The 57,671-nt window shown below is 39.1% G+C and carries 49 protein-coding genes and 2 pseudogenes (1 of these 51 running past the window's edge); 36 read left to right on the forward strand and 15 right to left on the reverse strand.

All coding sequences use genetic code 11. From position 1 onward, the window contains the following. Nucleotides 1–112 precede the first annotated feature (112 nt). On the forward strand, nt 113–436 hold the full coding sequence (locus tag FC90_RS04170) for a PglZ domain-containing protein (RefSeq protein ID WP_057908044.1): 324 nt from the start codon (nt 113–115) through the stop codon (nt 434–436). A 44-nt stretch (nt 437–480) separates the two neighbouring features. Here the strand turns inward: FC90_RS04170 and FC90_RS09190 are convergent. Both FC90_RS09190 and FC90_RS04180 read right to left on the reverse strand, forming a co-directional pair. After that, nucleotides 481–666, reverse strand: a pseudogene (locus tag FC90_RS09190) (IS3-like element IS1520 family transposase); the annotation flags it as partial. Nucleotides 667–800: 134 nt separating this feature from the next. Beyond that, nucleotides 801–1,727, reverse strand: coding sequence for a DMT family transporter (locus tag FC90_RS04180; RefSeq protein ID WP_057908045.1), 927 nt, complete (start codon nt 1,725–1,727; stop codon nt 801–803). A gap of 178 nt (nt 1,728–1,905) precedes the next feature. On the opposite strand from FC90_RS04180, the gene FC90_RS04185 reads away from it, so the two are divergent. Both FC90_RS04185 and FC90_RS04190 read left to right on the forward strand, forming a co-directional pair. Next, on the forward strand, nt 1,906–3,582 hold the full coding sequence (locus FC90_RS04185) for an aryl-sulfate sulfotransferase (RefSeq protein WP_083482008.1): 1,677 nt from the start codon (nt 1,906–1,908) through the stop codon (nt 3,580–3,582). A gap of 91 nt (nt 3,583–3,673) precedes the next feature. After that, entirely contained in the window at nt 3,674–4,510 is an 837-nt protein-coding gene (locus FC90_RS04190; RefSeq protein WP_057908046.1) for a YitT family protein, read from the forward strand. A gap of 47 nt (nt 4,511–4,557) precedes the next feature. Here the strand turns inward: FC90_RS04190 and FC90_RS04195 are convergent, their stop codons facing one another. Continuing rightward, a complete protein-coding gene (locus FC90_RS04195; RefSeq protein ID WP_057908047.1) occupies nt 4,558–5,781 on the reverse strand; it encodes an MFS transporter in 1,224 nt (407 codons plus the stop codon). A 298-nt stretch (nt 5,782–6,079) separates the two neighbouring features. Next, complete coding sequence (gene lepB / locus FC90_RS04200) at nt 6,080–6,691, reverse strand: signal peptidase I (protein WP_057908048.1); 612 nt, start codon at nt 6,689–6,691, stop codon at nt 6,080–6,082. Nucleotides 6,692–6,894: 203 nt separating this feature from the next. On the opposite strand from lepB, the gene FC90_RS04205 reads away from it, so the two are divergent. Continuing rightward, a complete protein-coding gene (locus FC90_RS04205; RefSeq protein ID WP_057908049.1) occupies nt 6,895–7,572 on the forward strand; it encodes a 2,3-bisphosphoglycerate-dependent phosphoglycerate mutase in 678 nt (225 codons plus the stop codon). Between the two features lie 62 nt (nt 7,573–7,634). Here FC90_RS04205 and FC90_RS04210 read toward each other — a convergent pair whose 3' ends face one another. From FC90_RS04210 to FC90_RS04220, 3 genes are all read right to left on the reverse strand, one after another. Beyond that, on the reverse strand, nt 7,635–8,213 hold the full coding sequence (locus tag FC90_RS04210; protein WP_057908050.1) for a VanZ family protein: 579 nt from the start codon (nt 8,211–8,213) through the stop codon (nt 7,635–7,637). A gap of 21 nt (nt 8,214–8,234) precedes the next feature. After that, a complete protein-coding gene (locus FC90_RS04215; protein ID WP_057908051.1) occupies nt 8,235–8,717 on the reverse strand; it encodes a MarR family winged helix-turn-helix transcriptional regulator in 483 nt (160 codons plus the stop codon). Nucleotides 8,718–8,894: 177 nt separating this feature from the next. Then, on the reverse strand, nt 8,895–9,389 hold the full coding sequence (locus tag FC90_RS04220; RefSeq protein ID WP_057908052.1) for a thiol peroxidase: 495 nt from the start codon (nt 9,387–9,389) through the stop codon (nt 8,895–8,897). Nucleotides 9,390–9,481: 92 nt separating this feature from the next. Here FC90_RS04220 and FC90_RS04225 point away from each other — a divergent pair, with 92 nt between their 5' ends. From FC90_RS04225 to FC90_RS04235, 3 genes are all read left to right on the forward strand, one after another. Continuing rightward, nucleotides 9,482–9,661, forward strand: coding sequence for a type II toxin-antitoxin system prevent-host-death family antitoxin (locus tag FC90_RS04225; RefSeq protein WP_057908053.1), 180 nt, complete (start codon nt 9,482–9,484; stop codon nt 9,659–9,661). Between the two features lie 138 nt (nt 9,662–9,799). Continuing rightward, complete coding sequence (locus tag FC90_RS04230; RefSeq protein WP_057908054.1) at nt 9,800–10,969, forward strand: C40 family peptidase; 1,170 nt, start codon at nt 9,800–9,802, stop codon at nt 10,967–10,969. A 95-nt stretch (nt 10,970–11,064) separates the two neighbouring features. Next, on the forward strand, nt 11,065–11,625 hold the full coding sequence (locus tag FC90_RS04235; RefSeq protein ID WP_057908055.1) for a guanylate kinase: 561 nt from the start codon (nt 11,065–11,067) through the stop codon (nt 11,623–11,625). A gap of 67 nt (nt 11,626–11,692) precedes the next feature. Here FC90_RS04235 and FC90_RS04240 read toward each other — a convergent pair whose 3' ends face one another. Next, nucleotides 11,693–11,884 (reverse strand): hypothetical protein, encoded by a 192-nt coding sequence (locus tag FC90_RS04240; protein ID WP_226789469.1) that lies wholly within the window; start codon nt 11,882–11,884, stop codon nt 11,693–11,695. A 307-nt stretch (nt 11,885–12,191) separates the two neighbouring features. Here FC90_RS04240 and FC90_RS04245 point away from each other — a divergent pair, with 307 nt between their 5' ends. The 7 genes from FC90_RS04245 (at nt 12,192) to FC90_RS04275 (ending at nt 20,209) form a co-directional block, all read left to right on the forward strand. Next, nucleotides 12,192–12,614, forward strand: coding sequence for a Fur family transcriptional regulator (locus tag FC90_RS04245; RefSeq protein WP_057908057.1), 423 nt, complete (start codon nt 12,192–12,194; stop codon nt 12,612–12,614). 15 nt (nt 12,615–12,629) lie between these two features. Then, on the forward strand, nt 12,630–13,064 hold the full coding sequence (locus FC90_RS04250; RefSeq protein WP_057908058.1) for a hypothetical protein: 435 nt from the start codon (nt 12,630–12,632) through the stop codon (nt 13,062–13,064). Nucleotides 13,065–13,100: 36 nt separating this feature from the next. Continuing rightward, nucleotides 13,101–13,922: a DUF6681 family protein gene (locus FC90_RS04255; protein ID WP_057908059.1), complete on the forward strand. Its 822-nt coding sequence runs from the start codon at nt 13,101–13,103 to the stop codon at nt 13,920–13,922. A gap of 17 nt (nt 13,923–13,939) precedes the next feature. Further along, entirely contained in the window at nt 13,940–15,391 is a 1,452-nt protein-coding gene (locus FC90_RS09465; protein WP_151886773.1) for a helix-turn-helix domain-containing protein, read from the forward strand. After that, nucleotides 15,388–16,077 carry a hypothetical protein gene (locus FC90_RS04265; RefSeq protein WP_057908060.1) on the forward strand — a complete coding sequence of 230 codons (690 nt, stop codon included), beginning with the start codon at nt 15,388–15,390 and terminating at the stop codon, nt 16,075–16,077. The genes FC90_RS09465 and FC90_RS04265 overlap by 4 nt, the downstream gene beginning before the upstream one ends. A 38-nt stretch (nt 16,078–16,115) precedes the next feature. Next, entirely contained in the window at nt 16,116–19,604 is a 3,489-nt protein-coding gene (locus tag FC90_RS04270; protein WP_057908061.1) for an MSCRAMM family protein, read from the forward strand. Nucleotides 19,605–19,768: 164 nt separating this feature from the next. Continuing rightward, a complete protein-coding gene (locus FC90_RS04275) occupies nt 19,769–20,209 on the forward strand; it encodes a hypothetical protein (protein ID WP_057908062.1) in 441 nt (146 codons plus the stop codon). A 46-nt stretch (nt 20,210–20,255) separates the two neighbouring features. Here FC90_RS04275 and hflX read toward each other — a convergent pair whose 3' ends face one another. Next, nucleotides 20,256–21,536: a GTPase HflX gene (gene hflX / locus FC90_RS04280; RefSeq protein WP_057908063.1), complete on the reverse strand. Its 1,281-nt coding sequence runs from the start codon at nt 21,534–21,536 to the stop codon at nt 20,256–20,258. A gap of 367 nt (nt 21,537–21,903) precedes the next feature. On the opposite strand from hflX, the gene FC90_RS04285 reads away from it, so the two are divergent. Then, nucleotides 21,904–22,794 (forward strand): ROK family protein, encoded by an 891-nt coding sequence (locus tag FC90_RS04285; protein WP_057908064.1) that lies wholly within the window; start codon nt 21,904–21,906, stop codon nt 22,792–22,794. Between the two features lie 86 nt (nt 22,795–22,880). Here FC90_RS04285 and FC90_RS04290 read toward each other — a convergent pair whose 3' ends face one another. After that, nucleotides 22,881–24,317, reverse strand: coding sequence for an APC family permease (locus FC90_RS04290; protein ID WP_057908065.1), 1,437 nt, complete (start codon nt 24,315–24,317; stop codon nt 22,881–22,883). A 222-nt stretch (nt 24,318–24,539) separates the two neighbouring features. On the opposite strand from FC90_RS04290, the gene FC90_RS04295 reads away from it, so the two are divergent. Both FC90_RS04295 and FC90_RS04300 read left to right on the forward strand, forming a co-directional pair. After that, entirely contained in the window at nt 24,540–25,298 is a 759-nt protein-coding gene (locus FC90_RS04295) for an ABC transporter ATP-binding protein (RefSeq protein ID WP_057908066.1), read from the forward strand. 14 nt (nt 25,299–25,312) lie between these two features. After that, nucleotides 25,313–27,121 (forward strand): FtsX-like permease family protein, encoded by a 1,809-nt coding sequence (locus FC90_RS04300; protein ID WP_057908067.1) that lies wholly within the window; start codon nt 25,313–25,315, stop codon nt 27,119–27,121. A gap of 112 nt (nt 27,122–27,233) precedes the next feature. Here FC90_RS04300 and FC90_RS04305 read toward each other — a convergent pair whose 3' ends face one another. After that, entirely contained in the window at nt 27,234–27,890 is a 657-nt protein-coding gene (locus tag FC90_RS04305) for a histidine phosphatase family protein (RefSeq protein WP_057908068.1), read from the reverse strand. 191 nt (nt 27,891–28,081) lie between these two features. Here FC90_RS04305 and FC90_RS04310 point away from each other — a divergent pair, with 191 nt between their 5' ends. Continuing rightward, a complete protein-coding gene (locus FC90_RS04310) occupies nt 28,082–28,549 on the forward strand; it encodes a transcriptional regulator, SarA/Rot family (RefSeq protein ID WP_057908069.1) in 468 nt (155 codons plus the stop codon). 43 nt (nt 28,550–28,592) lie between these two features. On the opposite strand, the gene FC90_RS04315 is transcribed toward FC90_RS04310, so the two are convergent. After that, nucleotides 28,593–29,495: a proline-specific peptidase family protein gene (locus tag FC90_RS04315; protein ID WP_057908070.1), complete on the reverse strand. Its 903-nt coding sequence runs from the start codon at nt 29,493–29,495 to the stop codon at nt 28,593–28,595. 73 nt (nt 29,496–29,568) lie between these two features. Further along, the gene (locus FC90_RS04320) at nt 29,569–31,407 is read right to left on the reverse strand and encodes a cation:proton antiporter family protein (RefSeq protein WP_057908071.1); all 1,839 of its coding nucleotides are present in this window, start codon (nt 31,405–31,407) and stop codon (nt 29,569–29,571) included. Between the two features lie 154 nt (nt 31,408–31,561). Between FC90_RS04320 and crcB the strand changes: the two genes are divergently transcribed. From crcB to FC90_RS04360, 8 genes and pseudogenes are all read left to right on the forward strand, one after another. After that, nucleotides 31,562–31,969 carry a fluoride efflux transporter CrcB gene (gene crcB / locus FC90_RS04325; RefSeq protein ID WP_057908072.1) on the forward strand — a complete coding sequence of 136 codons (408 nt, stop codon included), beginning with the start codon at nt 31,562–31,564 and terminating at the stop codon, nt 31,967–31,969. Beyond that, entirely contained in the window at nt 31,966–32,331 is a 366-nt protein-coding gene (locus FC90_RS04330) for a fluoride efflux transporter FluC (RefSeq protein ID WP_226789468.1), read from the forward strand. Before crcB ends, FC90_RS04330 begins: the two co-directional genes overlap by 4 nt. 94 nt (nt 32,332–32,425) lie before the next feature. Then, a complete protein-coding gene (gene helD / locus FC90_RS04335; protein ID WP_057908074.1) occupies nt 32,426–34,717 on the forward strand; it encodes an RNA polymerase recycling motor HelD in 2,292 nt (763 codons plus the stop codon). A 173-nt stretch (nt 34,718–34,890) separates the two neighbouring features. Continuing rightward, entirely contained in the window at nt 34,891–35,820 is a 930-nt protein-coding gene (gene coaA, locus FC90_RS04340; RefSeq protein WP_057908075.1) for a type I pantothenate kinase, read from the forward strand. Nucleotides 35,821–35,973: 153 nt separating this feature from the next. Further along, complete coding sequence (gene guaA, locus FC90_RS04345) at nt 35,974–37,512, forward strand: glutamine-hydrolyzing GMP synthase (protein ID WP_192937887.1); 1,539 nt, start codon at nt 35,974–35,976, stop codon at nt 37,510–37,512. Nucleotides 37,513–37,830: 318 nt separating this feature from the next. Continuing rightward, a complete protein-coding gene (locus FC90_RS04350) occupies nt 37,831–39,084 on the forward strand; it encodes a glycoside hydrolase domain-containing protein (RefSeq protein ID WP_226789497.1) in 1,254 nt (417 codons plus the stop codon). A gap of 709 nt (nt 39,085–39,793) precedes the next feature. Further along, nucleotides 39,794–39,949 (forward strand): annotated as a pseudogene (locus tag FC90_RS09470) (glycoside hydrolase domain-containing protein); the annotation flags it as partial. A 3-nt stretch (nt 39,950–39,952) separates the two neighbouring features. After that, a complete protein-coding gene (locus tag FC90_RS04360; RefSeq protein ID WP_151886772.1) occupies nt 39,953–40,543 on the forward strand; it encodes a hypothetical protein in 591 nt (196 codons plus the stop codon). Between the two features lie 798 nt (nt 40,544–41,341). On the opposite strand, the gene FC90_RS04370 is transcribed toward FC90_RS04360, so the two are convergent. Then, nucleotides 41,342–43,480 (reverse strand): MucBP domain-containing protein, encoded by a 2,139-nt coding sequence (locus tag FC90_RS04370; RefSeq protein ID WP_057908081.1) that lies wholly within the window; start codon nt 43,478–43,480, stop codon nt 41,342–41,344. A gap of 539 nt (nt 43,481–44,019) precedes the next feature. Here FC90_RS04370 and FC90_RS04375 point away from each other — a divergent pair. The 7 genes from FC90_RS04375 (at nt 44,020) to FC90_RS04405 (ending at nt 52,643) form a co-directional block, all read left to right on the forward strand. Continuing rightward, nucleotides 44,020–44,862: a helix-turn-helix domain-containing protein gene (locus tag FC90_RS04375; protein ID WP_057908082.1), complete on the forward strand. Its 843-nt coding sequence runs from the start codon at nt 44,020–44,022 to the stop codon at nt 44,860–44,862. 394 nt (nt 44,863–45,256) lie between these two features. Further along, nucleotides 45,257–45,499 carry a hypothetical protein gene (locus FC90_RS04380; RefSeq protein ID WP_057908083.1) on the forward strand — a complete coding sequence of 81 codons (243 nt, stop codon included), beginning with the start codon at nt 45,257–45,259 and terminating at the stop codon, nt 45,497–45,499. Between the two features lie 154 nt (nt 45,500–45,653). Next, nucleotides 45,654–46,535, forward strand: a complete 882-nt coding sequence (locus FC90_RS04385; protein WP_151886771.1) for a hypothetical protein — start codon at nt 45,654–45,656, stop codon at nt 46,533–46,535. A gap of 380 nt (nt 46,536–46,915) precedes the next feature. Then, entirely contained in the window at nt 46,916–49,018 is a 2,103-nt protein-coding gene (locus FC90_RS04390; protein ID WP_057908085.1) for a hypothetical protein, read from the forward strand. A 22-nt stretch (nt 49,019–49,040) separates the two neighbouring features. Beyond that, nucleotides 49,041–49,301: a hypothetical protein gene (locus FC90_RS04395; RefSeq protein WP_151886770.1), complete on the forward strand. Its 261-nt coding sequence runs from the start codon at nt 49,041–49,043 to the stop codon at nt 49,299–49,301. Between the two features lie 42 nt (nt 49,302–49,343). Continuing rightward, nucleotides 49,344–49,754: a (deoxy)nucleoside triphosphate pyrophosphohydrolase gene (locus FC90_RS04400; protein WP_057908087.1), complete on the forward strand. Its 411-nt coding sequence runs from the start codon at nt 49,344–49,346 to the stop codon at nt 49,752–49,754. A 9-nt stretch (nt 49,755–49,763) separates the two neighbouring features. Beyond that, the gene (locus FC90_RS04405; RefSeq protein WP_057908088.1) at nt 49,764–52,643 is read left to right on the forward strand and encodes a DEAD/DEAH box helicase; all 2,880 of its coding nucleotides are present in this window, start codon (nt 49,764–49,766) and stop codon (nt 52,641–52,643) included. 83 nt (nt 52,644–52,726) lie between these two features. Here FC90_RS04405 and FC90_RS04410 read toward each other — a convergent pair whose 3' ends face one another. Further along, nucleotides 52,727–53,776 carry a type I restriction endonuclease gene (locus FC90_RS04410; protein WP_057908089.1) on the reverse strand — a complete coding sequence of 350 codons (1,050 nt, stop codon included), beginning with the start codon at nt 53,774–53,776 and terminating at the stop codon, nt 52,727–52,729. Nucleotides 53,777–54,391: 615 nt separating this feature from the next. Here FC90_RS04410 and FC90_RS04415 point away from each other — a divergent pair. The 3 genes in view from FC90_RS04415 to FC90_RS04425 are tightly spaced (at most 8 nt apart) and all read left to right on the forward strand, a layout consistent with a single transcriptional unit that may run on beyond the window. Next, a complete protein-coding gene (locus FC90_RS04415; RefSeq protein WP_057908090.1) occupies nt 54,392–55,231 on the forward strand; it encodes a PRD domain-containing protein in 840 nt (279 codons plus the stop codon). 2 nt (nt 55,232–55,233) lie between these two features. Beyond that, entirely contained in the window at nt 55,234–57,102 is a 1,869-nt protein-coding gene (locus FC90_RS04420; RefSeq protein WP_057908091.1) for a beta-glucoside-specific PTS transporter subunit IIABC, read from the forward strand. 8 nt (nt 57,103–57,110) lie between these two features. Then, nucleotides 57,111–57,671, forward strand: partial view of a glycoside hydrolase family 1 protein gene (locus FC90_RS04425; RefSeq protein WP_057908092.1) — the start only. 870 nt of this gene lie beyond the right edge of the window; the window shows 561 of its 1,431 coding nt (coding positions 1–561); its start codon is at nt 57,111–57,113; the stop codon falls past the right edge of the window.

The following is a 57,671-nucleotide window of genomic DNA, read 5'->3' on the forward strand; positions in this document are numbered from 1 at the left end:
GCGCCGATAGTAGTTGGTGGGAAACTACCTGCGAGGATAGGACGTTGCCGCGCAAATTTTAAAAGGGTTGAGCCGAAAGGTTCAACCCTTTTTTGATAGATCTAGAGCATCCATGGGGAGCCTTACGCAGTATTTAGTTAGAAATCGACGCTTTTGGCTTGATCAACAGTCCACGACTGATGAGCCACTATTAACTTTTAAACCACACAGTTTGCCAGATTATTACGTGCACACTCCTAAAGGATTAGAGCGATTAGCAATCCAAGGTGGTGGAAGTCGCTATGTTCACGGGGGTGCTAGCTTGCAAGAGTTGATGATTCCATTAATAGTGATTAAGAATGATCGCCATGCGCAGCCCATTAAACAGGTTGATTTAGCTTTATCAAATTTCATTGAGTCTTATCCAAATTCAGGCAATTTCGTTTGTACGTTTTGAGCTTTGAGTACTGATAAGATGCGTAAATGCGGTGCTCAACCACGTAAATTAGTGTTGATGACCTCTAAGACGAGGCCATGCTCTTTAATCAAAGCACGTTCATTTGATGATAGCACTTTAGGGTTGTTAGGATCAGCTTGTTTAATCCACTTAGTGACCGTTGAAACACTGACATTATATTCTTTAGCCAGTGAGTTGGCCAAACGGCTAGTCTAACCTAAGTTAACAATCGACTCTTTAAATTCATTTGACTATTAATTGTCATAATAAAAAGCCCCTTTATGATGTATTATATCGAACAGTTTGTCCGTAATTCCATCATAGTGACCAAAGGCCAATACACTAGTGTATTGGCCTAATAAGGTTATGCTAACGGGTTTTCAGATGTTTTTTGATAGCGCTGCAAGATGTAGATTGCAAAGATCACTAAAATTGCCCCGCTCATTTCAACCCAACTGAAGTGGGCGTGGAAAAAGATAATACTTAAAACAAATGTAATGACTGGTTGTACGGCATCGACAATGCTAATTACAGTTGATGGAGCGAAGTTTAAGCTGTGTAATAGGCAAAGGTATGCAAAGACGGTACCAATTAAAATAACAGCTAAAATTGCGATAATCCCAGAAGCGTTTAAATGTGGGGGTGCTTGCCAGAATGGTCGGTGGATATTGAAGAGTAATCCACTGATGAACATGCCCCAACCTAAAACAATAATTGGTGATTTTTCATTCACAATCGGCCTTGGTAAGACAACGTAGAAGGCTGCTGTGACACCTGATAAAATCCCCCAGATTAATGAGTTGAATGGAATTGTAAGTGTGTGGATATTACCTTTCGTAATTGAGAGAAAGACCCCGACTAGCGCAATTCCAAATGAAATAAGATCAATTCGATTGGGCCACTTGCGTAAGAAAGCAAGTGTTCCAATAACGATAAATAGTGGGCTTAGATATTGTAAAATAGTCGCTGCTGCAGCATTTCCAGTTTGAATACTCATGAAAAAAGTGTATTGATTCCCCATAATACCAAATAGAGCGTATGCGATTAGCCAAGCGGTTAAACGTTTGGACTTAAAAATGGAGAAAATATCTTGTTTGAACTTAATTGCCCCGATGAGTAATAAGATTAAGCCAGCGCCAAGGGTTCTAACGGATAGAAACCAAGTTGCAGGAATATTTTGTCCTTGCGAGATAAATTCTAAAATGGTACCTGAAACGCCCCAGAGTGCAGACGCCATTGTTGCCCAAAACATCCCTTTAGCGATGTTTTGGGGCTTAACTTGATTTGTCATTGCTGTAGCCATCCTTGTTATTTTTTTGTATACCCATAACTAACTATTATAGGCTAATTGAGCGTGTTATGCCATTTTCATAGTACTATTTTTCCAAAAATATATTAATAATTAATCATAAAAAATTCATAAATACGCGGTACGATACTATTAATAATTAGTTTAAGAGGTATTGTGGATGAAACGTTGTCTGAAACAAGGAATTGTAGTGAGTATCGGCTTAGTGATCGGCAGTTTACTAATTTTCAAATTAATAGAGTATCGAGTCTTAGTTAGTAAAGATCGGTTGAGTACGGCTCAGATTATTAAAAATATTGGCAGTCAGACAATTGGAACGCGCCAAAATAGTCAACAGGCGCTGACGGATCAGTATCAAAAACTCTTAAAGACTGACCAGTATTCAAAGACCAATCCGTACGTTAAGGTTAATCCATATGGGACGTCACCGTTAAGTGCGTTGGTCCTGTTTACGACTGACGATATGACCAAAGTAACGGTAGAGGTGGTTGGGAAAACGAATAAGACAAGTATTAAAGGTTCGACTGAGCAGACTTATACTAAGCGACATGCGATCTCTGTTTTAGGACTGTATGCTAATTATCGAAATCAGGTTCGCTTAACCATAACTGATAAAGCTGGCCACAAAACGGCTCAAATGCTCACGATTAAGACCGCTGCGTTACCCAAGGCCATTGCGGCGATGTCACTGAAGGTTAAAACTGCTGATAAAACAAAAATGGCAATCGGTGATAGCAGTTTAACGTTCTTAGTTCGTTCAACTCAATATCCAGTGGGTGTTGATGCGGACGGTGAGATTCGTTGGTATTCAACCAACTATGTGCAGCATATTTTTAAAGTTCTGCGGAATGGGCGCTTACTATATCTAACCAAACCGAATAATGCGGATCTAGTTTATAACGATTTAGTGGAAACCGATTTTATGGGGCGTGTTTACCGTGAATATCAATTCTCACCAGAAACGCGCAATAATGAGTCAGCAAACAATAGAATTGAAACGACCATCATTCACCACGATGCAATCGAGCTACCTAATCACAATTTATTATTAACGGTATCAGATGGTAGCGCAAAATACATTGAAGATACGATGGTCGAGTTATCACGTAAGACCGGGAAAGTGGTCAAAGTTATCGATTTAAAGCGCCTTTTACCTGCTAAACTTTATCAGAACTATGATGCTACGAAACGTTCTGACGGTAAGCTTGATTGGTTTCACCAAAATGCAATCGATTATGATTCAAGTGATAATAGCATTGTTATTTCAAGTCGTAATCAGGACTTAGTCATGAAACTTGATTATCAAACTGCTAAGATTAAGTGGATATTCAGTAGTAAACCGGTCAATCAATGGCCGATAAAGATGCGCAAACTATTACTCAAGCCGGCTGATAGCCAGACTACGTTTACTGGTGGGCAACATGCTGCTACAATCTGGACAACTGGTAAAGCTAATCGGAAAAAACTAGTGTTATTTAATAACAACATCGCAGTTTCAAATGGCGATCAGAAGACGTCGGGCAAGTATTCTGAAGGGGTTAGCTATCTAATTGATGAACAGGAGCGGACAATTAAAAAGACTTGGTCTTATGGGAAATCGTTAGGTAAAACATATTTTAGTAACGTTATTGGTAGTACGCGACAACTAGTAAACGGGAACTATTTAATTGACTTTGGTTATAACAACAGTGGCCGGACGAGTCATATTGTGGAAGTTAATCCGCAAACAAATCAAGAAGTCTATAACTTAACCTTCACCAAATTTACGCAAACTGGCTACGCCTATCGAGCAGAAAGATTCGCGCTCTATAATCAGAATTACCAATTTAAATTATGATTAATTCTTGAATAAAAGGCATCAAAGTCGCTTATCGATTTACATTCGTATATACTTATGGTAACGATATAAAATAGAAATGAGGGACGCGATGCGCTTCGCCAATTTGAAACAGACGATTATCCAGATGGGGTTAATACTGATCGCCTTAGAAATCATTGCAATTGGAATTCAACTTTTTTTTGCCCCCCATGAAGTGGCAGCTGGTGGAGCAACCGGTGTGGGGATTTTATTAGAGGAGTTAATGGGCTGGCAAATATCAACGGTGGTGTTAGTGATTAACATTGGGATGTTGATCCTGGCTTATTTGCTACTCGATAAAAAAACGACGTTAAGAATTCTATTTGGCAGTTTTATGTTACCAGTTTGTTTAGCCTTAACGCCGCAGATGATGGTTGTAACGGACAAGCTTTTAGCGATTACTATCGGGAGTGTTATCTACGCCGCCGGAGTTGCCTTGTTATATCGAATTGATGCGTCTAGTGGGGGCTCAACAGTACCACCATTGATTTTCAAGAAGTATTTCAATATAAAGCCGGCATTAAGTTTGTTGGTAGTTGATTTATTGGTTTGTTTTGCCAATGTCTTTGTTGCTGGTTTTGAAACTTTTATGCTGGCAACTTGTTCATCGATCTTAACACTGATTACGATGAATTATATTGAGACTGGATTAAACCGGAAAAAGGTACTTTATGTGATGAGTAACAAACAGTTATCCGCAATTAAGGCACATTTAATCGCAGAGGCTGATGTGGGAGTGACCATTTTTGATGTAACCGGGGGCTATTCAAACGACAATAAACAGATGTTAATGTTGGTTGTCGAGAATCAGGCTTATCAACATATTATTAATCGGATTCATGCGGTTGATCCACTGGCATTTACGATCGTTGCTAATGTGGCTGAGGTACGCGGAGGTAGTTTGTAGGTGCAAAAAAGGCGAGACAGCATACGCGGTCTCGCCTTTTTGGGCTGTTATGGCTGACTGAAGTAACGGCTAGCTTTTAGATTGGTGATGGTCAGCATCATGCAAAAACTGATTAAATATAAAATTGAAATAAAAAGCATAACGATCACTGTCGAATAATGATCGAGTAACCAGCCAATAATCATGCTTGAAAATCCCCCAATACAACGGCCAACATTCATAATGACATTATTAGCGGTTGCACGAACTTCAGATGGGTAGAGACGACTAACAACAGCACCGTAACCGGCAAACATTCCGTTGGAGAAATAGCCGGCGACTGCGCCAGCCAATAATAAAGCGCCCATGCTATTTGGAAGGGTGAGCACGTAAACACCCGCAGCTGAGGCGATTAAGAAAGTGCCAAAGGCAAATCGAGGGCCACGGCGGTCTAAAATCCAGCCGAAGGTCAACATACCAGCTGACATACCGGCGATGGTGGCTAACATCCAAGTCGAAGATCCCGCAACGCTGAGATGCATTTGGCGTTGCATAATGGTCGGTAACCAATTCATCAAACCAAAGTAACCGGCGATTTGAACAATTGCCATAACCATTAGGGCAGTCGTCTGATAAGCGAGCTGCGGCGTTTGGAAAAGTGCATGGATCTGGCCTTTTGAGTGATTTGTTTTGCTTATAAATAGTTTACTTTCGACTAAGTGATGACGGATAAAAAAAGTAATCGTGACTGGTAATAAGCCGAATAAAAATAATGCGTGCCAACCCAATTGTGGTAGCACCCAAGCGGCCAGCAAAGCGGCCAAAACTGCACCGCATTGTCCGGCAATTCCTACATAAGATGCCACGCGGCCGAGTTGCTTTTTAGGGAAAGACTCGGCTAAGACAGTCATGCCAATGCCGTATTCCCCACCGGCACCAATCCCAGCTAAGAACCGGCAAAGGTAAATCATTGGTAGCGTATGGGCTAAAGACATGGCGGCCGTCGCAAAGGCAAAGATAAAAATAGTATAGGTGAAGGTTTTAATGCGCCCAATACGATCGGCCAAAACACCAAAAAAAACGCCACCTAACAACATACCGATATTGGTAATTGTTGCGATTAATCCTGCCTGTGTCCCGGTGAGATGTAAATCAGCGATAATGGATGATAGTGTGAAAGACAAGAACATAACGTCCATGTTTTCAAGCCCAAATCCAGCGGTTGTCGAAGCGACAACCTTAGCCTGATAGGATGTTAATCGATGTTGGTCGTGTGCCGTGATAGGTTTCATATTCAGTTTTCCTCCAAAAAGGACGCTCGCAGTCGTCCCTTATTTTGTTCGAAACTAATCTTAGCATAGGGCAAATTTAGGTGCAAGCGGTAAGCGCTAGGCAAAAAATAATATCGGAAAAATTTCCTGGGAAATATGCTTACGAATGAGGGTGTTAACTTTGTTTTGCATAAAATGACTGTTCCTAATTTTTACGACCAACTTGACGTTTAATAGGCACTTCGTCTTTATTATTATTGATGATAAAATAATTTTTAAAAGGGCCCTCACATCATTTGTGGAGGCCCTTTTTTGATATTTAGTATACTTCAAATTTTGTGATTGGCCAGTAGCGGAGTTTAACGACGCCCTGAATCCCATTGAAAGCTTTTGAATCATCACTAACAAAGCCTACTGCGGCATACCGACTATCTTTTGAAACAGTACGATTATCCCCCATGACGAAGTAGTGATGTGCGGGAACTGTTGCCCGGCCTAATACATCTTTCAAATCAAAATTAGATTTATTAGTTTTAGGATTAAGTGTAAAGTAATTTGAGCCCTCTAGAAAGGTTGTTGGATCCTTTTTATACTGGTTTAAATAAGGTTCGCTGATTTTTTGATTATTAACGTAGAGTTGATCCTTGTTGAAGCGCACTGTTTCACCTGGTAGGCCGATAATCCGTTTGATGTAGAATTCACCAGGTGAATCGGGAGCTTTAACAATGACAACGTCGCCGCGTTTTAGTTTTGTATGTCGCAACGCAATAACCCGATCATACTGAGTGAAGTTCGGTTGCATTGATGGTCCAAATATTTGTTCATTAGCAATCACAAATGTTAATAGTAATTGAGCAATTCCGACCATTACGGCTGCTAATAGAACGATTTGTATGGTTGATTTCCAAAACTCTTTTGCTTTAGCTGACATATTGCACATCCTTACAATTCAATAGTTTTATTGTACTACAATTAATTGGTAGATGACAACTAGATTGTGTAGTTCCTTAACTATTTAAATTTAACTGCATTTGATGTGTATAAGGTGATTCACATGCTAAGTAGCATTTATCATAGGAAAAGGTTCGTGGTATACTAAAGGAGATTATTTTATAAGAAAAGTGAGTTTAACCGATGGCGAATTTATTAATTGTACGACACGGAGAAAGTTTGGCCAATCAATTGAATACTTATACCGGGTGGTCCGATGTACCACTGACTACACTCGGACGCCAGCAAGCACGCCGCGTGGGTCAACAAATTCAAGCAACCGGCATTCAATTTAGTCATGTGCACACTTCGTTATTGAAACGTGCAATTTTGACTAGCTATATTATTTTAGATGTAACTGATCAATTAGCGATACCGATGACTAAAAGTTGGCGGCTGAATGAACGGCATTATGGGGCACTGCGTGGATTGGATAAAGAAAAAACACGGGCTGTGTTTGGTGTGCCACAAGTGGCACGTTGGCGCCGAAGTTATACCGCCGTTCCGCCATTGTTGACGACTTTTTCACAGGCCCGGCGGTATCGGTACATCGCGCCGAATAGCCGGCCACGCGGCGAGAGCCTTGCCCAAGCTGAACAACGTTTATTACCTTATTGGCAAGATCAAGTGGTGCCCGGCTTGTTGGCAGGACAAGATCAATTGATTGTGGCACATGGATCCACCTTACGGGCGCTGATCAAGATCATTGAGCAAATTTCAGACCAAGATATTGATGGTGTAGAAGTTGAAAATGGTGAAGCATTGTATTATCGTTTTGATAGTAAAATGAAAGTTAGCGAAAAACGCCGGTTAACGGATTAAATAATTGAACTTAAAAAATGATGGAAAAAAAGCAGCTGGCCAATTGGCTAGCTGCTTTTAATTTATCGGTTGAAATGGTGTTGTGCAAGCGACCAAAGGCCAAATCCAACCAAGCAACCGAGCCAATTGAGCAAAAGGTCACTAATCGCAAAGGTTCCTAAATAGAACGCAAATTGGAGCGTTTCAATCCCTAAAATAGTTAAAAATGCAATGATATTGGTTTCAAGAAAGGAAGCCCTTAGATGATATAAACCACCTAACGGGATGAAATAAAGTACATTCAGTAGAGCTTCAAGTAAAATCTTGCGATCCGGTTGAATGAAATCAAACGGATTTAAACTGATTGCATGGTAAACATCGGCCTTAGTAAACAAGACAATGAATAGCAAAAGTAAATAAACACTGTAGACGAGATAGCCGTAGATCGGTGAAATTTGCCGGCGATTCCACTGGACCCATCCTAACCAGAAGGTTAAAGTTAAAAAGAGAATTAAGAAAACAGTTGTTGCTGGAAAACGAGCCATAACCCGGGTTAAGCGCGGATAATTATAAAGCGTTGGTAAGACAATGTGTCGTACAAAATAGTGACTGATGAGGTAGGCGATAATCCCAGTGAGAACATATTCAATTGTTTTGCGCATAGGGGTGACCTTTCGAAAGAATTATAGTTTAGTTTGGGATCGGCGTTTGTTAAACTCAGACATAAAATCAAAGTTTTGTGTATCAGAGAGTGTTGTTTCTAATTTATTTAAGAGTTCATTGAGGGCTTGTTGTTCTTGGTGGGTTAAGCTGCCAAATAAGGTTTCGGTGAATTCGTCGTGGCCGTCGAGCGCTTCTGTTAAAATGGTCCGGCCAGTAGCGGTGATGAAAACATGTGTGATGCGCCGATCATGATCATCTGATTGGCGCTCAATGTAGTGCTTTGCTGCCAATTTATGTAAACACTCAGACAGGGATGAAGGTCGGATATCGAGACGCTCAGCTAATACTCTTTGGATTTGGCCATTTTCTGAATTGAGTTGCTTTAGAATCCGAATTTGGCTGACTGAGCGATGATCTGTAGAAAACTGCATACCATAGTAATGGCGATAACGATGAATCACTTGATTGAAGGTTTTGAAAAGCTCGTTGGACAGCTCTGACATGAAAACTCCTTAGAAAGCTGAATTTTATGATGCAAATATGGGTATCATACGCCAATTCAAAAAGTGGAGCAAGTTTGCTCGGAATTTTCTAACTTTTTTGTGAATAAAAGCATAAAATAAAAATGGTTAGAACTGATTTAGTTCTAACCACCGTTGTTAAAGGAATCGATTGGCGTATTATTGAGCTGTTTTTAAAAATTTTAAAGCAGCTGTGTAATCCGGTTCATTGGTTTGTTCAATAATTAATTCGGTGTAGGCGATGGTACCATCGGCCGTTAGAATAAAAATTGAGCGTTGCAAGGTGTTGTTGCTAGGGATATAGAGTTGCATGGCTTTGCCAAAACTGAGTGCTTCATCTGAAAGTAGTTGCATATGCTTGACCCCTTCGGCCGCGCACCAGTTATTTTGTTGTTCGATAGTGTTTGTTGAGATTGTATAAAAAGTTACATCTGAGAACTGATCAACGGCTTGGTTAAAATGCTTTGTTTGGATGCTACAAACACGAGTATCAATATCTGGGACCACGCTGATTAAAGTTGGTTTACCCAACAATTGGGCTGTAGTCACGGATTTACCAGTGGCGTCTTTAAGTGTAAATTGGGGTAATTGCGTACCAATTACCGGTGGGGTCCCGATTGTATCGAGGGGTTGAGCATGTCTTGTGATTTGCAATTGTATAAACCTCATTTCATAATAAAGGATAGCTTTATTTTAAGCTGATTGTGTGCAGAACACAATTAATCACGCTCAAGGAGAATTTAAAGATGCTACGAGAAAAAATTCAAGCACTATATGCCAAAAAAATGTTGCAGCAAATCATCAAAGAGGTTAATGTCAAACCGCTTATCTACGAAATTGTTGATGCAAACGGAGCGCCTACTGCCGTCTTGCTAAGTTATGAGCAATGGCAAAAAATCCAAACACAAATAACTATCAACAAATAGCGCAGACTCCCCATTTAGACGCAATACGGTAACCAATCTGTAACAATTCTGTAATAGTTACATGTTACACTAAGATTTGGTTAGAAAACCGTACATAAAAGAAACGTCATTTTAAACATGAAAAAGGGGAATCATTCAGTGAAAAAAGTCAGTCGATTAATATTCAGTGCATTAGCATTTTTAACAGTCGGGTCAACATTGGCGGTTAATATTAGAACTGCGAGTGCGGATACTAATCCCAAAGCAGCGATGACGAACCTCAGCGCAGAAAATAGTGCCCTATTGGCTAAATTAAATGCTGCCCAAGATCACGTTGCTTCGATTGCGAATCAAGTGTCAGATAAGACCGTTGCAATTGCAAATGCACAAAAGGATATTACTACAACTGACAAACAAATTACTGCAGCTACGCAAAAGATTGCAAAAGTCCAAGCTGAAGTTCAATCCAGAAAAGCTATTTTAAAAGAACAAGTGATTGCCTTACAAAAACGTGCGGGTAATAGTGTTTCTGGTAATGTCTACGTTGATTTTATCGTCAATAGTGATAGTATTTCAGACATGATTAGCCGTGCTTCAGTTGTTGGTAGATTAAACCAGGCTAACAAAGAGGCCATGGATGCTGTCGCTAACTCAGAAAGTAAACTAGCTAATTTAAAACAAGTCCAAGTTACTAAGAAAGCTAATTTAGTTGCTACTAAAGCACAGCTTGAAAAAGATCAAGTGCAACTATCAGCACTTAAAGCAGATGCTGAAAAAGAACAAGCTAGCTTCCAGAAAGAAATAGATGGGCACAAGACACAGCTAGCGACGTTACAAAGTGAATTAGATGCTCAAACAGCAGCTGCTGTAGCGACTGCTAAAGAAGAATCCGCACCAAAACCAATTGCAACTCCTGAAGCGACTCACACTAATGCTACGCCAGCACCAACGCAAAACAAGCCGGCAGCGCCATCTGGTGCTAATACTGGTTCATTGGTTGGTAATGCGTTACAATTCATTGGAACACCATATGTATATGGCGGTGCGCAACCTGGTGGATTTGATTGTTCTGGTTTGGTTTGGTATGCTGCAAAGATGGCTGGTATTAGTTTACCACGGACATCACAACAACAAAGTACTGTCGGGACGAAGGTTTCATTGTCAGCGTTACAACCTGGTGACCTTGTCTTTTGGGGTGGTGTAGGTTCTGCACATCACGTTGGGATTTATATTGGTGGAGGCTCTTACGTTCATGCGCCAGCGCCAGGCCAATCTGTAACAACCATGTCAATGCAATATTACAAGCCTGACTTTGGTCGTCGCTTATAAGAATGAATACAAGCATTACGGAGTTTGACGTCTACTTAGATGAAGATGGCAAACTTTTTTATTTATTTAAATTTCCGATAGAAGAGTGTGAGTGAATGGTGGTAAAACAATTATTAGTCATTACAGGCGCAACTGGTAGTGGAAAGACAACGGTTAGCCATTATTTAAAAACGGCGTTTCAGATTCCGCAAGTGGTTACCCATACGACGCGACCACGACGACATAACGAAGTCGATGGGGTGGATTATTATTTTGAAACCCCAACAACATTGGCACAAAAGCATCTGATTGAGTCGGTGACCTATTCAGGCTATCAGTATGGGTCTTCATACGAAGCACTAGATTTGGCATGGCAAAAAGCACCGTTAATTAGCCTAGTAGTTGATACGCAAGGGGCGCAAACTTATTTAGAAGTTTTTCCAAAAATAGTCTCGGTACTGTTTCTGACTGTTTCGGAATCGCAATCATTAATTACGCGGCTTGAAAAACGAAAAGATCGTCCGGAGGCCATTCAAAAACGGATTACAAGTGCTGAATTTAAACGTGACCTAATATTGCCGCCTACTTTAAACCAACAGGCAACCGTGTTGCGCAATGATGATTGGGAATCAACTAAGCAAGCGCTAGCAGCATTAATCGCAACGTTTAGAAATTGATAATTACTAAAAAAGGAAGCCCATCGAGTTTATTCGACAGACTTCCTTTAATGTATTTGGCTAACCATTATGCAAATAGATGCTGGTTAACGGAATTGGTTTGTTTCACTTTATAACTTAATTTTTGTACGGCTTGTTCAATTGTAATACCACTTGCACTGATTTTTTCATTGTTCGTTGCAGTTGCGATAAATTTTTGAGTTTGCGTATCAAGTGAAACGTGATACCAATTATTAGACTGATTAGTAAATTCCATCATAAAATCTCCCTTCAAGTAACTAAAAATGCTGATAGAAGGCTAATGAAGACGGTTTATCAAAAAACCATCTGAGTTACATCATAACGCGTAGCTCTAGATAATGCAACTATTTTGAATTGGGTTCATTAAAATTTAGTGAAATTTATTTGGACATTGTTAATATATAAGGGATTAAAGGTATAATGAGGGATAGTATCAGGGGGTAAGTAGATTTTTAGCCGGCTAACACCAAGACCAGGTATCTGACAACTTAAGGTGCGTATGATAAAATGGCGTATCTATGAACCGAGAGGAGCGGAGAATTGAAATGGGTGAAATAACCACCGCAATCGCAGTTTTACGCGCAAATCGATATAAAATAACTAAGCAACGGCGGGAAATGTTAGCGTATCTATCGGTATATGAGAATCGTTACATTCCCGTTACGCAAATTGATGAGCACATGCGCGGAATGTTTCCAGGGATGAGTCACAATACGATTTATCGGAATATTAAAGATTTTGAAAAACTTGGCCTAGTTGAACAGCAAACAGAAGGTGAACAGGCGCATGTTAAATATCAATGCGATTTTGAAAATCGGCACCACCATCATTTTATTTGTCGGCAATGTGGCAAAGTGATTGAATTGAAAATGTGCCCACTAGACTTTTTTAGCGAACAAATTCCAAATTGTCAAATTGAGGGGCATCAGTTTGAACTATATGGCCTCTGCGAAAGCTGTCAAGCGTAGAAAGGAAGCATTAAAATGGTATATCATACCCCACCAATCATCCCACCAGCCGCTATTATTTCGTTGATTATTGCGATGAGTGCGACAAACGCTGTTGCCAATACGGTAAAACCTGTAGAGAATATAAAATCGGAACCGGCATCGTCTGTTTCAAGTAGTAGTGCAACGACTACTACAACGGATAGTGAACGACAGTCAGAGTCAGAACCAGTTTCTGAATCGGAACCAGAGTCTACATCAGAATCAGAGGAAACATCGTCAGCCCAAACTGTTTCCAGTCAGAGTCAGATCGATGACAACCGACAGTCGCAGACGTCTGAGGACGATCAATCGACACCTCAAGATGCTGCATCAACTGGCGATACCACATCAAATAGTCACTCAGCCAGTTCAAGTAGCAGTGCCAAGGTGGTTTCAAGCAGTGAAAATGATGGGACTGCTGCCCAGTAGGTATTCGTTTTATGGGTAATAAGGAGGACAATCAACGTGCTTTCTTTTTTAGATATCATTAACCATTATTTTGGTTATTTAAATATTAATGGACGAGTTAAAAATCGGATCTTTTCAATCATCTGTTTGATTGGTGATTTTTATCTCCTATATAAGAGTGTGACCTATTTTAAAGCTCAAGCAATTGGAAGAGGCGTTGTTAATTTACTGGTTTTTTTAATACTCCTTTATTTTGCGGTCATGAATCTCTATTTTTACTACCGGGGGAAGAATGCGAGTGTCGATATTTCACCATATGTTGAAAAAGCATTGGGTGGTGATCCAACCAGCCCACGTCCGTTAACCGGCACAAATACTAAAACACAAGTCATTTCACAAATCCAACCAGCGACGGGCTTGTTTGAAGAACAAAAACTATTGCCCGCTCAATTAGTAATGACTACAGACCAATCGCAACACTTGGCAACATTGGTTGATGAATTAGTCGCAACTGGCTATCTTAGCTTAAATTATGCGGGATTGAGTGATCATGATATTTATGCCCAGGCCCAACAATTACAGCAGCCAATCTATGCAATTGGCAATAAAGTTGCACTACCGTTTTATGAATTGAAGCAAACAGCCAATCAATGGGTAATCTATGGCGGGATGAACGCCATCGATAAACAAGCGTTAGCCCAAGTTACAACAGTAGGGTTAACGCCAATTGAGGACTTAGTCCAAAATTATCAATTAGCAGTGGCCCACACGTGGATTTCGGGTGGCCCGAAGAAAATGGCCGGGCGTAATGGCGTGGTTGAAGGCCAGGAACCATATCAATTAATAGTTCAGATGGCATACCAAGAACGAACAAAGTAGTTAGTGGGGGGAAATAGGTGGAAATTCATAATGAATTTTTAGATGTCAATTATCGTTACCAATATTATTTACTAGAGTTGATAGCCGATAATGGCAATTATTATTTAACAGTTAGCAAAGCGATGAAATTATTGGGAATTTCAAAGTTTAAAATCACACAATACGTGGAAGGAATCAACGCCGATTTAGCGATCATCAGTCCGGATAGTCATTTAAAAGTCAATGGCGATGGGGTATTTGAGAGTCAAAATATCAATGAAGGAATCGTACGTAAGATTCGCTTGGATTATTTAAAGCAGTCAAATCTATTCAAGATGTTAGAATTTAGCTTACTTCATCCAGAAAAAAATGAAACAGCCGATTTTTGTGAGGCTTTATTTATCGGGACTACAAAGTTTTATGAATTAAAAAAAGAATTAACGGCTATTGTGGAACAATTCAATTTAAAATTTAAGAAAAATCGGTTAGTCGGATCAGAAATCGTGATTCGCCAGTTTGTATTTGAAATCTATTATAGTTATTTTAATGGGATCGAAAGACCGTTTGATACAGTGCAGACCATTGCGAATCAAGTGATGGATCGGTTGAGTACAGATTTAGATATTTCACGGTTACCGACGACGGATAAAAAATTAGAAATTTATATTAAGATTCAGTACATTCGGATGCGCGGGAAAGATTATTTGACGGATCATTTATTAACCGCTGGCTTTAAAGAGACTCAAACCACACTGTGGAATGCCGTTACGGCAATCATTACCACTGATTATCGCTTAAATATGTCCAGTGAATTTGAAATTGAAGCTTTATTGACTTTCTTATTCTCAGAAGGATTCGTGGATTTTGAAGTTGATTGGTTAGCAGGCCAACTACAAACGACGGTTAAGCGATTAACCCAACGATTTATTGAACAAGTTAATGTTGTATTGGCCGCTGACGTTGGTCAAACTAAACAATTTTCAGTGGCACTGCAGCGATTGGCACAGGATTTGAATCAAATTCATACGAAACAACTAACATTTTATACTGAACCAACCACTTTTATTGATGAGAATCAATTGAATTATTTTGCAGAATCGAATCCGCTTTTTCACATCATTATTCAACAAGTAATGGACAAAAATAAACATAAATTAGAGTGGCGGAAGCAAGCTAGTATTTACTATGATTATATGTTTGCATGTATCGAAGATATCCCACTTGAAATACTAAAAGATCGCGTACGGGTCTGCGTAGATTTTTCGCAAGGAAAGCTATATAATCAATATATGCAAAAGATGGTAAACTATTTTAATAATTTAAATATTGAGGTACAGTCGACCATTCAAGATAACACGGATTTATATCTATCAGATTTTTATTCAGGTGATTTGACCTGTAAGCAATTGATTTGGAAGAACCCGCCGACAGTCTTTAATTGGCAACAATTTGGGGATGTTATTGTTTCAATTAAAAAGGAGAAATTATGAAAACAGGTAAAGCTTTGCTTTCGATAACATTTTTAAGCTTAAGCGTCTATCGTTTTTCACAAGTTTTTCTCGTACAACAGGTACAAAAGGTCACAGCAGCAACCGTTGAAGTGGATAAAAAAGCAGCCGATGAGTCTATCACGGGCGATGAAATTAATATTACGGTTAAAAATTATCCAACGAAGACGACTACACCAGATCCAGATCCAAATGGGAAACCGGATCCTGGACCAAGTACTGATACGGAAAAACCGGGAACAAGCGAAGACCCAACTACTAGTCATAATCAACAACCAGCAAGCAAACTAGGTGATTTGAATATTCAGGCTAATCAGACACCTGTCTTTAGTGTGCCCTTAGCTGATTTATTACAAACAACACCTAATCAGAAGACAGCATCGTTGGTAGTTGCAACGCAACCGACAATCACGGATAAACAGCCAGCGCGCGCGCCTAAGGATCAAACGGTTGGACAATCAGCCCCAGGTCTGCCGAATGATGTAGGTGGTGTGACAGCCCAAGATACTAAACATAAACATCAGAAACACGATGCACAAGTTGAAAAAGATATTGTGGCATTCCAAAGTAGTTCAGGAAACCCTGCTCCAGGCGGTGGCGGCGCCGCAACACAAGTTGGCGTTGTTTTTGGCGAATTAGCGGGTCGTAGTTTGTTTGCTGTACGCTAAATGAGAATTAAAGTAATTAGGAATGAAGGGGTTAAGAAGTGCTGAAAACAAAACACATACTATATCGGCTAACATTATTAGTGACACTGCTTGGCTTACTCATGGGGAATTTGAATACATCAGTTTTTGCTACCACTAATACTAATCGAGTAAAGACATCAACCCCCAACATAATTATTCGTGGTCTGGAAAGTCGAGATCACACTAAGACAGTCCCCAACGCTAAAATTAATCTAACTTCAACGACCGATACGCAAAAATCATATTTATTGACTGCTAATGATGAAGGCCTTTTTAATCACATTATTGATAATCAAACTGGATTACGAGTTAATCATATCGATGTTGGGGTTTATAAAATTAGTACTGTCGAAAATCCAATTGGTTTTCGCTTAGTTGGTGAAAAAGCGGGCCTGATTGTTGAGGTAACTGATACCCAACATGAAATTGCCATTTACTATTCAGAAGTAGTTGATGGAACGATTAGTCTTATGGCCCGGACGTCAAGTGGAAATCCAGTTCCAGGCGTAATTTTTACCGCTACTGACAAAGCAAGTGGGGCAGTCTATCAATTCGCTCCAACTGATGCTGGCGGGCGGACGATTCTTAGCTTAGCTGCTAGTCGTTATACGATTGGGGTTCAATCAGCACCGAAGAACTATACAGTATCAGACCAGTTGCCATCATTTGATTTAGAAAGTAATCTGAATATTGCTGAGGAGATTTTATTTAATCATCGGCAATCAACCGGTAATATCATAATTAAACTCGTCGATGCACAGACACAGGCTGGTTTAGCGGATGCTAAAATTAGTTTAACGCCTGTTGAGGATACTGGTCACAGCCAAGTTGCGACGACCAATGCTGATGGAGAAGCGATTTGGACTAATATGGCTGCTGGGCAATATCATTTAGCGATTAAAGCGATGATACCTGGCTATGCAATCGACGATGATCAACAACAATCAGTGACCGTCGCTAGCGATCAAACGAAGCGAATTTCCATAACGGCTCATCGGCAAGCAACCGCTAATGGGGCTTTTCGGATTCGAAGTATTTCTGAATCCGGGCGGGCAATTGCCCATGTTCAGTATCAAATTGCAGCCTTAGATGGTAGTCAGCAACAAACGGTGAATACTAATCAAGATGGGATTGTTGATCTTGTTGGGTTAAGTAGCGGGCAATATACGGTCAAGGAGACTAAAGTTCCAAGTGGTTATCAATTACTCCAGGGACAACAAGTCGTTGATGTGTCCAATGAGCGTTATCCAGATGTGGTTTTTACGCATCAAATTAAACGGACTGATCAGCAACACTCGTTAATCGTGAATGCGACCGATATGCAAGACAATATAGTTACCGGTGTCCAATTTAAAATTAAATTAATTAATTCAAATGAATCATATGAACAAACAGTATTGGTTGATAATGCTGGTGTAGCAAGGTTTGACAATGTACCGCTTGGCAAATATGAAATTCAACAGGTAAATCAACCAGTTGGATATGAAAATCAGAGCACCTCGAAAACCATCGATGTGACGAATAATCAGGCTAATCAACTTGATTGGCAATTCCATCGACAACTAAGTGATGTGCAGTTTGTCGTCAAGGATGCCGAAACTGGTGCACCGTTGCGTGGAGCCAGCTTCCTTGTGCGGACGACGAATCCGGACGATCAGGGACGGCAAACTTTTATGACGGCTCAAACAGATCGATTGGGTCAGACGGTGCTGTCGGGGCTCCCAACCGGCGCTTTCACTTATCAACAAGTGACCACTACAGCTGGCAATGATGTTGACCAAACGACCCATGCTGGGGTTATCCAGCCAGGAGGAGTCAGTTATAACCAGTTTACGGTTCAGAATCAGCAGACAAGACCTAGTACCGCTAATCGACTAATCGTTCGTAAAGTTAGTCAGCAAGGCCGACCATTGAATGGGGCCCAATTCAAATTATTAAATGAAGCGGGTCGCGAAGTTGCAACTAAAATAACTCAAAATGGGACTGCGGACTTTTCAGAGTTACACGCGGGTCAATATACGGTGCAAGAAACGCAAGCACCGACTGGTTATGAATTAGATCAGACGCCCCAAACTATTCAAGTTGGTACTCAGGCAAGTAGTGACTATATGGCAGTCTTTGTCGATCACCGACAAACGGTTAATGCGACCAATCCAATTGTAATTAATGCTCAAGATGATCAAGGCGGTGTGATTGCGGGGGCCGTCTTTAAATTATGGACAGACTTGCCAGACGATCAAGGTCAGACATCGTGGGAAATTACCACCGATCAGCATGGATCAGCTGTTTTGCCTAAGGCGGTTACTGGCCAATATCGGATTCAGATGGTCAGCGTCCCAGTTGGTTACCAGTTAAATACGACAGTGTATTCAATGACGGTTAATCAAGCTGGTCACAATCAACTAAGTGTGGTCGCCGCCGCCGCAAAACATCCCCAGACGTTACAAATCCATAAAACAGATTTGCATGATAAAAAATTAGCCGGGGCCGTCTTTCATGTTAAGTCACTACAAACTGGAAAAACAAGCGAGGTGGTGACTGATAAAGCCGGCATCGCTGAAGTCGGTCAGCTTGAAGCTGGGCGATATGCAGTGCGTGAAATTAAGGCCCCCGCTGGCTATCGGTTAGACAGTCTAGAGCACCAAGTAATATTAAAAGATGGACAATCACTGACATCAATGACCATTCAAGATGCACCACAAACTGGACAATTGATTATTAATAAAACAGCTCCAAACGGTAAGCCTTTAGCAGATGCGACGTTTGTTGTCCGTGACAAACAAGGTAAGCTCATTGGACAATATCAAAGTAATCTTGCTGGGCGAATTAAGCTGAATGAGTTGGTAGTTGGTGATTATACGATTCAAGAAATTAAGGCCCCAGACGGATACCAACTTAATCCGGAAGTATTTAAGGTACGCGTTATGAATCAAAAAACGGTGGCGGTCACGGTCGTTGATCAAAAAGCAGTTCCAGAGGATGCATTGGGAACACTGAGAATTACCAATGTTGATCAGAAAAGGCAAACACCGCTGGTTGGGGCGACCTTTATGTTGGAAGATCAAACTGGAAAAGTAGTGCGTCAGCAAATTTTAGTTGATACCAACGGTCGAGCCGTTGTCGATAATCTAAAGGCGGGGACCTATCACCTGATTCAAACGACTGCTGCAACTGCCTATAAGGTGCGCACTTATGCGATAACTATCAAAGTTCATAGCCGTCAAGAGACCGCTGTTACGGTCGCCAATGAACAGCGCGCCGGATCTGTGATTGTTAATCAAATTGATGGCAATACGCATCAACCGTTAGTTGGGGCAAAATATCAATTGCAATCAGCCAACGGTAAGGTATTGATTAATAATTTAATGAGTGATGATCGCGGTCACGTTATTATTCGGCATCTTAACCCCGGGGCCTATCAACTTGTTCAAATTAGTGCACCTAAAGGTTATGACGTACTGAAGAACCCGATTAAGTTTAAAATGACTAATACGGGTAAAAATTAGTGTTTATCATAAGTGCTTATAAATAATAATTATAATTTTTTAAAATTAATTTTCGCCGCTTTTAAAAACCCACTAAAATATCCGCATTTTATTCTGGCGAGAATAGGATAAAATGAAGATAATCAGAATACGGTTTGAATTCCTAACAAAGTGGGTATGGAAAAATGTCAGTTTATTATTTAAAGCCAGAAAAAACAGTAAACGAGATTATAAATACGATTCATGCAGGTATTGCAAGTATGCAGTACTTTGAGAAGATGGATAATATATGCGCAGAGATTGGTTTTGATTTCGATGATGCGATCTTATTACAACAAATTAAGCAATTAAGCAAGAACCATTCCGCAGATTTAGCGCACTTAGCTCAAAATGGAATCACTGCTGCTGCAGTGCAACGCTTGAAGACCGTTGGGTTACTATTATTTGTTCAAGATAATGAAGTTTCGCAAAGCTATGTTATTTTAAGTCGAAAGGCCCTGACCGGTTTACAAGCAATTGCTGCTAGTTATCGGCAAGCATCAGTGGATTTGGTACCAGCCCTGGACTCAAGGGATGTTGAACGCGTAAAGGCTGCTGCTGATAAAATTTTTCGTAAATATGAATGACACAAAAAAGGGCTACCGATACAGTCGGTAGCCCTTTTTTTGATAGTTAATTTGGCACTGCTTGCTGATAATGCTTAACAGGTCCCAGTAATTGAGGGTTGATTTGAGCCCGAATGAAGGTGCCGTTTTCTACATAACTTTGTTCTAGAATGCTAGCGTGATCACTGAGGTAAGAAACGGCTTGCCCTTGTGTATATGGAATTAAGAAGTCTAACGTTGGATATTGTTCGAAAAGTTGTTTGCTAATTAGGGCAATTAACGCATCAATGGCCGCTTCATCGCGCGCGGAGTAGACAATTTGATGACCATCGATTTCCGGATAGTGGGTATCTGGTTTTAAGTCAGCTTTATTAAAGGCTTCGATAACAGGGATATCCTTAATATTGAGTGAAGCAAGAGTTTCTTGGGTTGTTTGCATCATATCCAAGTAATTCGGATCAGAATAGTCGACAACGTGGATTAAAAGATCGGCATTCGCCGCTTCGGATAAAGTTGATTTAAAGGCTTGAACCAAGTGATGTGGGAGTTTTGTAACAAAGCCAACCGTATCACTCAGTAAGAATTTTTGCTGGTTGGATAGCACGATTTCCCGGACGCTAGTATCCAAAGTTGCAAAGAGCATATCTTTTTCAAAGACTTGTTTTTCTGGTGTATCGGGATTAAGCCGCTGCAAAATACGATTCATTGTGGTTGATTTACCAGCATTCGTGTACCCAACTAGGGCCACTACCGGAATCGCGTTTTTAGCGCGTTGCCGACGTTGGACAAGTTGCTGTTGGTCGATTTTGGCGAGTTCGCTTTTAAGTTTAGTAATTCGCTTTTCAATGAGTCGCCGGTCTAATTCTAGTTGAGTTTCACCAGCACCACGATTAGCGGTGCCCCCACCACCTTGTTGATCGAGTTTATTTTCGGACGGGTGTAAGCGTGGTAATTGGTACTTAGCTTCAGCGATAGCCACTTGCAATTGAGCTTCCTTGGTCTTAGCGCGTGAAGCGAAGATTTCTAGGATTAACTGTGTCCGATCAAGGATACGCATACCGAGTTCCTTTTCTAAATTGCGAATTTGGGAAGGGGAGAGCTCATCGTTGATCAAAATCAGATCAGCATCTTCTTGTGTGGCCTGTTCTTTAATTTCTTGTACTTTTCCTTTGCCAAAATAAGTGGCGTGGTTGGCTTGATCGATATTCTGACGAACGTCGCCAACGACTACCATATTATCAGCACGGGCCAGTTCCCCTAATTCACGCATTGTATAATCAAAATTAGTTTGGTGTTGACTAACGCCGGTTAGTAAAACCTTTTTAGGTTGTTGATAAGTTTCTTCCATAAGAACTCCTTTAGATACTAGTTCGGACAATTTTTAATCCGATCTTGACGTTTTCTTTGAGGGCCATGTTTAATCAAAAAGGGTTGGCGCAAAAAAATATTTCTTTGTCACAGCCCATAATTAAATTAATTTTAAAAAGCAAATGCCAGCAGAAATTACCAGGAAATAGCGATATGTTTATTCAATTGTGATTGCGGTTAAACCAACAGTTGCCACGTTGTGATACACCTTTGATAGTCCCCCATTTGATGGATTAAGTGTACCATGAAAGCCGTTAAAAGCCAAAGGGCGTGCTGTAGGGGATGATCTTATGGTAAAATGAAAGCGGTTGTTAAATATGAACAAGAATTACTTGGGGGAATTTAGAATGAAGAATTTAGCATTGCTTGATGTAGGAGGGACAACGATAAAATATGGCTTGTGGGATGGTACCGAACAGCAATTAATCAAGACTGGGACGGTTGTTACACCGAAATCACTGGCCGCTTATTATGCGGTCTTAACCCAAATTGTGGAAAATTTTAAGATACATGATCGGGTGGTTGGCGTGGCCATGAGTACACCAGGCGCGGTCAATAAAGCAACCGGGATTATTGAAGGTGCCAGCGCGTTACCATATATTCACCACTTTGAGATCCACGATGAACTTGAAACGCGATTTGGATTACCTGTGGCAATGGAAAATGATGCTAATTGCGCGGCTTTAGCAGAAGTCGGTAGTGGCGCGGCTCAAGGACTCCAAAATGTATTGTTAATGGTGATTGGAACTGGGGTCGGCGGTTCAGTGATTATTAATGGACAAGTTCAACACGGCCGCCATTTGTTCGGCGGTGAATTCGGGTATATGCTAATGAATGATGGTCGTATTTTAAGTGAAGTCGGGACTGCGGTGCACATGGCTGAGCGTTATAATCAAGCTGCCCAGACGAATTTTTCAGGGCAAGAAGTTTTTGAATTAGCTAACCAAGGTGATTTATTGGCGCAAAAGGAGGCGGACTTGTTATATATGAGTCTTGCTCAGGCAATTTATAATTTGCAATATAGTTTTGATCCAGAAGTCATTATTTTAGGGGGCGGGATTTCAAAAGCTGATTTTCTAATCCCCAATATTAAGAAGGCTTTAGAAAAAATATTAGATCAAGTTGATATTGCACCCTTTATGCCATTAATTCGGACGTGTCAGTACTATAATGATGCAAATTTAATTGGCGCAATGGAGGATTTTCGGCGTACTTATCCTGAGATAGTGGGCTATTAGATTGGTAAAATAGCATCCTATTGAGTTAGGACGGTCGATAAGGTAATAAAAAAGATTCGCTCCAAATCGGAGCGAATCTTTTTTGTTTAGATTGCATGTTTTCGTTGGTATTTCGCAATTAATGGTAAAATCACGCCGAGACCCATTAAAGCGGCTGAGACGACGATATTTAAGATTAACTCGTGGGTATATTTTGCAGTCCCTGGTGTGGCATCTTGTGGAAAGATACTAAAAATCGTTCCTAAAGCCGTGATGGCTAAACACCAGAAGCCAACAATGATTGCCCATGGTTTATTTTTAATGTATGTGTAGGTTGATGGGAATTTTTCGCTATTGAAACGGACTCTTAAAAAGGCAACGAAGATAAAGCACGTTACAAATGGTGATACAATACCGTTAATGTTCAACAGCCAATTAAAAATATCATTAATTTCGGGAAGAAAAGCACTGGAAGCTAACACGAAAGTACAAATACCGGTTGTTAACCAATAACCATTGATTGGGAGCCCTTGTTTGTTTGTTTTAGTTAGTGCTTTGGGTAAGAACTGTTTGGCTGTGTCGGATAGAAAAATCCGCGTACCGCCATCGAGTAGCATGGCTAATTGAGCACCCATGTAGATTGCTTGAGTGACCGCGAAGATGTACAGTAAGATCTTTCCCATGTGGAATTGTTGACCAAGTGCTAAGAAGGCGTAGTAGGAACCGTTCATCTTCAAATCGGCTGGTAAGTGGTTGGCATCAAAGAAGACCCCAATAGCCAATGAACCAAAGATGGTTAAAAAGGCGGTCATCAGAGCAAGTGCCATCATTGCTTTGGGAAAATCTTTTTTACCGTCTTTCATTTGACCAACATAAGGCGCCACCAGTTCGGCACCGTTCATGGCGAAAATCAGTAATCCAATGGTTGAGAAATAATGTAAGTTAAAATGTGGAATAAAAGTATGCAGATTTAATGGGTGAGTTGCAATGTGGCCGCCATTGAGTAAGCCGACAAAAGTCATAATCACAAATAAAATGGTCATGATAAACATGGCGCCCCCACCAACGATACTAAGGACCTGTAGCGATGATGTAAACTTGTGCTGGAAGAAGATGAAGAGGATCGTGATGGCCGCTGTGAGTAGCGCAAACGAAGCCCGTGAGAGCTTATCTTCTAAATTACCGTTACCAGTAATAATCCAAAAGAACGATACGACCATTGAATTGGCCACATCGACTAAGTATGGTAGACTAGCCACCCAGTAACACCAAGCGGTTAAGTAACCCCAAACATCTCCGCTGGTATGCCGCATCCAACTGGATAAACCGCCGCCGTCCTTGCTAAACGCAGAGCCTAAGTGGCCAACCATTAATTCATAAGGTAAGACATAGGTGAAAAGTAAGACAATCCATGAAAAGACAACTGCCATTCCTTGGTTTTGAAAATTATAAATAATATCGTCAAAGCCAATGACGGTGACAAAGTCCATTAAAGCAAGGACTTGCCACGTGATATATTTCTTTTTTGGTTCAATTTCATCCATCGTAAAGAAACCCCTTTTCTGAAAATTCACAATATTTTTATTATAGTCAAATCAGAAACGGAAGACAAAACTTTTTGAGCAATTCACATTAGTTTTTAAAAAATGGGTGCATCAGCTTACAAAATTGTTATTTAACTACCAGAAAATGTCATCTAAAAAGCGGGCGGTCTTGGAGAATATTCGGTAAGATAAGCAGTATCATGAAATTTGGAGGTAATATTAATGGACACACCAACAGTCGTTAGCATCAAAGACGTTCAAAAAACATACGGTAAACCCAATGAAAAGCAATATACGGCCTTAAAAGGCATTACTTTTGATGTCAAACAAGGAGAATTTGTCGGCATCATGGGTGCTTCAGGTTCAGGGAAAACCACTTTATTGAATATTTTATCAACTCTAGACAAGCCGACTGCCGGCCAAGTTGAAATTAATGGGCAAGCAATTAACGGCCTGAAGGGTAACCAGTTAGCCGATTTTCGGGCTAAGGAAATTGGCTTCATGTTTCAAGATTTCAATTTATTAGAAAACTTAACCGCTTATGAAAATATGGCGTTGCCATTGACCTTGCAAAACGTTGGCGGTAAACAAGTTCAGGATTTTGTCACATCAATTGCCAAGACCCTCTCAATTGATCGTTTATTAAATAAATACCCGACTGAATTATCAGGTGGGCAAAAGCAGCGGGTCGCTGCAGCACGAGCGCTAGTACACAAACCAGCCATTTTGTTTGGTGATGAGCCAACTGGTGCGCTTGATTCTAAGAGTGCTAAAGAATTGCTAGATACGATGGCACAACTCAACGAACAACAACGGGTTTCAATCTTATTAGTGACCCACGATCCGTTTTCAGCGAGTTATTGCCAACGAATTCTCTTTATTAAAGATGGTCAAATCGGCCAAGAACTGGTCCGTGGTGATCGGCCACGCAAAGCCTTTTATCAAGAAATTTTAGATACATTAGGCACATTTAATCATTAGGGGGCAGATCATTTATGTTGTTGAAGTTATCATTAACCGGCATTAAAGGACGATTAAAAGACTATATAGTATTATTTTCTGGGCTGATTATGGCCAGTGCGATTTTTTATATGTTTGAAGCCTTGGCGACGAACAAAAGCTTCGTTTCAAGTAACTCACCGATCAGAATGGCTAGTATTATTTTTCAAATTGGCTCGGTCTTATTAGGGATTATTACGCTGGTATATATAATTTATGCGAATAATTTCTTAATGAGTATGCGTCGTCGTGATTATGGAATGTTCATGATGTTGGGGGCCAAGGGGCGGAAGATTGCCCAATTAATTGCTGCTGAAACCCTCGTTATTGGGATGGCCGCAACCTTGGTTGGGACAGTGTTGGGCATTGGTTTGACACGAATTATCAGCAACTTATTATTATCCCAAATGGATATTCAAGTTAAGCAATTCTCACCGTTTTATTTACCTGCAGTAATCGTGACTGTGGTGTTTTTTATGGTTTTGTTCGTGATGGCTGCTGGGGTTAATCAATATCAACTTTTAAAAACACCAGTCTTACAACTGTTACACAATGATCAGCAACCCAATCACGTGTCACAAAATAAATTAGGCCAGCTGGTTCAAATTGTTCTGAGCTTAATTTTTCTGACAATAGGCTACACAATGCTAATTAACGTAGCCACATATCAGATTGCCGGTCTAGTGGTTGCTTTAGTAACAATTGTTTTGGGAACTTATTTTTTATTTAACGCCTTTTTCGGCTGGATGCTGCGGTTACTCAAAGGCAATCAGTATATCCGTAATCGGGGTTTGAATAATTTTACTTTAGCACAATTACGGTTTCGGATTAAAGACTACACGAAGATGCTGGCATTAGTGGCAATGTTGTTCGCACTGGCACTGGGAGCCATCACCGTGGGCATTGGCTATCAAAGTGAAATTCCAGCGATGGCTAAAACGATGGCCCCTTATGATGTTGTTTTAAACCAACCTAACCCCCAAGCACGCCAATTAGCTAAAAATTTAACCGGTGTCAAAGCAACAGCCAATTACGATGTTAAAGAAGATGCCCAAACAGTTTATTACCGGGCGACGCAACTTAAAAAGAACCCCATTATGGCCGTTCAATATAGTAATGATCGCGCTAAAGGGATTAAACCGGTGCAACTTAAGACACTACAAAAAGGGAATGTCGCGGCATTGCAAGCAATTCAAGTCCCAAGTCAATTCAGCAAAGATGTCAAAGTGGTCACAGACGCTGAATTTAGCCAAATTGCATCAGGCACAATCCCAATTAAAACCTACCGCGTTAAAGACTTCATGGCTAACTTATCTGTGATCAAGAAAATCCACACGCAACAAGTGATTGCCAACCCGGAATTGGCTAAAGGACAGGGGGCTCTCATGGATGGTAGTAAGTATGTTAACTACCAGATGGCCAATGGGATGTTCAGTGGGCTTGAATTCATGGGCTTTTTCCTCGGAATTGCATTTTTAGCCATGTTAGCTAGTTGTCTGATGTTCAAAATTCTATCCGGTGCTGCTAGTGACGTTAAACGCTATACGATGTTGGCTAAAATTGGGACCCGGCGCAGTTTGTTGAAACAATCGATTGCTAAGGAAATTGGTGTTTTATTCTGCTTACCAGGAATTGTCGGTAGCATTCACGTTTTATTTGGATTACAACTTTTCAAACAAATCATGCTCAACCCTTATCAGAATCTTTGGTTACCATTTACTATTTTCATGATTCTCTATGTCGGGTATTATTGGGTGACGACCTGGTTGTATCAAGGAATCGTACTAAAAACGGTTACGCAATAGGTCAATACACTTGGCAACTAGGAGATTAATAAAGTCAGTTGCGCTATCTGTGCGCATTAAAAGGGCCACGACAATTGTCGTGGCCCTTTTTCAGTATTGGGGGTAGTACCTGTTAAAGTGTTAATTGATTGTAACTTTCAACGGTCACGTCTGTATCGGTTAAGAGTACTTTACTAATACTGCCATTCATGGGACTGACAGTTACATCAAATTGCCCGTGTCCAAATTTCCCCACAATACTGCGAATGGTTGTGCCGTGGCTAACCAACAAGACCTTATCACCATCTGAACATTCGGCTCGGAGCTGTTTAAAGCCCTTACCTACCCGGGACCAATATTCAGCCGCATCTTCGGCATCATGGAATGGATCAGCGGCCTTCATGAAATCTTTAGAAGCATCCAGTGAGTAGTTCGTGATGATTTCTTGAAAAGTTTTGGCATCGTGACTAGCACCAGCCATATACCAAGCTTTGGGTGAATCTTCACCTTCAAAATAGCCATAGAATTCTTCACGAAAGTGGGGGGTGATTGAATAAGGTGTATCAAGATAGAAGTTTTTATGGAGAATAATCTTAGCAGTATCCATCGCGCGACTACGATCACTTGAATAGGCTTGGGCAAAATTTACTTTTGCTAAGGCTTGACCCGCTCGATTTGCATCAGCAATACCTTTAGGCGTAAGTGGCGAGTCTGACCAACCTTGCATGCGGTTATAGCGGTTAAAAAAAGTTTGGCCGTGACGGACTAAATAGAGTGTGATTCGTTTCATATGGGGACCTCCAAAAATAACTTTTTGATAATTTCATTCTAGCATAAATCATGTTTTCATGGCAGTTGGGAGATGTTTGTGGTAATTAATAGATAGGTTTGTTAATATTTATACTATAAGTGATAGTTTGCAAGCTTTTTGCCTAATAATACGAATAACCATAGTTGGTGTTAATGTAAAGGAGTAGTTAAATGCAACTAGAAACGGATAATATCCTTGTTGATCGATTCAACGAATGGTATCTGCAAATTGGCCAAATTTACAATCAGATTAATCATTTGACGGGCACTGATGATTTGAATTACGATCAATTTTTGATTCTCAGAACGATTAAATTAAATCCGAATATTGAAATGACGAAATTATCGGAGTGCTTTAATCTTTCAGGACCAGCGATTGCGCGCAAAGTTAATGTTTTATTTAAAAAACACTTACTGGTTAAAAATCGCAGTGATGAAAGCGATCAACGGAAGGTATTTATTACGTTGAATACAAAGGGATTGCGGATAGTTAACCAATTGGAAGTTGATTTTTATTTATTTTTTAAACAAATTAAAGATGACGAGTATGCTGAGCTGACCCCTTTATTTGAACAAACACGTTATATCTTCGAGAGGCTCGACCAAGTGGATTTTCATTCAGGTTTAAGCCAATCGTAAAAAGCCGCGGACAAATTTTTTAATTTGTCCGCGGCTTTTGAAATTAGTCGTTAAATTGGTTATTTTCAACGTCTTTAATGAACGTCTTCAAATGATCGAAGTAAACGGGCGCGTTATCAATCATATGATGGTGGCCACCATTGGGGGTTGTGACCAAACGTGCATGCGGAATCTTTTCAGCCATAATCTTAGCAGTAGCGATTGGCATGGTTTCATGTTCACCAAATGTGATTAATGTCGGAACCGTAATTTTGTGGAGTTGGTCCCGGAAATGCCAATCCTTTAATTTACCAGTCACAACGAATTCGTTATCACCTTGGAAGACACCGTAAACGTCGGTGGCCATTGTTGGAATCAGATGTGAAATGACCAGTGGTTGTTTACGATCAACATAACCGGTGTTTAACTTGTCGACAAGTGCTTGGTATTCATCGTTGTCGTAATCATTTTTAGCTTCACAGGCTTGCATGAATTTTAATTGTTCAGGGGTCATGATAGTTTCGCGAATTTTGTTGATGTTTGTGACATATTCATCGATTTCATCGACCATGCTTGAGATAATGGCACCCTTTAAATGTTGGCCGTATTTAGCAGCGTACATTTGAACTAATGCGCCACCCCATGATTGACCGATTAAATAGAAGTTATCGATGCCCAGTTTTTGCCGAACTTCTTCAACTTCATCTAAGAAGTAATCATAGGTTAGCAATTGGTCGTTACCTGGTTGTGAATAATCAGGTTGATCAGAATAAAATGAACCAAGTTGGTCATACATATGGACTTGCACACCCAAGTCAGCTAATTCTTGGCCAAAATTTTCCCAATATTCATGATTGCCACCAGGGCCGCCGTGTAAGCAGAGTAAATGAATATCGCCTGTTCCTTGCGTGTTGGTCCATAAATGGTAACCATTATCCAAAGTGAGGATCGTTGTTCCTTGTTTCATATCTGCACCATCCTTTAATTATGATAATTATATTATAAGCCTATTAGAGAAAATGTGCGAGCGGTAACATGATTTAGTTGAGGGTTTCTAATTGCCGGCGAATTGCTGGGACCGCTTGTTTATTACCGGTTAAGATGAGATGATCGTTTAGGTGGATTTGGGTATCTCCGTGTGGCATAATCAATTGTTTCTCACGATAAATGCGACTGATTGTGACCTGATCGACAAAGGGTAGATTAGAGAGTTGAATGCCAGTGAAACGCCGATTTTTAACAGTAACTTCAAAGAGCCCAGCATCGGTATTATCAATAATTTGTAATGTCGAGGGGGTTTCGATTAAGCTACGTAATAGACTGATATTGGCCTCGTAAGTATTGAAAATTTCAACACCGTGCTCCTTGAGGTCATCGTATTGGTCGTCTGAAATATGCTTAGATTCAAACCGCGCAATAATCCGCGGTACTTTGGCTTGAATGGCTTGTTGCGCGAGTTGGTAATTTTGGGCGTTGTTTAAATAGCCTAAGACCAGGATATCAGTATCAAAAATAGCGGCGGTCTTTAAGGTGGCCGGGGTCAAATCAGGGAGTAATTCAAGTTTGGCCTGGCTGTGGTAGATTTGGTAATTTTGTTGGTTATTGGTGAATAGTTGACTGGTATAAAGGCCCTTTGACAATTGTTGGGCAATTGGAATCGTCATAATGTTGGCACCGATGAAGTTGACGCGCTTGCGTGGTAAGTCTTCAGGCGTTGGCAGGTAGTAACGATTGAACAGAATTGGTCCGATAATACAACTAATGACAGCTGCAATCGTGAAGGCTCCAGCTTGTTGGGTGTTAATGACTTTCAAGTTTAATCCCACGGTTAAAATTGGCAAGACCAACGTAATCGTCGTTGAACTGAGGAAGGTGCCGGCTAGCGCATTCGTATTTTTGAAGCGCCGGTTTAAAATGAAGTAAATTAAGGCCTTAGCACCCATAAAGCTGATCAAGAAAAAGGGAATCAAGGTTAACGATTTGGGATCACGTAACAGGCCGGGAAGGTTAAGTTTGGCACCAGTCATGATGAAGAAAATAGGGATGAAAAAGCCGTAGCCCATTGACGTTAATTTATCCTGCGTTTCTTCGCGGGGACGTAGAAGTTTCATGACCATGCCAGCTAAAAAGGCGCCCAGAATACTTTCCGCGCCGACTTTTTCGGCAATTGATACCAACGTAATGATGAGGAAAAACGCTAAGCGAATATCGAGTTGGGTCGTTGATTTATCGATTCGTTCAAAGAAGTGATAGACCATTTTGAAGCGCATCAAAAGGAAAATTGCGGCTAGAAAAATTAATGATAACCACCAGAGACTCTGCGCTCCCGGGCTATTTAAGCCTGCATAAATCGTAAGGGCAATTAAGGGAACAATTTCGCCGAGGACGGCAATAAGGAGAATGGTTTGGCCGAGAGGTTGGCTGAGCAATTCTTTTTCCTTTAACGCCGCAATGACGACTCCGAGTGCAATCGTTGAAAAGAGAATCGTGGCTAGCGCGATATCGGTAAACAAACCGCTCCAAGCTAACAAACTAGCAAGGCCTAATGAGCTTAATAAGATGAGCGTAAAACTACCAATTGCCAGTTGTAGAGGAGTTAACGGTAATTTAGCCCCCGATTTAGTCGTGGTTGGTTGCTTTTTAAACAGATCGAAGTCGATTTCCATGCCACTTAAGAAAATAAGAACGGTGACCCCTAATGATGAAAGACCCGTCAAAGTGGGGGTGGTCGTGATTAGGTGAAGTCCGCTTTGGCCGAGCAAAATGCCGACCAAAATTTCGGCGACTGCGGTTGGGAGATAAGAAATTTTGAATTTTGCCATCAATAACGGGGTCATCAACGCCGCTAAGAGGACAATTACAAGTGCTAAGCTAGTCATAAAAAAGATCCTTTCAAGACACAATTAAGTTGTGTAGAGCATACACTAATCAACTAAAGCATGTCAAAGGCTGGTTGATGATTGTCAGGTGATTTACAATTGTGCACAACTTATGTAAAATAGATGCTACGATATTAAAAAAGGGGGGCTCAGGATGAAACTGAAAACAAGTCTAGCAGTCGGTATTTTTGCTTTTTGGGGTGGTATTTTACGCTATGTAATCGGCTTAGGGTTTCACCAGGTAGCAACCTTTCCTTATGGGACTTTATGTGTAAATTTAATTGGCGCATTTGGGCTATCTTTTTTATTACGCTACTGTGTAGTCCGTAATCGGATTAATGCTACCTATACGTTAGCCATCGGGACCGGATTTTTGGGTGCCTTTACTACATTTTCGAGTTTCAGTGTTGATACCTTACGATTATTACAAACTAATCAGTGGCTGGCTGCCAGTCTTTATGTCGGCATCAGCTTAATAGGTGGCGTCGGTTTAAGTCTAATAGCTGATTATTGGGCAGTCTGGTGGCTCGATCGATCCGGAAAGTCGCAGGGGCATAAATGATGAACTTATTACTAGTTGGTTTGGGTGCCGCAATTGGCGCGATTATACGCTATCAATTAACGCGGCTCGGGCCGCGCATTGTCAGCGAGTATCCATTAATTACTTTTTTAATTAATCTAACTGGGAGCTTTTGCTTAGGCTGGGTGACCGGCGTTGAATTGCACCAACCAGAGATGCTCTTTTGGGGCGTTGGCATCATGGGAGGTTATACGACCTTTTCAACATTCAATCATGAACTGAGCCAGTTATGGTTGCGTCGACGGTATCATATTTTTTTCGGTTATCTACTATTAACCTATGGGTTAGGCATTATGGTTGCGGCCGCTGGCTTATACCTGGGCCAATCATCACAAAGTGGATGATTAAATTGACACAGATTAGTGCTGAGAGTCGCACTCTTGTGAAAATAGTGGTAAACTTGTAGGATTGTTTATTTAGAAATTGGGGGCACTTGCTGTGACTGACGAACAAAAATCATTTGAACAAAGCCGTTTAACAAGGATTATTGGCTTAATTAAAAACGCTGAAAAGCACTTCGAAGGCGCCGTTAATCGGGCTAAATCAGAAGAAAAGGAAATTAACGCAAATTTCTTTGACGATGTGCGTTTGAATTTCAATAATGATTCGGCGATGACTGAAACAGCAGTCTCTATCGAACAACAACGGCAAATGCTACAAGAACGTAATAATTCTTGGCAGCAATCTTCGCGCCAGCTCGCGACGTTGCAAAAAATGGAAAAGACACCTTATTTTGCGCGGATTGATTTTAAAGAAAAAGGTGAACCGACCCCTGAATCGATTTATATCGGCTTGGGTTCTTTTACCGACCAAGATGATCATTTCTTAATTTATGATTGGCGTGCGCCCATTTCATCGATTTACTATGAAGGTAAAACCGGTGCAGTGACATACCAAACGCCAGACGGTCCACAAGCTGTTGATATTTTTTTAAAACGTCAATTCTTAATTGAAAATGGGCAAATCAAGGCGTTATTTGACACACAAGAAACGATTGGCGATCAAATGTTGCTTGAGGTGTTGGGTGAAAAGTCAGATACGCAGATGAAGAGTATTGTGACGACGATTCAACGTGAACAAAACCAAATCATTCGCAATACTGATGCGGATTTACTGTTTGTCCAAGGGGCTGCTGGTTCGGGGAAGACCTCCGCAATCTTGCAACGGATTGCTTTTTTGCTTTACCGCTATCGCGGCAACCTCGATTCTAGCCAAGTGATTATGTTTTCGCCGAACCAACTATTTAACGATTATATTGCTGATGTGTTACCCGAGCTGGGTGAACAAAATATGATTCAGATGACATACTATCAATATGTTGCCCGCCGGCTACCGAACCTTACGGTACAGAGTTTGTTTGATCAATTCGAAACGCCAATTTCTGAAAAAGATGGGCGGATTAGCCGTTTGAAGGAAAGTTTAGTTTTCTATCAAGCTGTTAAGCGTTACGCAGCCCACCTTGAAAAAGGAGACATGCGGTTTCGCGATTTAAAAGTCGGCGGAAAGGTTCTACTCAGTAAGGAAAAAATTAGCGAAGTTTACTATCGGTTTAACGAAAACTATCATTTAGGGAATCGGTTGGATGCCACTAAAGAAAGTTTATTACGAAGTTTAAACCATAAAATTAATCACGAGACAAAGGCGGACTGGGTCACCGAACGTGCTGAAAACTTGAGTGATGAAGAGCTACGCGGAATAACAGTTGGTAAAGATTTTAAAACCGGGGAAGCAGAAAGTAAGTACATTGCTAAGCAAATTGTGCTGGAGGCTTTCAAGCCAGTTCAAAAGGGGATTCAACGAAACCGTTTCTTAAGCATTCAAGCACAATATGTACATTTTATGCGGATTGTACCACAGTTGGTTGATTTGGCAGAGTTCGCAATTACCGCAGAAGACTGGCAGGCACATGTGAGTGATTTTGTCGCTAATTTGAAGGCTAAAAAAATGACGTTATCAGACGTTACCCCATACTTGCATCTCTATGATTTAATGACCGGTAAGCATGGTGAACGCGATATGCGCTTTGTTTTCATTGATGAAATCCAAGATTATACGCCATATGAACTAGCATTCTTGAAGATGCACTTCCCCAAAGCACGGTTTACATTGCTGGGGGATTTGAATCAAGCGATTTTTACTAAGGAAAGCAGTACCAATTTACTCCAACAAGTACAACAACTCTTTGATGCGCAAAATACGAAGGTTGTTCAGCTGACACGTTCATACCGTTCAACACAGCAAGTAACAGACTTTACTAAAGGGCTTTTAAAAGGTGGTCAGAAAATTGACGCCTTCAATCGCCAAGGCGACAAGCCCAACTTGATTGTGCGTTCAACCGAAGAGGCATTAGTCGCCGACGTGAATGCTCAATTGGTTAAAAATACCGCCGACAAGTTAACGACGGCCATTATCACTAAGACGTTGGTCCAAGCTCAAGCCCTAACGGCTAAGTTGAAAGCCAGTGGGACGAAAGTGACACTGATTCGCTCTGAAAATCAACGCTTAGCAGCAGGGACTTTAGTGGTTCCTAGTTTCTTAGCCAAAGGATTAGAATTTGATGCGATTATTGGTTGGCAAATTAGTGCCAGCAATTATGCGCATGAAAATCAGCGTCAATTACTGTATACGATTTGTTCACGGGCCATGCATCGTTTAACCTTGTTAGCAACTGGTAGCATGTCACCGTTAATTGATAATGTTGATCCAGATGAGTACACATTGATTCAATAAGTGAAGAACGCGCGCTGAAAGGCGGGCGTTTTTTGATATTATCAACTACCGTGAAAGAAAACTGTAAAGGCCTAACATGCAGTACAATTGACGATTATTTAAAAGTAAACCGATTGGTGACGCACTCTAGATTTAATGTTAAAATGGATGCGATTAGTATTGGAGGATGTCATATGAAAAACGAGATGAAATATTATCAAATCTCGCGTGATGAGTGGCGTTTTTTTCACGGCCACGGGGATGCATATACTGGCATTACAGCTGATGAATTACAACAAATTCGGGGCTTGAATGATCGGATTTCCCTTGCGGATGTAAGTGATATTTATTTGCCATTGCGTCATTTATTACAGATGAATTATGAACAGTTCCAAGTACAGCAAGTTCAAAAATCACAATTTCTTAAGATTGAGCCGCACCGCACCCCGTTTATCATTGGCATCGCCGGCAGTGTTGCGGTTGGTAAGAGTACCACCGCGCGTTTGTTGCAACTTCTTTTGAGTCGGGCGTATCCGGATCGGAAAGTTCAATTGATGACAACAGATGGATTCTTATACCCCACCGCGACATTGAAGCAAAAAGGGATTCTCGATAAAAAAGGGTTTCCTGAAAGCTATGATATGCCACGCTTAATTCACTTCATGAACGCGGTTAAAAATAATGTTGAACCGGTCAAAGCGCCAAAGTATTCGCACCAAATTTACGATATTGTGCCTGGCGAGTTTGATATCATTGATGATCCGGATATTTTAATCGTTGAAGGCATTAATGTATTACAGTTACCCTCGACTGAGCAAATTTTCGTCAGTGACTTTTTTGACTTTTCAATATATGTCGATGCACAAGCCGACCTGATTAAGAAGTGGTTTCTAGAGCGTTTCGATTTACTACTTGACCTCGCGCAAGATGATCCAACCAATTACTACTATCCATACGCGATTGGTGACCGTGGGAGCGCCTTTAAGATGGCACGACGGGTATGGCGCGATATTAATTTACAAAATTTAAATGAGTATATCTTACCAACGCGTAATCGTGCGGATGTTATTTTGCATAAAACAAGACATCACGTGATTGACAAGGTATTTCTCCGTAAATATTAATAAACAGCTGGGCTTTTTCACAGATCAGCAGCAATCCATTGACGTTTCTATGATTAATCAGTAAAATAGATACATTATAGTTTAAGCAGCGTTAACAAATGAGCATTAAGTGCTCGATACAAAAAAGGAGTGAGTTGTTTGGCCCAAAAGGACATGCAAGATTTCGATAAGATTATCGTCTTAGATTACGGTAGTCAGTATAATCAATTGATTACACGTCGTATCCGTGAATTCGGGATTTTCTCTGAATTGTTACCTAACACGACAACCGCGGCGCAAATCAAGAAAATCGCCCCTAAAGGAATTATTTTCTCTGGTGGCCCAATGAGTGTTTACGATGATGGGGCTTTTTCAATTGACCCTGAGGTGCTAGAACTTGGGATTCCAATTCTCGGGATTTGCTACGGGATGCAATTGATTAGTTATACGGGCGGCGGCAACGTTGAAGCATCGACAGAACGTGAATATGGTAAGGCTGAAATTACGGTTACTGATAAAGACAGTGACTTATTCAAAGGTCTTCCTGAAAAACAAACGGTGTGGATGAGTCATGGCGATAAAGTGACCGCGATTCCTGAAGGTTTCGTCACAGTTGCTGAAAGTGATAACACACCTTTTACGGCGATCGAAAACCGCGCCAAGCACATTTATGGAATTCAATTCCATACCGAAGTTCGGAACACTGAATTTGGAAACGATATTTTAAAGAACTTTGCATTTGGTGTCTGTGGCGCGCAAGCCAACTGGACCATGAACGATTTCATCGACATGCAGATTGAAAAGATTCGCGAACAAGTCGGTGACAAAAAAGTCTTGCTCGGCCTTTCAGGTGGGGTGGACTCTTCGGTTGTTGGGGTTTTACTACACCGCGCAATCGGCGACCAATTGGTCAGCATCTTTGTTGACCACGGCTTACTCCGTAAAGGCGAAGTTGAACAAGTGATGGCAAGTCTGGGCGGTAAATTTGGCTTGAACATTATCCAAGTGGACGCAAGAGAACGTTTCTTGAACAAACTCGCAGGTGTTTCGGATCCAGAAAAGAAACGGAAGATTATTGGTAACGAATTTATCCAAGTGTTCGACGAAGAAGCCACTAAGTTAAACGGCATTGACTTCTTAGCGCAAGGGACTTTATACACGGACATTATTGAAAGTGGAACCAGTACGGCAACAACCATCAAATCCCATCATAACGTTGGTGGGCTACCAGAAGACATGCAATTTAGCTTAATTGAACCTTTAAAGACGTTATTTAAAGACGAAGTTCGTGACCTTGGTGAAAAATTAGGGATGCCACATGAACTCGTTTGGCGCCAACCATTCCCTGGTCCTGGTCTTGGGATTCGGGTCCTTGGTGAAGTCACAGAAGACAAATTGAAGATTGTCCGCGACAGTGATTTAATTCTGCGTGAAGAATTTGCGCTTGCCGGCTTAGATAAAACAGTTTGGCAATACTTTACTGTCTTACCAGGTATCCGCAGTGTGGGTGTCATGGGCGATGGTCGGACATACGACTATACAGTCGGCATCCGGGCCGTTAACTCAATCGACGGCATGACAGCCGACTTCTCACGGATTCCATGGGATATTTTGCAAAAGGTTTCGGTGCGAATCGTCAACGAAGTCGATCACGTCAACCGAATCGTGTACGATATTACGAGCAAGCCACCTTCAACAGTGGAATGGGAATAAAAAAAGAAACCGTGAATCCTTTGATACTCAAGGGATTCACGGTTTTTTATTTTTGCAACCATTTTGTAGCCAATTATCAGTAAACTGTCATGCTCCAACATTTTCAACATCTGGTTGTGGACGACCATAGTTGGCGACCTAGTAGTTTTGTGGCATAAGTTTTCTCGATAGAACCGTGGTTGGTTAAACCACGACGCGCAGACGAATAAATGTCACACTTTGGATAACCATTGGCTTTAACCACCGTTCAACTCAACTAGTGATTTAACAGTCATTAAAGGCTTATTAACCAGTAATGGGAATACGAATCGCGATTCAATTGCTTGTGATACCTCGACGCAATTAACTGGAGCTAACGTCGCAACGCTAAAACAATATGGATTTAGTATCGTAGGTCGCTACCTAACGGGTACCGTAGGTGTCGGCCCCAATAAACGAGCAAAGAATTTAACCATTTCTGAAGTCAATACAATTACAACTGGTGGTTTAAGCATCTTTCCAATTTATCAAGATTATGATGGTGACCAAGCTTATTTCACAGCAAGCCAAGGGAGATTAGATGCACTGACAGCAAGAAATGCAGCACTATCGCTAGGATTCCCTAAAGGGGTAACGGTTTATTTTGCGGTTGATTCAGACGTGCTTGACGGCGATATTGCAAGTGTTGTTTTACCTTATATTAAGGCTGTTAACGCTGAAATGACATACTATAAGGTCGGTATTTACGGTACGAGAAATGTCTGCAGTCATGCATTAGCTGCAGGAGCTGCGACTAAATGTTTTGTTTCCGATATGTCAACTGGCTTTTCCGGTAATTTAGGGTATAAAATGCCAAATAATTGGGGTTTTGATCAATTTATTGAGTATAGTATTGGCAGTCTCCCAATTGATCAAGTGGCAGCTTCCGGACTTGATAGCGGGAGCGATACTTTCAATATTGACCCTGGTCAAATTATGGCGGATACCACTCACAATTTAGTATCAAGATTGCCAGGGTGTGCTGCACTATGGAACGTTGATTTCTCAGTGACAAGTAAATTTGAGTATCATGACCTCTTGGTAGATATTTATGGTGAGGTAATAGACAAGTGGGACGAAAATAATAAGAAGAATATGGCCACATTAAGTGTTAAAAAAGGTAAAATAAGCGGCAGTTTAAATGAAACGTTTACAAAATATGGTGATATCTTAGTTGATATTAAACAAGCGGATATGGAAGCAACCTTCAATGATATTGCCGCACAGCTTGAAAACGGGAGTATTAGTTGTTCGCCAAAAATTAGAAATGGTTTGGTCGGTTTAAAATTTGTTTTTGAAGCATCAAGAGATCTCGGAAAAAAAGGAAAAGTCAGTTTCACGGTGATAATCGAAGTCTATGTTCATCCAGGTGGCTTTGGAATCCCAGACGCAGTGTTAGCTGAAGCATTCGCATCTATTCCAGAATATGAGAAACAATTAAACCCTAATCTGTTACCAGTGCTTAGGGGACTGGTGGCAGCAGTTCTTTCAATTGCAATACCAGAGGCTATTCCACTAATATCTTCGGTTGGGGCAGAATTAGCAATAGACTAAGAACTTAGTTGTATTATCCCAACAAAAAGAAAATAATTAAGTTTAACAACGATAGCGCTAAAGTTAAGTAATTCAAAAAAATTTAAAAACTCGTTGCTTATTACTATGGGGTGGAATATCGCTATTTTCCTTTAAAAATGATAGATAGGGTTCTTAGAAAATTGTTCTATTTTTTTTACAAGAATAAATTTTGAGCTATTGGCTAAAACGATAGCAACTAAGAAAAATAATACATTAGTATTGTGTACTGCACTGTCGTAAGCATTATCAGTTCCAAGAGCAATACCGAAAAGACAAAGTGCTAGAACCGGGAGAAAGACGTAGCTTCGAATGAGTATAGAATAGTGTGGAATATTATTTTCAAATAGTTCTGCTGACTCAAAATTGAATAATCTTCGTCTTGATTTAGGTAGATGTCTAATTATTTTTCTTCTTTTTCTTTCTGTAAAGTAGAGGCTAAGTTGCACAAGAAAAGGGCTAAAAAAAAGTATATAAAGCGCGATGCTATTCAACATATTGTTTCTCCTATAACGATAATGATTTATTTACTCATTATAACTTTATTGCTTATAATGTAAATAAACTGTAATAGTATAAAAATTTTTCAGAATGAAGAGGTTGGGACAAAATCTGTGTTGTGCCAACCTTCTTTTTTATATCCGAACTTTTACACTTAAATATTTTATAAGGTACATCTTAATTTCAATATATGCAAGGCGTTAACGCGGCATTTAACCAAATTGACCGATTCCGTGTTGGGATTTATGGTACACGGAATGTCGCCCAGCACGTGATTGACTCAGGGTTGGCTGTTTATGCCTTTGTGTCAGACATGTCGACAGGCTACTCTGGTAATCTAGGTTATCCAATGGCCAAATTATTAGGTGGACATATCAATAATGTCATTGATTTTGAACTTGGTAAAGAATATTTAATTGGCGCAAACCAATTTATGCGAGTTACTTTTGAAGGCGAAATGGGCGCCGGTGATGGACCTGTCAAAATAAAAAACGGGGTTATTGAGGAAGTTGAATTGGCAAAGCAATTAGAGAAGCAATTTGGTTCATACAATGAGACAGAACTAACTGCTTTGTTTAACAAAACAGGTATTACAAGTCTTGGCGCTAAAATTTCTAATGGCGGCGTTAAGATTAGTGCTGAAATGACGACAGGGGGTCTTTTGATTACAATGGAGGAAAGCATCAAGGGTATGATGCACCAAGATAATTTACCGCTTGATTGTAAAGTAATCTACAAAGTGTTGATTTATAATGGCTACTTTTCCGGTAATGATGTTCTAAAAGTCTTAGAAACTGATGCAGAAAAGATTCGAGCGGGCGTATTAATTGGGTTAGATTGGTTGACTAACCAAATAAAACCTATTTGGGTCGAGATTGGAGCTTTTCTTGCAATATTAGCTGCGCTTCTCCCTTATGTTGCAGCGGCTGCATTAGCTTAACAAAAAGCAGTTTACCTTGGTTTAAGGTGAACTGCTTTTTTAGAATAACCCTTTTAATTCTAATGCTTTGTAAAAAATAGAATCAAACGTTAAATATACTAATACCACTAGAAATTGAAATCCACTGCTTATCATATTTAATGAGGAATATATCGGCATCACTGGAGGTAAAAAGAAGTCATGTAGGGGAAAGTGCCAGCCATAGTTAATATAGCTAAAATTAGGATATATTCCAAATAAGAAAAACAAAAATAAAAAAAGTTTAATGCAAGTTGTCATATATTTATAATATCTATACAAGTGGATCTTTTTTTGTAATATAAAAAAAGTAGTAATTAACAACAATAATGCAATCAGACCATAATCAATCGGCGTCAAATTTTTAGGTGTGTTTTTATAATTAAGTGTTGAAAACTTGTAATTGTAACGTAAATATATATTGAAAATAGTTGATCCGATGAGTAGATAGATTACTATTTGTTTGTATTTGGCTATATTTATAAACTTATCTTTCAATAATTGTGGATTAAGCTTTCTTTTATCCAATCTAGTCGCTTCCTAATCATATCGATTTTACGAATAGCGTCAGTTTACCATGTAAATTAGTAGCGAACAAGATGTGTCTCGCTTTGCGTTCAGTTTCTGGCACCAAAAAATAGTTTTAAAATTTATAAACCGAATTTTTGACGAGTTTGTAGACACAAAAGATAGCCAATTGTTCAAATTATGCTTGTAAAAAAAGAGGTATTCAGAAAATTTTATTTTCTGAATACCTTTTTCCAATAAAAATACTATAGTTTATTTTTGTTTACTTTTTTTCCGCTTTCCAATTACTACTAAGGTAAACAGGACAAATAATAAGCCAATTCCGATCATTACTTTTTGACTTGATTTTTCTTCTCCTGTATTTGGTAACTTCCCAGCAGAACTGTCTTCTCTATCTGTTTTCTCTCCACTTTGTTTGTTCTCTTTGTCTTGATAATTATTTTCTGATTCGTTCTCATCATTCTTTTCTGACACATCTGGTTCGAGATTATTATTTTCTTCATTTTCCAGTTGGACAGCGTAAGTATACACTACTTCTTGCGCTTTTTCACTAAAGATTCCTGATGCATTACTTGGCGTTTCAATCACAGACCAGCCGGTAATTTCTTTTGCTTCACTCTTATATGGCAACCCGATTTTTCCACTTAAGATTTTTGGCTCTGACAATTGATTTCCTTTGGAATCCTGATACCGCACCGTCACTGGTGCTGCATTGCTGCGCTCATATACATACACTACTTCTTGGGTATCTTCACTAAAGATTCCTGATGCATTACTTGGCGTTTCAATCACAGACCAGCCAGTAATTTCTTTTGCTTCACTCTCATATGGCAACCCGATTTTTCCACTTAAGATTTTTGGTTCTGACAATTGATTTCCTTGGGAATCCTGATACCGCACCGTCACTGGTGCTGCATCGCTGCGCTCATATACATACACTACTTCTTGGGTATCTTCGCTGAAGGTGCCCGTCACATCACCTTGTACTTCTTTTAGAGTATACCCGGCTATTTTTAACCGATACTCTGGCGTTGTTGCATCAAAAGATTCACCAATATTACCGCTAATGTTTTGAGAAGGTTTCAATTCATTCCCGTCAGTATCAATATAACTTACTATGATATCTGCAGCGGCTTCTTGATGATTGATCAAGAATTGGTGCAAATAGGTTCCTGAAGAAATGGCGTAAAAACTATAATCATCTGGTTGTGCATAGGATCCAGCAAGATTATTAAATCGTGCGTTATACGACATTGTTTCAATACTTTCAAACTCACTTTGAGTAACCCCAGATACAGTAATCCCATCTTCAGTAATAGCTAGTCTTGAAGAAGGTACCTGTACACCATTCAAATCAAAGGATGTCTGACTAGTACTATTAGATGTTGTAAAAGGCGGCTGATACCCATCAAAATTTGTTAATCGATTGGGCATTAGTGAAAATGGGACAAAAAAAGATTGATTTTCCTGATCATACTTTAAATCTTTAGCTGATATTGAAGTTGGCTCATCTTTTCTTCCTACATTCTGGCCGTAAGCTGCTAAACTTTCTAATTTAGGAAACTCATTAATTACAGTAAAGTCTGAAACACCACAAAATTGAATCCGTAATTCTCTTAAATTGGGGAGAGCAACTAATGGAGCAATAGTTGTAATATTCATATTAGAGTCAAAGCTTAACGATTCTAGTCCGCTCATGTTAACAATCTTTGAATATACAGCATCTGTCACACTTGCATCAGTAAGGTCTAATTTCGTTATGTTATCTCCAAAATTAGGTACGTTATCATCAGTTACATTTGCCCCCATCAAATAAACATAAGCTAAATTCTTACAAGTGGTTAAAACAGTAAAATCAGTAATCTGATTCGTTCCACTCATGTAAAAAGAGGAAAGACTTGTAGCATATTCTAATCCAGTCAAGTCTGCAATATTAGCATCACTAGGGTATATATATAGCATTTCTAAATGACTGATTTTTTCTTTTGTGATTTCTGAGACTGATATACCAAGAGAATTGGCGACAATCGATTGTAATGTTGGATCTGGCAGCCATGATGAAAGATCTTCTTCTGCTGCCATAACATTATTCGAGGCAGCTACTTCCGATGATGCTGTAGCATTAGGTTGATCAAAGACACTCGAGTCAGGTACCTCTAAGGGCCTTTCGCTCGTCCCGTTTGTTGACTCCTTATTGTTCTTTGAAGAATCAATCGAATTACTTGGATCAGATAAAGACGCCGTTGTCTTTTCTATAGATTTTAAATCCGTATTGTTATATTGCTCTACGGTCTCTTTTTGTTCTTCAGCCCATACTTTTATCGAAGGCGTTAAGACAAGGGAATTTAATAAGATAGCTAACGATAAAACACCAAAAATCTTTTTCTTCATTATAAATCTCCTTCTTTAGTAACTCTATAAGTATTAAAGTAATCATCTATTCTTTATTTCACTCAAATTTTTATGTCATATTTCTATCAAATCAAGCATGGTAAATAGCGCTTTTTTCTATGGCTCAGTTTGTAATTGCGCCTGTTTGGTTTCTAGCGATCTATTACATCTGCTATAGTTGGTCCGGTTGGTAAAAGATTCCCCAATAATAGAATCATTGCGGCGAATGGTTCTCATAGATTTCTCACAACTTTCTCCTTTATTTTTCCTCATTTTCACATGTTCATCCATATACAATATCATTTTTTTAAGACAATTGTCCAAAAGAAGTATTATAAGTCATTTTTATCAAAATCTTATATGTATTAATTTACTACTTCAAAAATATGGTTTAAAATCATAATGTTTATCTGCGATAGATCAGGTAAGAAGCTCGGAGATCAATATTACAGAAAAAATAACCTTGGAAAACCAATTAAAAATACTTTAATTAGTTACAAAAAAAATCATAAATAATTAATTTTTTATAGGAGGTTATCATGGATCTAGGATTAACCATAAGAAAAATAAGAGTTGAAAAAGGGTTAACACAAAAAGAAGTTTGTAAAGATATCGTTACTATGAGCTACTATAGCCGTATTGAAAGAAATATAAGTGAACCGACTATTTCAGTATTTCTAGAAATTTTAAAACGATTGAACATCAGTTTTGATGAATTTATGTTTATACACCTAAATTACAAAGAATCTTCCAGCGATTTTTGGTGGTATAGATTGTCCGATCTTTATCATTCGGGAAATATCGAAGAGCTCCAAAAAATTAATACTATTTTAGAAACATCTTCTAACAAAAATGATTTGCAATATCAATATATAGTCCAACTTTGTATAATGCGCTTGAGAGGGAATATTCCTGAACCCAATGAGAATATGTCTATTGTAAATAAGTTGATGACCATGGATTTATGGACAAGTGAAGAGATAAAAATTTTCATATCGACAATGGATATACTGCCATTGGAAACTGTAACAGTTATAGTTAACGGAATACTTAAAAGAAGGACTCTTTATTCAAAATCAAAAGGATTCAATTCCCCTTATAATAAGATACTTATTAATGCCACTTTACTATGTATTGATGCCTCCCAATTTTCTAAAGCAAAAAAATATTTGATTGAGTATCAAAAGTCTCTTGAAACAAGAGATTTTTATGGTCGTGCCATGGCTGTATATTTAGAAGGGCTACTCTTAGTTATGACAGGGGATTCTACAACAGGGAACCAAAAAGTAACCCGTTTTTTCGACATTTGTGAATCGTTAGATTTAAATCACTTTTCCAAAAAGTATAAAGATTATTTTGAACGCCTTACCAATAAGAAATGATTGGCTTACAACCATACAATAGTAGGCGAATTCTTAATAATTATATAATGAATAATTCCTTATACTAGTAAGCATTATAGAGTTTCACATATTATCAAACTAAAGCAGTAAATTAAGTTAGCTTATTTACAATATTTTAATGGTCATATTTTTGGTCACAGTTTAATTCAAATCTAATCTAATCACGCTAGTTATACCGTTAAAAATCCCAATAAATCAGTGTCGAATTCTCTTAATTCCGAATAGGTTATTGAATGGGAATAAAAAGCTAAGCAAAATACCGCACAGCGTTTTAACGCTGTGCGGTATTTTTTTTGTGCAATCAATTGCGGCTTTTAACGGCTGTGCTTTGAAATATAGAATACCATCTAATCAATGAAAGTAGGGATGATTGATGACAAATGGGCAACCATTAACGACTAGTGAAAAGATCAAACAAAGACTTGTCTTTGCAGTGGCGAAGTTAATTCAAATATTTCCCTTAATTGGGTTAACCATGATCCATAACGGGCAGTTGTATATCTCATTCTACACAGCCTTAAAAACGGGCCTATTATTTGTGAATAATAGTCGGCACGTGCAAAATGCGTTTAAAATAATATGGCGGCCTTTATCCTGGGCGCCAGCGCCGGTGTGATCAATACCGATCTATGAGGGCGTTTATTATCCCGAGCGGGTGGTTTGGAAATGGTATCTGATGGGCACTGAAATTAATACCTTATTGGGATTTAGTTTGCTCACCGCTGGGGGGCTTAATCATTGCGAGTCACTTTTCGTACCGGTTGGTCTTTGTGGGCATTATGGGTTTTGTTTTAATCGGTTTGATGGGCATGCAGCGCTTTGAACCGTTTGTAAAACAACCTGGCGAAGCCGTTTTTGTACCGCAAACGAAATCGGTCAATAATTTAGAATTATTTATCTGGGTCACTATCATGGCATTTGCGCTGCGATACTTGCGCCTATTTGAAGCTAAGTTTGTTTGGCAACTAGTACTCATTGCGATTGTTGGCTTAATTGGACTAGTTATACGGGTTATTCTGACGCGGGGGATGCAGACGAATATGCTGGCTTGGTTATTAATCGCCGCGCTAATCAACGGTGCATTTGAGACGTTCCTAATGCTTTATATCTTTGTTGCCGTTCAAAATAAGGCCTTAATGATTGCCGCGTATATGACCTATGGAATCGGCATGCTTCTCGCGCAAGTTATGCGCCGTACGATTCAAGGACGCTTTACCCAATTATCAGACCTAAAAGGCCAACTACTAGGCTGCATCATTGGCGCTTGGCTGATGATGATCCCATACACAATCCTCCTCGGGATTGTATTGATTAGTTTCTTTGGCAGTGCCAACAGCATTCTTTTAAATCATCGTGCTTATAACACCGGTGTCACGACACCAGCCCAAACCTTAATTGTTAAATATCGGAATACGTATCTCGGCAGTATCCTAATGCAATTTATCTTGATCACCGGCTTGATGGGCCTAGCCGTAATGCGGCAACAAGACATGACGGCCGTGATTGCCCAAATCAGTAGCAGTGTCGCAATGACTAACACTACCAGTCAATTGATTCACCTGGCCAGTCTAATCAGTGTGGGCTGGCTAACGCTGATCGCTGGCTTGGCTGGTAGATACTTACCGGCGGTCGATGAAAATCCGCTCACTTAATGGATAAAAATAACGGCCCCTGTTTAGGGACCGTTATTTTTGTTTTTGAATATTGGGTTATTATTTATACGGATTTTGGGGGATGAAAAACATAAAGGTGCCTCTAGCGGTACAATACTCAAATAAACGAATAGCGACTCCTCAAAATCCGCCCTAGATTCTAACTATCTTTAAAAATCAGATGTAACTAAAATTGAGTGCTATTAGTTAGAAAAATGGGGAGCTTTCAATATATTATAGGGTATAAAAATTATTATTTATATGGTTATTACAAAGAATAATGAGAATTAGACATAATATTAAATTGTGATTTCACTGTAAGAAATAAAAGTATATAGTTATTACTAAATAGTACTATTTAATTTTTTGGGGGGATTATAGTGACAATAAAAATTGATTTTCATATACATACATTATCAAAAGCTGGAAAAGATAATGGTTTTATTTTTTCACTTGGTTGGTTGAAAGAATATGTAAAGGTCCAGAAACTGGATGCGATAGCAATAACAAATCATAATTTATTTTCAGAGACGCAGTTTAAGGAAATTAATGATGCATTAGAGTGCACAGTATTACCTGGTATTGAATTAAGTTTAAAAGATGGACATGTGAATATAGTTTTTGAAAATTCAGAAGATAATAGAAATAAGTTAGCTAAAATAGCACAGGCCCTTGAGTTAGGTGCAGTGAAAGGACTATCTATCGAAGAGTTTAAAGAAAAATTCTCAGAAATGAAAAAAGGTATCATTATTTTTGAGTATGGTAAGAGTAATTCACTTGTAATTGATGAAGATTTTAATGATCCATTCTTTCGAAATTATACTCTTGTACGCGGTGTAGGAACACAATTAAGGTTTCAAAAAGCATTATTACAGGATCAACCATATTGTCCAGTTTTATTTAGTGACGGCCATGCAACAGAAGTTGATCCTGATCCCGTTCGCAATGATATAGTAAAACTTGGGTTGAAGAACACCTTTGTGCAGATGGAAAAATTTAATTTTAATCAATTGTTAGAAGAGTTAAAAAATAAAGAACATGTTCAAACAACTAAAGATGGACTTAGTAATATATTTGAAATTGATGTAGAAAATAATCCGATAGCCGTTTCAACAAAATTAAATTTAATTGTTGGTAGAAGGGGTAGTGGGAAAACATATTTACTAGACCATATACAAAGCCAATATGAAAATAGTGACAACACAATTGCATATATTCGTCAATTCAAATCAAATGAAGAAACAAAAGTATTTTTGGATCAAGAAAAAAATAGGATAGCAAATGATTTTCGAAATCGATGGGTAGAAAATAATAAAACGCAACTTGATGGTATTGTACAGTTTTATAAAACCAATTTTGAAGACCAAGTTGAAGAATATTTAAAGAGTGTGAGACGATTTGCTAATGAGTTTGTATCTTCGAAAGTAGCAAAAGAAGTTCAATTATTTTCACAAAATAAATTCGAGATATTAGACACAAAACAGAACCAAAAAAATATGGAGAAGATGAAGGAAGTAATTGAAGCTCGAGATTTATGGCAATTCATTTCAGGGGAGAGAAGGGAAATATACCTAGCTAACTTGATATCGGCGTATAGAGAACTTAGAACTAATTTGATAAGACAAGAATTAGATAATGAAATAAAGGAAAAAGTAAATAATATCGTAGAAATCGTAAAAAATATAGTTGTAAAAAAAACTGCTATACAGCCAGTTAGTACCCTTGATATTGTGAGTCAATTTAGCCGTTATAAAGAAAAACAGCAAATTGAATTATTTATGAAGAAAGCTATTGCAGATATTGTGGATAATGTAGTACCCGAATATTCTTATAAAATTCATGTTGTAAAAGAAGAGTGGAAAAGTGCCGATGATTTTATAAAAAATGTACCAAGTGAGGGTAGGACTGCGGTAAAGGGTGATTTAGTAACGCCATATATAAATAAAAATTACTTACTATTTCTGAAGAATTTATTTAGCGATAAGTACCTGACAAAATTTACACTTGAAAGTGGATTGGATTTATCTCGATATTTATTTAATTTTAGAGTTGAGTTATTAACGGAAGCTGGTACTCGTGCATCAGGAGGACAGCAAATGGCTTTAGGATTAATGATGAAATTAGATGATGCAAAGAAGGCTGATATTGTATTAGTGGATGAACCGGAAGGGTCTCTAGATAATGTATTTATTAAATATGAATTAATACCAAAGCTCAGGGAATTATCTGGTACTATTCCTGTTTTTGTTATTACGCATAATTCAACTTTAGGAGCATTATTAAATCCAGATAGGCTTATTATCGCTAAATTTAATACGGTTACAAAAAAACATGAGTTAAAATCAGGAGACTTCCTGTCTAAAGAGGTATTTGATAGTGATGGAAATGTAAGTTATTCTTATGAAGACTTTGTAGATGCAATGGAAGCAGGGTATGATACTTATGTAGAAAAGGGGAATCAGTATGGATATCTTAAACATTAACAATAATGAGGTACAAATTAGAGTGAGTGAAGAAGAAAGCGTATCCGTTTTGGATATTAGTAAAGAGCAGTTATTCAAAATACTAGACAATATTTACGAGAATGAGGAGTATTATAATTTAGAGTTGGTGGGAAACGAATTAGCGTCTATTAAAAATCCGGTAAAAAAAGTAATTGCTGAGCAGATTTTAGATAAAATACAGGACTTTAAGAAACAGGTAGGTGCACTTAGAACTACATTAAGTGCAAAGTATCCAGAAATCCATAGTGAAATTGAAAAATAATAGTAATATGTTCGTAAGAATTAATGCAATGGAGTGTTCTACATGAAAGATATTTACGTCGTTGGTGCTGCAATCATCAAGGATAATCAAATTCTATGCACAAAGCGGGCCACTGACCGAATTTTAGGAGATTTGTGGGAATTTCCGGGTGGGAAGATCGAACCGGATGAGGCGCCGGAAGCTGCTTTAGTGCGGGAAATAAAAGAAGAGTTGGGTGCTGATATTTTAGTTGGGCCGGCAGTCGCAACCGATGTACACCAATACGACTTTGGTAACGTTCATTTAACCGTTTATTATGCGCAGTTCACAAAGGAAAGTTTTGGGTTAGTGGCGCACAGCCAGATGAAATGGTGCCATCAGTCTGAATTGGGCCAATTAACTTGGGCTCCAGCAGATGTAGCAGCGATGCAAGCCATTCAAAAACAAGATTTAACACAATTAACGTTTAAGTAGGGAGCATTCATGACGGATTTACAGACTGAATTACAAAATTCAGCTTTAGCAGGATTAGTTGATAAGGAGCGCTATATTTCTCAGGATGAATACCTGCCGAAGTTACTATTTAACACAGCAGAAGATCATGTTAAGACGCATTTGGATGAAGAACTGATGACTTGCCAGCACTTCACTTTTGCCGTGGCTTTCATTACGGAGGCAGTTTTAACGATGCTGAAACCAAAGTTAGCCGACCTTGCCTTAAAAGGGGTTACGGGCCGGATTTTGACGTCTAATTATCTAGGCTTTAACAAGCCTAAAGTCTTTAAAGAATTGTTTAAAATCCCCAACCTTGAGGTGCGGATTTTAAAACAATCTGATTCATTTCATGCCAAAGGTTATATTTTTGATAAGGGCGACTATCAATCAATGATTATTGGAAGCTCGAACTTGACTGAAACGGCATTAATTCGTAATTACGAGTGGAACTTAAGAATTACCTCATATGAAAATGCAGCGCTAACCGCCCAAGTTATCAACGAAGTCCAACAGCAATGGCAACGTGCAGAGGTGTTAACGCCAGATTGGATTGCTAATTATGAAGCTGATTACCAGACAATTGTTGTTAATCGTCAGAAAAACGAACCAGCCGCAATTGTTGCCGAAGAGTCCGCACACTACAGCACGATTACGCCTAATCATATGCAAAAAGAGGCGTTGAAGTCGTTGAATTTCTTGCGACATGAGGGCCATCAAAAAGCATTAATTGTTTCGGCAACCGGAACTGGGAAAACTTATTTGGGGGCATTTGATGTCCAACGTGTGAATCCGAAGAAGTTCCTATTTATTGTGCATCGTGAACAGATTTTAATGAAGGCTAAAGCCAGTTTTCATCAGGTGTTAGGCGGCGATTGGTCAGAGTATGGGATCTTATCGGGAAATGAAAATCAACGGGATGCACGATATTTATTTGCGACGATCCAAACGCTGTCCAAAGAGAGGACATTAACGCAGTTTGATCCAGCAGAATTTGACTATATCATGATTGATGAAGCACACAAATCGGGTGCCAGCAGCTATCATCGGGTGATTGATTATTTTAAACCACAATTTTTATTAGGAATGACGGCGACTCCTGAACGGACGGACGATTTTAATATTTACGAGTTGTTCGACTATAATTTGGCCTATGAGATTCGCCTGCAAGATGCTTTGGAAGAAGATATGTTAGCCCCGTTTCATTATATTGGTGTGACGGACTACGAGTTAGATGGCGAGATTAGTGAGGAAAAGACACCGTTACAAAATTTAGTTTCTTCGGAACGAATGGATTATGTTGAACAGCAGTTGAACTATTACGGTTATGCAGGTGATCAGGTCCATGGCTTAATTTTCTGTAGCCGGAAAGATGAAGCCAAAGAAGTCGCGCAGATTATGACCGCTAAAGGCTATCCTTCAGTTGCTTTGACTGGCGAAGATAGTGTTGATTATCGAGAACAAGTCATTCGAGACTTTGAAGCTGGTAAGTATCAATATATTGTGACGGTTGATATTTTCAATGAAGGGATCGACATTCCTTGTATCAATCAAGTGGTAATGTTGCGGAATACGCAATCCAGTATTATCTTTATCCAGCAACTGGGCCGGGGTTTACGGAAGTTTCCGCGTAAAGATTTTGTGACGGTGATTGATTTTATCGGAAACTACAAGAATAACTATTTGATTCCGATTGCTTTAACAGGTGACCATTCACGGAATAAGAATAGTCTACGTAGTAAGTTGAGTACGGACCAAATTATCGGGATGTCGACGATTAATTTTACCGAAGTTGCTAAACAACGGGTTTACGATTCGATTAATAATAGTAATTTGACTGAATTGAAACAGTTGCGCGATGATTATCAAGATTTGAAGAAACGTCTTGGCAGAGTACCGTTGTTGTTTGATTTTACAACGCATGGTTCGATTGATGGCTCAGTCCTGATTGCTAAATACGACAACTATTACCAGTTCTTGTTGAAGATGAAAGAGGATGTCCATCTCACTATTGACGAAGATCAGGTTCTAAGAATGCTGTCCAAAGAATTACTGAACGGGATGCGAGTTCACGAGTTATTATTACTAAAGCTACTGCTTGAAAAAGATGGTGGATTATCAGTTGATGACTTCAAACGAGCACTTGAACAGGTACACGCTAGAACTGATCAGAAGACGTTAGACTCAATGTTATTAATCCTTGGGTTAAGCTTCTTTAAAACAACAGATCAAGACAAATACGGTCGTGAAGCCTACGTAGTACTGCTTAACAATCAATATCAATTAAACTCTAAAATTAAGGCTGCTTATCAAGCAAATTCGTTTTTCAAATTGCTTGTGGATGATGTTTTAGCGACGGGTTTATTCAAAGCAGACGATTATGATCAAACTGTGCCATTAACAATTGGTAAGAAGTATACGCGAAAAGATGCTTGTCGGTTATTAGGTTGGGAGAAAGATCAGTCTTCAACAATTTATGGCTATAAAACCGCATATGGGACTTGCCCACTATTTATTACCTATGCAAAATCGCAGGATATTGATGATGGTATTAAGTACGAAGATGAGTTTTTAAATAGTCAAACGATGCGCATGTTCACGCGCCATCCTCGGAAAATCGACTCAGCAGAAGTTCAAACAATGGTTCAAGGGAATGCATCTGGTGAATTAAAAATGCCATTATTTGTGAAAAAAAGTGATGATGAAGGGATTGATTTCTACTATTTAGGGCTTGTTGATATTGATCAGAAATCATTACGTCAAGAATCAATGGTTGTTAAAGATGGTAAGATTGATCCAGTCGTAACAATGAATTTAATTCTTGAAAAACCAGTGCAATATAGTTTGTATTTGAATTTGACGAAGGATTAGAAAAAATATGATTAATACAGCAACAACAAAAAACGGTCATTCACTAAACTAACGAAATTACTAGTTTGATGAATGGCCTTTTTTTATAGTTTATTTTCTGCCACTTTCTTAATCTGGTCAGCATATTGATAGATATCAGTAGGGTTGATGAAGTCTAATTTAGTTGATTGTTCATCGTTTAGCTCGATAAAGTTGTGGGTATTAGTAAAGTAGACACGGACAATCCATTTGCGGATATTATCATCTAGTAAAACGTTAAAATATGAAAGGTTATCTCTGTAGTTGATACGAGATCCTTCAACTATATCTTTTAAAATGATTTTAACGGTCGCGTAAGATTCAATTTCTGCGGATGTTGTTTCGACTTCGTTTCCCGTAGGATCAGGTGTTTTATCTTCTTCTGTAATAGAAACGGAGGTTTTTAATGCAGAGCTAAGTTTATCATTAACTTTTTCATTAATAAACTGGGTGATAGCTTTAGCAATAATTGGTTTGAAATCTTCAACAGCACTTTCGGTCTTTCTGCCTTCATAGACAGCACTCATAATATATTTAGTAAAATCAATACTTGGATGTTCTTGTTCATTTGATAAGTACTGTTTTACTTCGTTAACGTACTTTAACTCTGAAGCAGTACTTGTAATATTATCAACGTTGAAGTTATCTTTTGAAAATTTAAATAGTTCAGTAATTTGAGCATCTCTTAGTTTAGTAAGATTAACAGTTAAGAAAGGAGTGGTATCCATTTTATTAGGTTGATCTAAGTCAGTGAAAAAGCGATATTCTTCACCATTAGTCAAAATGGAAAATTTAGCATTTGTAGTGCCAAAATAACGGAAAAGCTGGGAATCATGTTTAGTGAGAGATTCGTTAATTGATTTAGCTTCAATCAATATCTGTAAAGAATCGTCTAAAATAATTGCGTAATCTACCTTTTCCCCCTTTTTAATACCAACATCCGCAATGTATTCTGGAATAAATTCCATTGGATTAAAGATGTCGTAACCTAATGCTTGGAAGAAAGGCATGATAAGGGATGTTTTAGTGGACTCTTCGGTAGTTAGAGATTCTTTCAGTTGTTCTACACGCTTAGATATATTTTTGATATTTGAAATAAACTGTTCTTTTTCCATAGAAGTAACCTCCAAAATGATGGGTATATATACAACATTAGTATAGTATGATTTTAACAATAAAGAAAGCGTATTCCCCTAGGTGTTTTTTGACTATTTTGCACGCATAGGCTAATTAGACTGACACTATAAGGTCAGTTTTAAAAGGATTTTTTATAGTGAAGTTGTTGACCAGTAGGCTATGGCTGCGGGAATTTATTCAAAAATTACCTATGATGGACCAATTTACAGCCAATGTTTATCAAGATGATGACTAATTCTAAACGGCATCATGAAGTTAATCTGGAATGGTTGCAAGAACAACTTGAGAATCAATAACAAAAAATCACCGAATAAGTAGGATTCGATAGGTAAAATGCTAATTATCCGGTGTTTTCTGAATGGCGTTAGCAAGTTTAACGTAATCTTTTATTTGAGAAATCGATTTATTGAAAGCGTTGACATTTTCAAGGAATATGATATGATTAAAGCAATAAAGATGAGAAACTTAAGAGCAGTAATGTAACTGTTCTTAGAGTTATGTAACCTTAATTGGGCAGAACTCAGATTAATCGCAGACAAGATTTTAATTTTGTTTGCGGTTGGTCTGAGTTTTTTTTCTGGAAAGGAGTAAAAATGCGCATTCGTAAAATTCTGAACAATAATATTGCAATCGTTACTCGAGGGGTGAATGAATCGATTATCTACTCTCCGGGAATCGCGTTTCATAAAAAGGTTGGTCAATCTGTATCGGAAGATGAAGTTCAAAAAAACTATGTATTAGATTCGAAGGATCGGCTGGAACATCTTAGTTATTTGTTAACACATTCTGAACAAAAGATGATAGAAATCACGAATCAGATTGTAGATTGGTACGAAATTGATGTTGATGCCAAAATCGATGACTATTTATACATTACTTTACTCGATCATATTTCTTTTATGATTAAGCGTGGGCAAAAGGAAGAATTTATTATGAGCCCACTGCTATGGGAAGTAAAAAAATTCTATCCTCATTTTTATGCCTTAGGGATTCGAGCGGTTCAATTAATAAGTCGTGAGTATGCAATCGATTTTCCGATGGCCGAAGCGGTCTCCATTGCACTACATTTTATCAATATTCAAGACGAGAAAACTAATATCTCTGAAAAATTACAAGATATCGGCGTTCTACGGGATTTACTCAATATTATTAAGTACCATTTTAAGACCGATTTTGATGAGAACAGCATCAACTATTTACGATTGGTAACGCATTTACAATATTTCATTGAACGGTTGAATTCTAATCGAGCCTATAATTCCGATCAAACGATGTTATATGAACAAGTTAAAACCATTTATCCAAGTGCATATGAAGTTGTTCAAAAAATTGAGAAGTACATTATTGAAAAATATAATCAAGAGATTTCCCAAGATGAGTATACCTATTTGATGATTCACATCAATCGGGTGACAGAAAGAGCAGGTAATTAGACATGCAATATCAAGCATTAAATAATAAGATTATCGAATTAGTAGGCGGTAAAGAGAATATCCAAGCGGTTGTGCATTGTATGACAAGATTGAGATTTACTTTAAAGGATAGAGAAAAAGCTGATACAGAGGCACTCAAGTCAATCGACGATGTTATCGATGTGGTTAATAATAATGTCTCGTATCAAATCATTATCGGCACGCATGTTGCTGATGTCTACGATGAGTTAGTGACAATGCTTGGTATCAAAAATAATACAGACGAGATTGTAGCCGATAAACCGAAAAAGAATATTGTCAAATCGATTTTGGATGTTGTTTCAGAATCAATGACTCCGATTCTAGAACCAATTATTTGTGCGGGATTATTAGCAGCATTATTATCGATTATCTCGTTGACCGGGATTATATCAGTTGATAGTTCGACCTATAAGATATTCGATGCACTAAGAACAGCTGTATTTTATTTTCTGCCAATTTTAATGGCAATGAGTAGTGCCAAACGACTCGGTGCAAGTCCTTATTTAGCAGTTGCGCTGGCCGCGACAATCTTATCGGCACCCATTAATGGCGTCGCGGGCTTAACGTTATTTGCAATTCCGTTGCCACAAATTACGTATGCTAATAGTTTTATTCCCATTTTATTAGCAGTTTGGTTTATGGGATACGTTACTAAATTTGTTAAAAAAATCGTTCCTAATACACTGCAATACTTTCTGACGCCACTTTTGATTATGCTCATCACGTTACCAGCAACGTTAATCGTCTTTGGACCATTAGGCTATTATCTGGGTGAAGGCATTATTCAGTTTTTCAATTTATTAATGAAATATGTTGGTAGTTGGTTTGTGATGATGCTTTACTCAGCATTGCAACCGTTCATTGTAATGCTCGGCGCAGGGAACTTCATTATGCCAGTGGTTGCCGCTTTAATTGCGTCCGACGGGTATGATCCAGCATTTATTTCATCAGCAACAATCTCTGATATTGCTGTCGGTGGCGCAATGTTGGGCTATTTCTTGAAAACTCGAAACAGTAAGCAGAAACAATTATTTGGAACAGTTACCCTGTCAGCAATATTGGGGGTAACTGAACCAGCTATTTACGGGGTTTTTGTTAAATTTAGACGCCCATTTATCGCTGTCATGATTGGTGGCGGACTAGGGGGGCTTTTTGCTGGATTGACTGGTGTTAAAGCCTACTCTATTGCATGGGGGTTATTCGGATTGCCGGCTTATATTGGTAAGGGCGATTTTATGAACTTATGGTTGATGGTCACTGCCGTCATTATTAGTTTTGTAGGAGCGGCAATTGCTGCATATGTCTTAGGTATTCCTGCTGAAGATGGTATTCCGAGTCAAGAATCGGTCATCAAGCCCAAAAAATTACAAGCGGATAGTGAATCTCACTATACAACGCTATCCGTTGATAGTGTTGTGGATGGTAAATTAGTTCAGCTATCAGAAATTAACGACGCTGCGTTTTCAAGTGGCGCGATGGGTAAAGGGGTTGGCATATACCCTAACGTTAATCAAATTGCATCGCCGGTTACAGGAACGATCACGGCTGTTTTCCCAACTAAACATGCCTTAGGAATCACCGGAAGTGATGGTGTTGAAGTACTAGTCCATATCGGGATTGATACCGTTGAATTAGAAGGACAATATTTTGAGGTGCTTGTCAAACAAGGTGATACCATTGAGAGTGGCCAACCGATCGCCAATGTTGATTTTGAAAAAGTGAAAGCAGCCGGGTATGAAATACCTGTGATAATTATTATTACCAATACAAACGAATATCTCGATATTATTCCAATTGCAGATAAAGATGTAAAGGTGAATGAATCAGTAATGAATATTATTTTAAGGTAGGGATATAAATGAAACTAAAAAGTGATTTCTTATGGGGCGGGAGTATCGCCGCGCATCAAGTTGAAGGCGCATGGGACGAAGATGGAAAAGGACCAGCCATAATGGATTTTGTCACAGCCGGCGAATATGGACAAGCGAGGGGGATTCACAAATCGATACAAGCTGGTGTGAGGTACCCCTCACATACAGGGATTGATTTTTATCATCGTTATCCAGAAGATATTAAATTATTTGCTGAAATGGGCTTTACGGCGTTGCGAATTTCGATTGACTGGAGCAGAATATATCCGCAAGGAGACGATAGCACACCGAATAAAGCCGGCATTGAATTTTATCAAAACTTAGTAGACGAACTTTTAAAATATAAAATTAAACCAATTGTGACGTTATATCATTTTGAAATGCCAATCAATTTGGTTCGAAAATATGGATCGTGGGAAAATCGACAAGTCGTCGATCATTACTTACGCTTTTGTGAAACCATGTTTAGGGCGCTAAAAGGGAAGGTTAGTTATTGGGTTACTTTTAACGAGATGAATCATATTGATCCGCAAAGTGAAGCCAGTGAT

It is taken from the genome of Latilactobacillus graminis DSM 20719 (assembly GCF_001436415.1).
Lineage (GTDB): Bacteria > Bacillota > Bacilli > Lactobacillales > Lactobacillaceae > Latilactobacillus > Latilactobacillus graminis.

Excerpts from the sequence above, each read along its gene's own strand:
- FC90_RS04405 (WP_057908088.1), top strand. The coding sequence starts at position 49,764 with ATGACGGATTTACAGACTGAATTACAAAATTCAGCTTTAGCAGGATTA.
- FC90_RS04240 (WP_226789469.1), bottom strand. The coding sequence starts at position 11,884 with ATGATGGAATTTACTAATCAGTCTAATAATTGGTATCACGTTTCACTT.
- FC90_RS04400 (WP_057908087.1), top strand. The coding sequence starts at position 49,344 with ATGAAAGATATTTACGTCGTTGGTGCTGCAATCATCAAGGATAATCAA.
- FC90_RS04285 (WP_057908064.1), top strand. The coding sequence starts at position 21,904 with ATGAAGAATTTAGCATTGCTTGATGTAGGAGGGACAACGATAAAATAT.
- FC90_RS04330 (WP_226789468.1), top strand. The coding sequence starts at position 31,966 with ATGATGAACTTATTACTAGTTGGTTTGGGTGCCGCAATTGGCGCGATT.
- FC90_RS04420 (WP_057908091.1), top strand. The coding sequence starts at position 55,234 with ATGCAATATCAAGCATTAAATAATAAGATTATCGAATTAGTAGGCGGT.
- lepB (WP_057908048.1), bottom strand. The coding sequence starts at position 6,691 with ATGTCAGCTAAAGCAAAAGAGTTTTGGAAATCAACCATACAAATCGTT.
- FC90_RS04225 (WP_057908053.1), top strand. The coding sequence starts at position 9,482 with ATGCTACGAGAAAAAATTCAAGCACTATATGCCAAAAAAATGTTGCAG.
- FC90_RS04265 (WP_057908060.1), top strand. The coding sequence starts at position 15,388 with ATGAAAACAGGTAAAGCTTTGCTTTCGATAACATTTTTAAGCTTAAGC.
- FC90_RS04295 (WP_057908066.1), top strand. The coding sequence starts at position 24,540 with ATGGACACACCAACAGTCGTTAGCATCAAAGACGTTCAAAAAACATAC.
- FC90_RS04275 (WP_057908062.1), top strand. The coding sequence starts at position 19,769 with ATGTCAGTTTATTATTTAAAGCCAGAAAAAACAGTAAACGAGATTATA.
- guaA (WP_192937887.1), top strand. The coding sequence starts at position 35,974 with ATGCAAGATTTCGATAAGATTATCGTCTTAGATTACGGTAGTCAGTAT.
- FC90_RS04315 (WP_057908070.1), bottom strand. The coding sequence starts at position 29,495 with ATGAAACAAGGAACAACGATCCTCACTTTGGATAATGGTTACCATTTA.
- FC90_RS04185 (WP_083482008.1), top strand. The coding sequence starts at position 1,906 with ATGAAACGTTGTCTGAAACAAGGAATTGTAGTGAGTATCGGCTTAGTG.
- FC90_RS04190 (WP_057908046.1), top strand. The coding sequence starts at position 3,674 with ATGCGCTTCGCCAATTTGAAACAGACGATTATCCAGATGGGGTTAATA.
- FC90_RS04180 (WP_057908045.1), bottom strand. The coding sequence starts at position 1,727 with ATGACAAATCAAGTTAAGCCCCAAAACATCGCTAAAGGGATGTTTTGG.
- FC90_RS04215 (WP_057908051.1), bottom strand. The coding sequence starts at position 8,717 with ATGTCAGAGCTGTCCAACGAGCTTTTCAAAACCTTCAATCAAGTGATT.
- coaA (WP_057908075.1), top strand. The coding sequence starts at position 34,891 with ATGAAAAACGAGATGAAATATTATCAAATCTCGCGTGATGAGTGGCGT.
- FC90_RS04310 (WP_057908069.1), top strand. The coding sequence starts at position 28,082 with ATGCAACTAGAAACGGATAATATCCTTGTTGATCGATTCAACGAATGG.
- FC90_RS04415 (WP_057908090.1), top strand. The coding sequence starts at position 54,392 with ATGCGCATTCGTAAAATTCTGAACAATAATATTGCAATCGTTACTCGA.
- FC90_RS04410 (WP_057908089.1), bottom strand. The coding sequence starts at position 53,776 with ATGGAAAAAGAACAGTTTATTTCAAATATCAAAAATATATCTAAGCGT.
- hflX (WP_057908063.1), bottom strand. The coding sequence starts at position 21,536 with ATGGAAGAAACTTATCAACAACCTAAAAAGGTTTTACTAACCGGCGTT.
- FC90_RS04380 (WP_057908083.1), top strand. The coding sequence starts at position 45,257 with ATGACAAATGGGCAACCATTAACGACTAGTGAAAAGATCAAACAAAGA.
- FC90_RS04170 (WP_057908044.1), top strand. The coding sequence starts at position 113 with ATGGGGAGCCTTACGCAGTATTTAGTTAGAAATCGACGCTTTTGGCTT.
- FC90_RS04375 (WP_057908082.1), top strand. The coding sequence starts at position 44,020 with ATGGATCTAGGATTAACCATAAGAAAAATAAGAGTTGAAAAAGGGTTA.
- FC90_RS04290 (WP_057908065.1), bottom strand. The coding sequence starts at position 24,317 with ATGGATGAAATTGAACCAAAAAAGAAATATATCACGTGGCAAGTCCTT.
- FC90_RS04195 (WP_057908047.1), bottom strand. The coding sequence starts at position 5,781 with ATGAAACCTATCACGGCACACGACCAACATCGATTAACATCCTATCAG.
- FC90_RS04235 (WP_057908055.1), top strand. The coding sequence starts at position 11,065 with ATGGTGGTAAAACAATTATTAGTCATTACAGGCGCAACTGGTAGTGGA.
- FC90_RS04245 (WP_057908057.1), top strand. The coding sequence starts at position 12,192 with ATGGGTGAAATAACCACCGCAATCGCAGTTTTACGCGCAAATCGATAT.
- FC90_RS04320 (WP_057908071.1), bottom strand. The coding sequence starts at position 31,407 with ATGACTAGCTTAGCACTTGTAATTGTCCTCTTAGCGGCGTTGATGACC.
- crcB (WP_057908072.1), top strand. The coding sequence starts at position 31,562 with ATGAAACTGAAAACAAGTCTAGCAGTCGGTATTTTTGCTTTTTGGGGT.
- FC90_RS04305 (WP_057908068.1), bottom strand. The coding sequence starts at position 27,890 with ATGAAACGAATCACACTCTATTTAGTCCGTCACGGCCAAACTTTTTTT.
- FC90_RS04300 (WP_057908067.1), top strand. The coding sequence starts at position 25,313 with ATGTTGTTGAAGTTATCATTAACCGGCATTAAAGGACGATTAAAAGAC.
- FC90_RS04250 (WP_057908058.1), top strand. The coding sequence starts at position 12,630 with ATGGTATATCATACCCCACCAATCATCCCACCAGCCGCTATTATTTCG.
- FC90_RS04210 (WP_057908050.1), bottom strand. The coding sequence starts at position 8,213 with ATGCGCAAAACAATTGAATATGTTCTCACTGGGATTATCGCCTACCTC.
- FC90_RS04370 (WP_057908081.1), bottom strand. The coding sequence starts at position 43,480 with ATGAAGAAAAAGATTTTTGGTGTTTTATCGTTAGCTATCTTATTAAAT.
- FC90_RS04360 (WP_151886772.1), top strand. The coding sequence starts at position 39,953 with ATGGCCAAATTATTAGGTGGACATATCAATAATGTCATTGATTTTGAA.
- FC90_RS04205 (WP_057908049.1), top strand. The coding sequence starts at position 6,895 with ATGGCGAATTTATTAATTGTACGACACGGAGAAAGTTTGGCCAATCAA.